This is a genomic window from Streptomyces sp. NPDC059169 (assembly GCF_042755225.1).
GTDB lineage: Bacteria > Actinomycetota > Actinomycetes > Streptomycetales > Streptomycetaceae > Streptomyces.
Window position 1 is genome coordinate 125,729 of sequence record NZ_JBHZCF010000011.1, and the last position, 56,316, is coordinate 182,044.

Sequence of the window (56,316 nt, forward strand, 5' to 3'; positions counted from 1 at the left end):
GTCTGGGCGTTGACGAGGCGGATGGTTCCTGCGTCGTCGACGATCACCATGGCGTCCGGCGCCGCCTCCAGCAACCCCCGGAACCGCTCTTCGGCAGGTCCGGGCCGCGCGCTGTCCCGGCGTTTCCGGCAGTGGCACGGTGCGGGGTCGGGCATCCCTAGGTCGGGCTCCGATGGGACTGCCGTGGTGATGCCTTCCATGCCTGCCTCCCAGACGGATTGTGCCGACTGCGGTGTCCGCGACTGCGGTATCCGGACATCCCAGCGCATCCCGCCCGGTTGCATCCCGGAGTGTCCGATTCTGATCGGCACTGGCTCGAAATGCCTTAGTGCGCACCGTCCTTGAGCTGTCTCCGCGGGTGGAGTCCCGAGCGGGCGGAGAAGGGGGAACCCGCAGCGCGTATCCGCGGCACGAGCCGTTGGGCCGTGGCCAGGGGAGCGGAGCCGGCGGCGGCCGAGGGGCGGCCGGCTCGCCGGCGTGTTCCGGCGGAGGCGAACGGGTGCTCGGGCGACCGGCAAGCTGCCCGGAGCGGAGGTCGGGCCACGAGCTCGGGACGGGTCGTTCGTTGCGGACAACTCGTCATCCCGACAAGGAGGTTGGCGAGATCCGGAGCATGGGGCTTGCCGAGCGGCGAGCCCGTGTGCTGGGCCCGGCTCACCGGCGGGGCCGGGTCGTGGACGAGCACCCGCGACGATCGCCGGAGCGCCCGCACAGACCTGCACGGTGGCGGTGGCGCGGGCTCCTGAACGCCGGTCGCCGACGGGGCCGCACCGAGCGGCGCCGCCGTACGACCGGGAACAGACCGGGGCCCACCGCCCGGTTCCGCGAGGGCCCCGGATCGCATCCGGAGTGCCCGGGCGGAACCCCGGTCCGCGCGGCAGGCACGACCGGACCACAGATCCCGCGCAGCCGGGCCCGGCTGCCGAGCCCTCTCGAGCCGGCGGACTCCTGCATCGCCCGCACCGGCCCGTCCGGCGGGCCCGTGCAGGAGCCGCGCTCCCCCGGCGGTGGGTCGCCGGACTCCGGTGGACACCGCACGGCGCCGGCGTGAAGCTGGAGATGATGCGGATCGATGTGCACGCCCACCTGTGGAGCGAGGACTATCTCCGCCTCCTGGAGTCCTATGGGCGCGAGGACACCGCCACGCAGCGGGGCCTGGGAGCGGGCGACAGCCCGGCGGAGCTCGACGCCCGGTTCGCGATGAACGACGCAGCCGGGATCGACCACCAGGTCCTGTCCGTCTCGCCGCAGAGCCCGTACTTCCCGGCCGAGCAGGAAGCGCTGGCGGCGGCCCGGCTCGCGAACGACCACTACGCCGGAGTCGTCCGCGACCATCCCGAGCGGTTCTCCGCGTTCGCCACCCTTCCGCTGCCGCATCTCGACGCCTCGCTCGGCGAGATGGCGCGGGCCCTCGACGACCTGCGGATGGCCGGCGTCGGCGTCACCACGTCCGTCCTCGGGCGGAGTCTCGGTGACCCGTTCTTCTGGCCCCTGTTCGAGGAGTTGAACCTCCGGGCCGCATGCCTGAGCATCCACCCCGCGGGGCGGGACGCCGGATCACCCCTGATCGCCCGGAACCGGATGCGGTGGATGGTCGGCGCCCCCATGGAGGACACCATCTGCGCGATGCACCTGATCCTGGAGGGCGTCCCGAACCGCTTCCCACGGGTGCGGATCGTCCACTCGCACCTCGGCGGGGCGCTGCCCATGCTGCTGCCCCGCGCGGATGAGCACGTCCGGTGGGAGGCCCCGGACGTCGACATGATGCCGACGCACGCGGCGCGCTTCATGTACTACGACACCGTCGCCCACGGGCACGCCCCGGCCCTGCGCGCGGCGGCCGACTCCTACGGCGTGGACCGCTTGGTGCTGGGCACGGACTTCCCGTACCAGACCGGGGCGGCGCTGCGCCGGGCCGTCGTCTCGATCGAGGAGACGCTGACGCCGGAGGCGGCGGAGGAGGTGTTGACGGCGGGAGAGGAGCTGCTTCCGGCCGGGAACAGCTCCAGGCGCTTCCGCCCTAGCCGTTCTTGAGGTCCGCCACGAACGCGGACCATGCGGCGGCCCGGAACACGAGCCTGGGGCCGTCGGGGTTCTTGGAGTCGCGGACGGGGACGACACCGGGGTGGTCGTCGGCGACTTCGAGGCAGTCGCCGCCGCTGCCGCCGCTGTAGCTGGACTTGTGCCAGATTGCGGTGCTCAGGTCGTACTCAGGACTGCTGATCTTCATGGGCGTAATCCTCCGCCACGGACTCGATCAGGGCCAGCGACTCCGCAGGCGACAGCGCACTGGCCGCGACCAGATCGAAGGTCAGTTCATGGCGTGCGACAGTGGCCGGGTCGTCCTCCAACTGTCCTGTTCCCAAGCCCTGGAGGTAGGCGAGTGGGGGTGCATCGGTGAAAGCCATGAGCTTCAGCGCGCCCTCCAGCGCCATGTGCGCCCCCGCCGCGAACGGCAGCACCTGCACGATCACCCGGTGTCGACGCGCCAGCGCCCCGATGTGCCCCAGTGCTTCCGCCATCACCCCCTCGCCGCCGACCTCGCGGCGCAGCACCGCCTCGTCCAGGACCGTCCACAACATCGGCCGTGTTGGATCGTCGAGCAGTCGCGCCCGCTCGAGCCGGGCCTCGACCAGGTCGTCGATGACCGCTTCCGGGGCCGTCGGCTGGTAGGCGCGGAACACCGCCCGTGCGTACGCCTCCGTCTGAAGAAGCCCCGGAATCAGCAGCGGTGCGTACTCCCTGATGGTCGTCGCGAACGCTTCCGCTTCGGCCGCCTCCGCGAAGTGGTCCGGGTACCTCGACTTGTTGGCCGCCCGACAATTCCGCTCGAAGAAGCCGTTCGTTCCCAGGGTCTCGTCGATCCTGCGCGCGATGTCGTGCTGCATCCTGCGGGTGCCCGCCTCCAGCTGGCCGATGAACGAGGCGCTCACGAAGAGCGGCTCACCCAGCTCCCGTTGGCTCAGTCCGGCCTTCTCGCGGGCATGCCGCAGCTCGGCGCCCAGTAGGGCCCGCGGAGACGTGGAGGGGTCTAAATCCTTCGGTCCTGGCATGTCAACTCCGTGTCACGCACGTGGGGTTGTTGGGGCGCCCCTACTGGTCAGGCTACCCCGCGACGACCACTCTGTGTAGAGAAGGCGAATACTCAGCGTGGAGGTGGGCGTCGAATGGTGCGATCAGCAGAGCGGCTGCGGGTGGCGGAGGAAGTCGTGTCCCAGTTGCGGACCGAGCTCGACGGAACCGGGGTGGTCCTGCCCTCCCTGCGGGTGGACCCCGTGTCGCTCGCCGGCGAGTCGAGCGCGTACCCCCTGGTCGATCTGGGGCGCTGCAACCTGGACACCGCGTTGCGGCTCGCCGCCGTTCTGCACGAGGTCCGCAAGTGAACACGGACGAGTACGTGATCGACGCCCGGGACGGGCGCATCGGTCGGGTCATGGGGAACGTGGGTCCGTACGTGCAGCTGCGGCCCCCGGGCGGCGGGTGCGAGTGGGACTGTCCGCCCGATGCGTTGCGCCCGGCGCCGCCGGGCGAGGTGCTGAGGGCGCGGGTGCAGGAGCGCAACCGGCAGCGGCGGCTGCCGGGGTAGGGTGGCTTCCTCTAGCAGTGCCACGACGTAGGAGGTGAGACCCATTACCGCTGTTGCAAGCCGGGTGCTCGCCTCCGCGCCGCTGTAGGTCGACGAGGGAGCCCCGCTCGGCACTCCGGAGCCAGCTTCCGGGTGCCGGGTGTTCAGGTGTGTCGAAAGGCTCCCGTGTTCTCCTCTTCCCGTTTTTCCATTGATCTTCCCGTCCTCGTCGGGCGGCTGCGCGCCGCGGGCTGCGTCTTCGCCGAGGACGAGGCGGAGCTGCTCCTCGCCGCGGCGCGGACCGACACGGAACTCGCCGCGATGCTGGACCGTCGCGTCGAGGGCCATCCCCTCGAGCACGTTCTCGGCTGGGCCGAGTTCTGCGGTCTGCGCCTCACCGTGGACCCGGGGGTGTTCGTGCCGCGCCGCCGCACGGAGTTCCTCGTCCGAGAGGCCCTCGCCGCGCGCCCGGACGCGGCCGTGGTCGTCGACCTGTGCTGTGGTTCGGGTGCGGTGGGTGCCGCGCTCGTCGCGGCGCTGGGTGGTGCAGAACTGCACGCCGCGGACGTGGAACCGGCGGCGGTGCGCTGCGCCCGGCGCAACGTGACGGGAACGGGCGGCCTCGTCCACGAGGGTGATCTCTTCGCCGCGCTGCCCGGTGCGCTGCGCGGACGGGTCGACCTCCTGGCCGCCAACGTCCCTTATGTGCCGACCGGAGAGGTCGGACTGCTCCCCGCCGAGGCACGCGTCCACGAGCCGCTGGTGGCGCTCGACGGCGGTGCGGACGGGCTGGACGTGCTGCGGAGGGTGACGGCAGGGGCGCGGCAGTGGCTCGCGCCGGGCGGGTGTCTGCTGTTCGAGACCGGCGAGCGGCAGGCTGCGGCCGCAGTGGAGGCGGTCGAGCGCTCCGGCCTGGTGCCGCACGTGGCGACGTCCGAGGAGTTGTACGCCACCGTCGTGAGCGGCACCCGGCCACCCGTCTGACGGACGCCTACCGGACTCGTTCGACGGTCCGGCTTCTTGACGGCCAGGTCCGACCGCCCGGCTGCTGCCGACCCGACCCGACCCGACCCGGCCCGGCGCCCGGGAGCCTCGGGTGCGGGGCCGCCCCGGTGCCGGGAACCACGGCCGAGTTGCCCACCAGACCGCCTCGTGAATGGCCCTGGGGGGTGGGTCATTTGGGCCGTAGCTTCGGGGGGTGACGACACACCGCATCCTGCCGCCAGCCGGGCCCGCCCGCGTCCTCGCCAGCGCCCAGCTGGTCAACTCCCTGGGTGACGGCGCCTATTACGTCACCTCCGCGCTCTACTTCACCTCCGTCGTCGGACTCGCCCCGGAGCGGGTCGGACTCGGGCTCACCCTTGCCTGGGCGGTCGGCTCGGGCCTGGGCGTGCCGCTCGGGCGGCTCGCCGACCGGCGGGGACCGCGCGGAGCGGCGGTGCTGTTCGCGCTGGCGACAAGTGGGGCCGTGGCGTCGTTCCTGGTCATCAGGTCCTTCTGGCCGTTCCTCCTGGCTGTGTGCGTCTACGCCACCGCCCAGTCGGGGCTGGCGGCCGCCCGGCAGGCGCTGCTCGCGGGGCTCGTCGAGCCGGGAGGGCGGACCGCTGTCCTGGCCCATCTGCAGTCGACCCTCAACGCGGGGCTCGCCGTGGGCGCCGGGATCGGTGGACTCGCGCTGTACTCCGGCACGCGGTCGGGCTACCTCGCGGTCTTCGCGCTGGACGCGGTGAGCTTCCTGGTGTGCGCGCTGGTGCTGGCGCGGCTGCCCGGCGTGCAGCCGGTGGTGGTGGAGAGGGGGTCGGCCCTCGCGGTGCTGGGGGACCGTCCGTACGCACTGATCACCCTGCTCAACGCCGTGCTGCTGTTGCGGATGCCGTTGCTCAGCCTCGGGATACCGCTGTGGGTCGGTGAGCGCACGGAGGCGCCGGAATGGGTCGTGTCCGCGCTGTTCGTCCTCAACACCGTTGCTGTGGCGGCGTTCCAAGTGCGGACCGCACGGGGAGTCACGTCGCTGGGAACGGCAGTGGGCGCCGTACGGCGGTCCGGGTGGACCCTGCTCGCCTCGTGCGCGGTCTTCGCCCTGTCGGCGGCCGGGGTCCCGGTGTGGGCGGCGGTCGTGGTGCTGGTCGTCGGTGCTGTGGTGCAGGTGGCGGGGGAGATGCTGCACTCGGCGGGGTCGTGGCAGATCGGCTTCGGCCTCGCTCCGGACGGGCGGATCGGCGAGTACCAGGGGTTCTACGGCACGGGGGTGACCGTTGCCCGTACTGCGGGGCCCCTGTTGCTCACTGCACTGCTGGTCACCTGGGGCGTGCCGGGGTGGCTGGTGCTGGGCGGGCTGTTCGTGGGGGCGTCGTACGCGATGGGGCCGGCGGTGCGGTGGGCCGGTCGGTCCCGGCCGGGGAACGCCGGTTCGGGTCTCCGGCGCGGTCCCCGGCCGCGGACTCCGTACGACCCGCTGAGCCGGGGAGCGGGGCCGGGGTGAACGGCGCCGGCTGAAAGGCACCGGGTCACGTCGAGCTGCTCACCGGCGCTGCGTCGGACGTGCCGTCCCGGACCCGCTGCCCCGGACCTGCTGTCCCGGACGTGCCGTCCCAGCCGCTCAGTCGAGCAGCGCCTCGCGGAGGCGGCCGTTCGTCCCTTTGAGGCGGTCGGCGGCCGCTGGGGCGTCCAGATCGGCGAGGAGCATGAGGATCGCCGTCTTGACCTCGCCGTCGGCCGCCTCCAGCGCCGCGTCGATCGCGTCGTCCCGGGCTCCGGTCGCGAGGGCCACGATGTGGCGGGAGCGCGCCCGCAGCTTGTCGTTCGAAGCGCGCACGTCGACCATGAGGTTCCCGTAGGTCTTCCCGAGGCGGATCATCGTGATCGTCGAGATCATGTTGAGGACGAGCTTCTGGGCGGTGCCCGCCTTCAACCGGGTGGACCCGGCCAGCAGTTCGGGTCCGGTGACGATCTCGATGCCGTGCTCCGCGGCCGCCGCGAGTGCGCTGTCCGCGTTGCAGGCGAGACCGATCGTCAGTGCTCCGTGTGCACGGGCGTGTTCGACGGCTCCGATCGCGTACGGGGTGCGGCCGGAGGCCGAGACGCCGACCACGGTGTCGGGTGCGGAGATGCCGAGGCCGTCGAGGTCGCCGGCTGCGAGCTGCTTGGAGTCCTCAGCGCCTTCGACCGCGTCCACCATCGCCGTGGGGCCGCCGGCGATCAGTCCGACGACCTCGCCCGGTGCGGTGTTGAAGGTCGGTGGGCACTCGCTGGCGTCCAGCACCCCGAGCCGCCCCGCCGTTCCTGCGCCCGCGTACACGAGGCGTCCGCCGCGGCCCATCCGCTCGGCGGTCGCGTCGATCGCGGCGGCGATGGCGGGCAGTTGTGCGGCGACGGCGGTGGGGACGGTCCGGTCCTCGCCGTTCATGATGCGGGCGATCTCCGCGGTGGGCAGCCGGTCGATGTCGGCGAGTTCGGGGCGGATGGACTCGGTGGTGAGGGCCGCCAGTTGCGCGCGCAGTCCGTCCGGGCGGGGCGTGGAGGTCATGGAAGCGGTCTTTCGGTGGTTCAGCGGGTCCGGGAGCTGTGGCGGTGGGCGAGGGCCTCGTAGGACGCGGCGAGAGCGGGTGCGGCCGTGTCGTACGTACGCTGCGCGACGCCGATGAACAAGCAGTCGACGACGAGGAGCTGGCTCGTGCGGGAGGACATGGCCGCCGGGCGCAGCTCGCTCTCACGGGCGGTGGACGTGGTCAGGACGTGGTCCGCGTACTGGGAGACCGGGCCGTCCGGGCGCCCGGTGATCGCGACCGTCGTGGCGCCGTGGTCGAAGGCGACGCGGAGGGGTTCGATGATGTCGCCGGTCGAGCCCGAGTGGCTGATCGCGATCGCCACGTCGCCGGAGCGGAGCTGGACGGCGTTGGTGACGGCGAGGTGCGGGTCGCTGTGGGCGTGGGCGACCAGACCGATGCGCAGCAGCTTCTGGGCGAGGTCCTGGGCGACCAGTCCCGACGCGCCGACACCGTAGACGTCGACCCGGCGGGCTGCGGCGAGTGCGCTGACGGCGGCGCCGAGCTGTCCCGTGTCCAGGCCGGACGCCGTGTCGGCGAGGGTCTGCTGCTCGTCGTGGGCGAGCTTGGCGACCACGTCGGCTATGGGGTCGTCGACCGAGATGTCTGCGGTGACCGCCGGGCCGCGCCCGGACTGCTGCTGGGCGGCGAGCCCCGCGAGTGCGAGGCGCAGGTCGCGGTAGCCGGGGTAGCCGAGGAGGCGGGCCGTGCGGACCACGGTGGCCTCGCTGGTGCCGGTGAGCTCGGCGAGTCCGGTGACCGTGAGCGCGGCGCAGCCTGCCGGGTCGCGGGCGACGGCTTCGGCGACCCGCTGCATGGAGCGGGTCATGGACGGCGCGAGCGTGCGCACTTTCGCCGCGAGGGCCGCGGGAGCAGGTGGCGTGGGTGGGGGCGGGGCGGGTGGAGGTGGGCCCGTGGGGCCCGCACCGATCTCGTCGGTGAAAGATTCCTTCAGTTCACGGATCATTGCTGAAAGATATTTTCGCTCAGGTGGGGTGGTCAACCCCCTGCGCGGGGGGGTGCGGCGGCACGAGCGCGTCGCACGCGCCGGGGGCGCGTTCCGGGTGGGGGCGACCGGCCTGTGGGTGGGGCGGTGGCCACCGGGGTGACAATGTCTCCATGGACGTCAACCCGCAGGAGCAGGCGCTCCATGCCGCCCGGGCCCTGGTGCTCGCGGACCTCGTCGCCCGCGACGTGGCCCACGCCGAGGTCGTCTCGCTGGTGGAGGAGTCGGTCGCACAACGCCGTTGGTGGGTCGAGCAGTGGCCTGAGGGGGCCGTCTACCTGGCGGGGCTGGTCGCCCAGGATGTGCAGGACGCCCTCCTGGAGCGGTACGGGCGCTGGCCGCTGTGCCCGGTCTGCACCGGTGGCGAGCCCCACGCGCTGGACGTGGAGCCCGAGTTGGGGCCCGATCCGCACTGGGTCTGTGGGAAGGCGGGCGTGGTCGTCGCCCCGGTCGGCGGACTGTCGTGACGATCTACATCGACCCGCCGACCTGGCCGGGGCACGGTCGCCTGTGGTCGCACCTGGTCAGCGACGTGTCCTTCGAGGAGCTGCACGTGTTCGCCGCCTCGATCGGATGCCCGCAGCGTGCCTTCGAACGCGACCACTATGACGTCCCGTCTCACCGCTACGAGGACGCCGTGCGCGCGGGCGCGGTGGAGCTCGGCTCCAAGGAGCTCGTCCGCCGCCTCTCGGATGCGGGGCTGCGGCGCCCGAAGCACCGCCGGGCGTGACGTCCCGGTGTGTGCCGGGGTCCCCCAACGGGTGGGGGCCGTGCCGGGCGCGCCCGTCGGCGGGCCTGCCGGGTGCGTACGAGGGGCCGGGTGGCGCCGGGCGTGGAGTGCCGCGCGGTAGGGGGCGGTGGAGGCGACCGGGCGGGCGTCGGCCGCGGGTGCGGGGCGTGGGCGGAGGAGCGCGCCGACTGCGGGTGGTTCCGGGTGGCGGAACGCCTGCGCGGCTGCGCCCGGGGCGCAGGCCGGGACGGTCGGCCGGGGCCGACCGCCTGGCGTGCGCCGTGCCCCACCCCGATCACGATCCGAGCAACTGCTCCAGTTCTGCCGATACGTTGCGGCGGGCCGCGGACTCCCAGGCGTGCTCGCCGTGCGGGGTGTGAAAGAGCCGGGGCAGGCCGAGGAGGTGGCGTAGGACGTCGGCGCGGCCCGTGCGGAAGAGGTCGTCCGGCACGAAGGCGTACTCCTCGCGGACGGCGGCGGCGTAGGCGGCGTACGCGTCCGGTGGGGAGGCGAGGACCGCCAGGTCGGCGTCGCACAGGACCGTCCCGTTGCGGTCCCCGCCCTCGGGGTCGTGGGTCCGGGTGAGCCGGACGAGACGGGCCACCTCCTTCGTCGCCGTCCCGCTCAGCCCGGCCTCGGGTAGGGCGCGCTCGGCGAGGCGGGCGGAGCGGTCCTCGTTGGTGGAGAGCTCCGGGCGGTAGATCGCGTCGTGGAACCATGCGGCGAGCCGGACCAGGTTCGGGTCGTCGGCGTACCCCTCCAGCGTGTCGATGTGGTCGAGCACCGCGGCCAGGTGGTCCGTGGTGTGGTAGCGCCGTTGGGGTTCGGCCCAGCGGGCCAGCAGGTTGTCCGCGTATTGGGACGGGTCGGGGGACGGGCCGGGGGCGCCGGGGTCCGAACGGGCGGCGCGGAGAGCGGCGTTCCAGCGGGCGCGAAGATCCTTCAGGTCGGCCATGAGGCCATTGTCCATGCGGGTGGGGGACGGCTGACGGGCGACGTCCGAGGCTCGTGACCGGGGCGTCCGGGATTCCGGGGAGCGGCTCGGCCGAGGTCAGTACGCCCTTATACAAAGAAGTTTTTGCAAAAATAGTTGTGCAGAATTCTTCGACTGACCTACGGTTCCGACATGCCCAGTGACGAGGACAAGCGGGTACTCGACCCGGAGCACGACGCGGCGGCCTTGAAGGCGCTCACCCACCCCCTCCGCATCCAACTGCTCGGGTTGCTCAGGCAGGACGGCCCGGCCACGGCGAGCGAGCTCGCCCACAGGACCGGCGAGTCGTCCGCCTCCACCAGCTACCACCTGCGCGTCCTGGCGAAGTACGCATTCATTGCGGAGGCCGAGCACCGGGACGGGCGGGAGCGTCGCTGGAGGGCCGTGCACTCGATGACGGCGTGGAGCAGTGCCGCCATGGAGTCCACTCCGGAGGGCCGCGCCTACCGCAGTCAGACGCGCAGGGTGCAGATCGAGCACCTGGAGGCCTCGGTCGCCCGGCATGAGGCGGACCTCGCCGCCGGACGACTGGGCCAGGAATGGCTGGAGCCGGCCGGGATCAGTGACATGCTGCCGCGGCTCACCGCCGAGTCCCTCGCCGAACTCTGGGGGACGCTCGACGGCAAGCTGCAGGAGCTCACCTCCCGCGACGCCGAGGACCCGCGCGCGATGCAGGTCGTGCTCTTCACCGCCGGTCTGCCCATCGCGCCGCGCGGCCGCGACGACGAGCCGCACCCCCCGGGCCGCGCCGCTACGGGCGCCGGGGAGCCAACGGAGCCTGGCGGCGGCGAATCGTGAACGAGTCGCCGACCATACGCAACGCCCGCCGCCGATACGTCACTGTCTGTGTGCTCTTCTGGCTCCCGTCCGGCCTGGCGATCGCTCCCCTGGTCCTCCTGCTCACCGAGCGCGGCATGACGCTAGCGGCCATCGCAGGTGCTTTTGCCGCGTTCTCGTTGACGGTAGCCGTGCTGGAACTGCCCACCGGAGGGTTGTCCGACGTCCTCGGACGTCGTGGCGTGCTGGCCGCGGCCGGATTGCTCAACTCGGTCGCCCTCACGCTCCAGGCCGTGGGTGGGACCCCGTTGGTGCTCACCCTCGGCATGGTGCTCCTGGGAGCAGGCCGCGCCCTGTCCAGCGGGCCTGCCGAGGCGTGGTACGTCGACACCGTTCGTGCGCACGGCGGTTCCGATGCCGAACTGCGCACCGGCCTTGCGCGCGGGTCCTCCGCGACATCGGCTGCGCTCGCGACCGGCACACTACTCGGCGGCGCACTTCCCTGGCTTCTTGGACCGGGACCCGGAATCGGTGGTCGGCTCGAGGAAGTCACCTCGGGGCGGGTGCTTCCGCTCTCCGTCCCCCTGCTGTTAGGTGTTGCGGTCGAAATCGCCTTCGTGCTCCACGTGCTGTCCGCCCTGGATGAGCCGCCTCGCTCCAAAGCTGCGCTCCACGACGTGCTGCGCGGCATTCCGGTCGCCATCGTGGGCGCGTTGCGCATGGGCGGACGCCATGTCCTGGTGCGACGGGTGATGCTCAGTGCAGCGGCCGCGGGGAGTGCAGTGGCCGCCATCGAACTCCTGTCACCCGGACGAGCGGCGACGCTGGCCGGCGGTTCGGAGTCGGGCGCCGTCACCTTCGCGCTGCTCGCCTGCGCGGGCTTCGTTTGCTCCGGGATCGGCAGCCATATCGCACCCTGGGCGGTCTCGGCCTCGGGCAGCGGCGAACGCACGGTCCTGATCGGCCTCGGCACCGGGGTGAGCGGCATGCTGCTGCTGGGCGTCACCGCGGCCTCCGGGGGCGTCATCGCCACGACGCTCGCGGCCCTCGGGTACGGGCTGGTCTATTTCGGTCTGGGCGTGGCGGGGCCGAGCGGGAACGAACTCATGCATCGGAACGTCATGAGTTCGGGGCGAGCCTCCGCCTTGTCCGTCCAGTCCCTCGCTCAGCAAGCGGCGGGTGCCCTCGTCGGCATGGCCGTCGGCCTTCTTCGCCCGGGCCCGTTGCCCTGGATGCTGGCCTGCGCAGTCCTCTTCCTCGGAACGCTCCTGTGGGTCCGTCGCAGCGAGCCCGCGGTCCCGCGTCCCGGCTCGCTCCCCGGGCGGGCGAACGCCGGGCCGGAGACGGTGGCGGAGCGGGCGTAACGGGCGATAATGACCGTGCGGGCTTGTATGCCGTCCCCGTGTGCGGAGGCAGACACCATGACACTCTTGTTCATTGCCCAGAACGGCCCGGTCAGCGAGCTGGCTGCCACCCCGCTGGCCGCCATCGGGCCGCTCACCTTCGGAGTCATCCTGGTCGCCATCCTGGGTGGTGCCATGTGGTGGGACGGCAGGCGGCGCGCGAAGCTGCGTGCGCCGAGCCCCGAAGAGCAGCCGAAGGCGCCCGACCACCGCGAGCACATCGAGGAGATGAGGGAGTCGGACGAGGGCGCGTTCCCCGACGACGGGGGCCGTCTCCTCCCGTACAACCTGAAGAGTCACACATCGCACAGCACCGGCAAGGGGCCGGAGGCGCGCAAGCAGCACGGCGACCGCAGTGGCGGTGCGTTCGGAAGCGGGAGCCTGGGGGGCTAGCGAGGACGCGGACCGTGCCACGAGGGCCCCGGCCGGGCGCGCCCTGCCCTGCTGCCCTCCCGCCGATGCCGTCCCGCGGGTACGGATCGGCCCCGGCCGGGACTGCCGGGGCCGATCCGTGACGGTCGGGCGCGGGACTGCCACGGTGGTCTTACGGACGTTTCGCCTGGAAGCCCCGCAGCCGCAGGCTGTTGCCCACCACGAACACGGAGGAGAAGGCCATCGCCGCGCCAGCGATCATCGGGTTCAGGAGGCCGGCCGCGGCGAGGGGCAGTGCGGCCACGTTGTAGGCGAACGCCCAGAACAGGTTCGAGCGGATCGTGCCGAGCGTGCGGCGCGCCAGTCGGATGGCGTCCGCCGCGGCGCGCAGGTCGCCCCGGACGAGGGTGAGGTCGCCCGCTTCGATGGCCGCGTCCGTGCCGGTGCCCATCGCCAGGCCCAGGTCGGCCTGGGCGAGCGCGGCGGCGTCGTTGACGCCGTCGCCGACCATGGCGACGGTGCGGCCCTCCGCCTGGAGCCGCTTCACCTCAGCGACCTTGTCCTCCGGCAGGACCTCGGCGATCACGTTCTCGGCCGGTATGCCGACTTCTTCGGCGACGGCGGTCGCAACGGCCCGGTTGTCGCCGGTGAGGAGGATCGGGGTCAGACCGAGGGCGCGCAGTCGACCGACCGCCTCGGCGCTGGTGTCCTTCACCGCGTCTGCGACCTCGAGTACCGCGCGGGCCTCGCCGTCCCACGCGACGGTGACGACGGTACGGCCCGCGGCCTCGGCTTCCGCTTGTGCCTTGCGGAGCAGGGGCGGCAGGTCGATCGCCCGGTCGGCGAGCAGCTTCGCGCGGCCGACCAGGACGTCGCGGCCGTCGACCGTGCCCCGGACGCCGAGTCCGGGCACGTTCACGAAGTCCGTGACGACGGGGAGCGGGCCGGCCTGCTCGGTCGCCCCGCCGGCGACCGCACGTGCGACGGGGTGCTCGGAGGCGTGCTCCACGGCGCCCGCCACCCGCAGGGCCTCGAAGACGGTGGTTCCTTCGGCGGTGTGGGTGGCGAGCAGGGTCATGCGGCCGGTGGTGACGGTGCCGGTCTTGTCCAGGACGACGGTGTCGGCCTTGTGCGTGTTCTCCAGGACCTCCGGGCCCTTGATCAGTATGCCGAGCTGGGCGCCCCGGCCGGTGCCGACCATGAGGGCGGTGGGTGTGGCCAGGCCCAGCGCACAGGGGCAGGCGATGATCAGTACGGCTACCGCGGCGGTGAACGCGGCGGTCCACCCCTCGCCGAGGGCCCACCAGACGCCGAGGGTTCCCAGGGCGAGGGCGATCACGATCGGAACGAAGACGGCGGAGATGCGGTCGGCGAGTCGCTGGGCGGCCGCCTTGCCGTTCTGCGCGTCCTCGACCAGCTTCGCCATGCGGGCCAGCTGGGTGTCGGCGCCGACCCGGGTGGCTTCGACGACGAGCCGACCGCCGGCGTTCAGGGTGGCTCCCGCGACGGGTGCGCCGACCGTGACCTCGACGGGTACGGATTCGCCCGTGAGCATGGAGGCGTCGACGGCGGAGGCGCCCTCGACCACGGTGCCGTCGGTGGCGATCTTCTCACCGGGCCGTACGAGGAAACGGTCGCCGACCGCGAGCCGGTTGATGGGGACGGTGTCCTCGCGGCCGTCGCGCAGGACGGTGACCTCCTTCGCGCCGAGTTCGAGCAGGGCGCGCAGGGCCGCCCCCGCGGTGCGCTTGGAACGGGCCTCGAAATAGCGGCCCGCCAGGATGAAGGTGGTGACGCCGGCCGCGGCCTCCAGGTAGATGTTGCCTGCACCGTCGGTGCGGGCGATGGTCAGCTCGAACGGGTGGGTCATGCCCGGTGCCCCGGCGTGCCCGAAGAAGAGCGCCCACAGGGACCACAGGAAGGCGGCCGTGGTGCCCAGCGAGATCAGGGTGTCCATGGTGGCGGCGCCGTGCCGGGCGTTGGTCCACGCGGCGCGGTGGAAGGGGGCGGCGCCCCAGACCACGACGGGCGCGGCAAGGGTGAGGGACAGCCACTGCCAGTAGGTGAACTGCAGGGACGGGACCATGGCCAGGATGACGACGGGCGCTGAGAGCAGTGCCGAGACGAGGACGCGCTGCCGCAGCGCGTCGAGCTCGGGCTCGGTGCGGGGTTGTGCCGCGGATTCGGTGCCCGCGTCGCCGGGAGGGCTCTCCGGGATGGCTGGTGGGGCGGGAGGTTCCGCCGAGTAGCCCGTGCGTTCGACGGTGGCGATCAGATCGGAAACGCTGATGCCGTCGGCGAAGGTGATCTTGGCTTTCTCGGTGGCGTAGTTGACGGTGGCCTCGACCCCGTCCATGCGGTTGAACTTCTTCTCGATGCGGGCCGCGCACGAGGCGCAGGTCATGCCGCCGATGGTGAGTTCGGTGGTCGTCGTCGTGGTGCTCATTGCGTGCCGCTCCGCTCCCGATCTCCGCGTATCGCTCCGGTACAACCCTCTTCGGTATACCCCCAGAGGGTATCACTTGCTCATCTTGTATACCCCCCACCCGTATGTAGTGCAAGAGGGGCGACTGGGCGGGGTGGCGGATCCGGGGGCTAGGCTGGATCCGATATTGGACTAGACCTGTATGGTGGCGGAGGACGGTCATGAACAACCGTGCGGTCCTGGAAGTGATCGCCCTCGACGCGCAGGACGCCGTGGCCGCCCGGTCCGGCGGGGCGGACAGGCTGGAGCTCGTCAGGGACATGGCGGCGGACGGCCTCACGCCCTCGCGGGAGACCTTCGCCCGGATCCGCGCAGCCGTCGACCTCCCCCTGCGGGTGATGCTGCGGCTCGCGGACGGCTTCGCCCCGGGTGACGTCGACGCACTCGTACACGCGGCACGGGAGCTGCGGGAGGAGGGCGCGGAGGAGTTCGTCCTGGGCTTCCTCGACGCACACGGCAACCCCGACCTCGTGACGGTCGAACGGCTCGTGGCCGAGCTCAAGGGGTGCCGGTGGACCTTCCACCGGGCGATCGACGGCGCGGCGGACCGCGACGCACTGCGCAAGCAACTCGCGGACGTTCCCGGCCTCGACACGTACCTCACCGCGGGTTCGGCGGCCGGTGTCGACGACGGACTCCCCGTGCTCCTCGCCGAGGCGGCGCGACGCGGTGAGCCGGGCTACGACAAGCAACTGCTCGTCGGCGGCGGCCTCCGCCTCGACCACCTCCCCGCCCTGCGCGCCGCGGGCCTCGACGCCTTCCACATCGGCGGCGCGGCTCGGCCGCAGGGCTGGGAGGCCCCGGTGGACGCGCAGGCGGTGCGCACCTGGCGGGAGGCGCTCGACGGGTGACCCGGGGCGCCCCACCCGGGCCGTTCCTCCGCGACCGTTCAGGCCAGCTGGGGCGGCAGCGGCGAGGCGTGGAGCACCGTCAGGCCCGAGACCGCGCGGGTGAGGGCCACGTAGAGGCGGCGCAGGCCCGTGCGTTCGTCGGGTTCGCCGTCGACGACGGCCGCCGGCTCGTCGAGGACGACGTAGTCGTACTCCAGACCCTTCGCCAGCGACGCCGGGACCAACGTCAGCCGGGACTCGCTGGTCGTCTCCTCGCCGGGGGACAGGTAGGTCAAACCGGCTGCGGCCAGCGCCTCCGCCAGCGCGGGGACACGGGCGTCCGCCGCGATCAGACCGATGGAGCCCTCGCGGCGGAGCGACTCACGGCAGGCGTCCACCACCGCCGCGTCCCCGTCCCCGACCGTCGCACGGACCTCCAGGGACCCGGGGGACTCGCGCACCGAGCGGACCGCCGCCAGCCCCGGCGACATGTGGGGAAGCAGCCGTGACGCGTATGCGATGACCTCGCGTGGCACGCGGAATCCCGCCGTCAGCTCCTCCACCGCCGCATCGGGCTTCCCGAGGTGGGCCAGTGCCTCTGCCCAACTGCGCGTCGCCCACGGAGTGGTGCCCTGCGCCAGGTCGCCCAGCACCGTGGCGGAGCCCGTCGTGCAGCGGCGGCCCACCGCGCGGTACTGCATCGGTGACAGGTCCTGCGCCTCGTCCAGGACGACGTGTCCCAACGAGTGCGTGCGCTCGACCAGGTCGTACGCCTCGTCGATGAGCACCGCGTCGGCCGGGGACCAGCGCGCGGAGCGCACCGAGCGCGGCGGCCGGGTCCACAGGACGGCCTTCTGCTCGTCGGCGGTCAGCACGCCGTCCGCGTGCTCCGCGAGGAAGTCCGGTTCGGAGAGCAGCCTCAGCACGAGCTTCGCCGGATCCACCACCGGCCAGACCGCCTTCACCGCGGCCTTCACCGCCGCGTTGCGTGCCACCGCGTCCTGGACCCGGTCGTCCGGCGCCTCGCCCGACCGTTCCATGCGGACGAGCACCGCGTGCGCGATGCGCTGCGGAAGGGCGTCGCGGGCGGCGCCGTAGCGGATGTCCCGGTCGAGCAGCTCCCGGACGATCTCCTCCAGTTCGTGGGCGGGCACGCGCCAGCGCCGCGAGCCGCGCACCACCATCAGGGCCTCGGTCGGCATGGTCACGTGCGAGCGCACCGCACGCCGCAGCACCTCGGCCATCCGGGCGTCGCCCTTGACGACCGCCGATGCGGCCTCGTCGGTGCCGCGGACCTCGACGTGTCCGACGAGGTCGTCCACCGTCGCCTGCCGGACCTCCAACTCACCCAGTGCCGGGAGGACTTGCTCGATGTAGTGGAGGAAGGAACGGTTCGGGCCGATCACCAGCGTGCCGGTGCGGGCCAGCCGTTCCCGGTGCGCGTACAGCAGGTACGCCACCCGGTGCAGCCCCACGGCCGTCTTCCCGGTGCCCGGGCCACCCTGGACGCACACCGTGCCGGACAGCCCCGACCGCACGATCTCGTCCTGCTCGGGCTGGATCGTCGCCACGATGTCCCGCATGGGGCCCACGCGGGGCCGCTCGATCTCCGCCTGGAGCAGCTTGCTGGTCCGGTCGGCCTCGGTGGGATCGGTGAGGTGCTCGTCCTCATAGGCCGTGAGGTCGCCGGCGGTGTAGCCGAATCGGCGACGCAGCCGGATGTCCATCGGGTCATTCCTGGAGGCCCGGTAGAACGGCTGCGACACCGGGGCGCGCCAGTCGATCACCATCGGGTCACCCTCGGCGTCATGCACGTGGCGCCGCCCGATGTAGAAGCGCTGCCCCTCCTGCGTGGTGTGCAGGTAGTCGAGCCGGCCGAAGAACAGCGGGGTGTGCGAGAGGTCGGCGAGGGCCTTGATCCGCTCCTCGATCTGGGCTTCCAGGACCACGCGGTTGACCCAGTTCGCCGTGACGTCGCGGATGTCCAGGGCCTGGACGTCCTCGCGCATGGTGCGCAGGGCGGCGCGCGAGGCGGTCAGATGGGCACGTTCGAGGGCCAGGGGGTCGTGCGCGGGCACGGGGCTGCCTCCGGGAGGTGACGGACGGACGGTGCGCGGCGTACGGGGCGGGTGCCGTACGGCTCGTGACGCACGGGTGCACGGCGTACGCACGTGCGGGTCATGGCTGCGCGTCCGGTTTCCGTCCGGACGGCGGCACTCCACGGAGGGAGGCGGGCAAGGGGGAGATTGTAGTCAGCGGCACGGTCACCGGCGAACGGTTTTCACCGGCGGCTGCGGCCGCCGCAGGAGCGGGCCGGGGTCCGGGACACGCCGGCGGGGCGGCGGTGGGCGGGGAGACGTCACCGCGGGTCCGGTGGGCCCGAGCCGACGGTCCCGACGGAGGGGAACTGCAGGGATCGTGGCGGAAGGGGCCCCTGGGCCGCGGACGGGCACCGCGCCGAACGCCGGTGCCCGTGGCGGGCCCGTCGCACCCGTAGGGGGACGCCCGTAGATCCGAGGTCGTATGCGGGCCGGAACCGGCTCAGCCCGCAGGGCGATGTGTTACCGCCGCGTCAAGTCCACCATGGAGGTATGACCACAGCGACACTCCACCCAGCCGGCGGGAGGGTACCCGGAGCCACTGCCATCGGTACCGCCACCCATCACGCCCACCGCATCGGCGATGCGCTGCGCGCCGTCAAGGTCTTCGTGACCACGGCCTTCGGCGTCGTGGTCCTCGGCGAGTACACCGAGGAAGCCGGAGTCCGTCGGCACCTCTGACCGCGGGGACCCGCCGGTCCCACCGGGGCGGCCGGTCGCGGCTGCGAGGCGCCCGTACGGAACGTCACGAGTCGGGCACCGGACGCACCCGCCGCCCCTGACCCTCCCGGTGCCCGGAGCCGTCGGACCTCCCGAGGGGGCTCTCCGACACCGCCGAGGCCGACGCGCTGCTGCCGCCCCGGCCTTGAGGGTGCGCCCCGGCCTTGAGGGTGCGCCCCGGCCGACCCGCGCTCGCCCGCTCCGCCCGGCCCGCGTCCGTACCGGCGGTCAGTCGTCCGTCAGCAGGTCGTCCGCGTCCATGATCCGGTACGCGTACCCCTGCTCGGCCAGGAACCGCTGGCGGTGCGCTGCGAAGTCCTGGTCGATGGTGTCCCTCGCGACCACCGAGTAGAAGTGCGCCTTGTGGCCGTCCGCCTTCGGACGGAGGACCCGGCCGAGCCGCTGAGCCTCCTCCTGGCGGGAGCCGAAGGTGCCGGAGACCTGGATGGCGATCGTCGCCTCCGGCAGGTCGATGGAGAAGTTCGCGACCTTGGAGACCACGAGGACCGAGATCTCGCCGTCCCGGAACGCGTCGAAGAGCCTCTCGCGCTGCGAGTTGGGCGTCTCCCCCTTGATGACGGGGGCGTCCAGGTGCTCGCCCAGCTCGTCGAGCTGGTCGATGTACTGGCCGATGACCAGGGTCTGCTGGCCCCGGTGCTTGCGGACCAGCTCCTCGGTGACCCTCTGTTTGGTCGCGGTCGTCGCGCAGTACCGGTACTTCTCCTCGGTCTCCGCCATCGCGTACGTGAGCCGCTCGGACTCGGTGAGGTTGACCCGGACCTCGATGCAGTCGGCGGGCGCGATGTAGCCCTGGGCCTCGATTTCCTTCCACGGCGCGTCGAAGCGCTTGGGGCCGATGAGGGAGAAGACGTCCGACTCGCGGCCGTCCTCGCGCACCAGCGTCGCGGTCAGACCCAGACGGCGACGGGCCTGCAGGTCGGCGGTGAACTTGAAGACCGGAGCCGGCAGCAGGTGCACCTCGTCGTAGACGATCAGGCCCCAGTCACGGGAGTCGAACAGTTCCAGATGGGGGTAGATCCCCTTCCGCTTGGTCGTCAGCACCTGGTAGGTGGCGATCGTGACCGGGCGGATCTCCTTCTTCGCGCCGCTGTACTCGCCGATTTCGTCCTCGGTGAGCGATGTGCGCTTGACCAGCTCGTGCTTCCACTGGCGGGCGGAGACCGTGTTCGTCACCAGGATCAGGGTCGTCGCCTTCGCCTGGGCCATGGCACCCGCCCCGACGAGGGTCTTTCCCGCCCCACAGGGCAGCACGACGACACCGGAGCCGCCGTGCCAGAAACCCTCGACGGCCTGCTTCTGGTACGGGCGCAGCGCCCAGCCCGACTCGTCCAGGTCGATGCGGTGGGCCTCGCCGTCGACGTAACCGGCGTGGTCCTCGGCCGGCCAGCCGAGCTTCAGCAGGGTCTGCTTGATCTGGCCGCGCTCCGACGGGTGCACGACGACGGTGTCCGGGTCGAGCCGGGCACCGACCAAGGGCTGGACCTTCTTGGAACGGAGGATCTCCTCCAGGACCGGCCGGTCGGTGGTGGTCAGCACCAGTCCGTGGGCAGGGTGCTTGACGAGGCTGAGGCGGCCGTACCGGGCCATGGTCTCGGCGACGTCGACCAGCAGGGCGTGCGGCACGGGGTAGCGGGAGAACTCGACGAGGGCGTCGACGACCTGCTCCGCGTCGTGCCCCGCGGCCCGGGCGTTCCACAGGCCGAGCGGAGTGATGCGGTAGGTGTGGATGTGTTCGGGGGCGCGTTCCAGTTCCGCGAACGGAGCGATGGCGCGACGGCACGCGTCGGCCTGCTCGTGGTCGACCTCCAGCAGGAGGGTTTTGTCGCTTTGGACGATGAGCGGTCCATTCACGCGTGTGCCCTTTCCTCGCGCATCCCGTGCGGCCAAATCTCCAGTCTGCCTCATCGGGCACCCCGGTCGGGCGGCTGCCCGCCCCCACCCGTGCGGACCCGGAGCGGCGGTGCGGCCGTCGGGCGTCAGACGGAGTCGTCGGCGAGTTCCGCGACACCGGTGATGCGGTGCAGGGGGTAGGTCCGGACCTCGTCGGCGGTGTGGTCGTAGGCCGTGACGAAGCCGCCCTCGACGCGGACGGGTGCGATGACGCGCTGGCTGGCGGCGCCGTCCGCGTTGACGTAACCGATCCAGATCGCCGCGCCGGTGAGCACCGCCGCCTGCACGGTGGCGAGCGTCTCGGCCGGCGTGGTGCGGGGCAGTTCGCCGTCGGCGGTGTGCGGTGCGGGCTTGCGCACCGCGGTGACGGCCATGTCGCCGGCCCGGATCGCCTTCACCGCGGCACCGAGCAGTGTGTCGTCGGGTACGGGCGGCCCGTCGGGCACCGGGACGGGCGGGGTGCGGTGCGGGGTGCGGCGGGCATCGGCCCGGGTGATCAGCACGTCGCCCTCCGCGGACTCCGCGGCCGGTGCGTAGCCCATGGCCCGGAGGCCTTCGAGCAGCGTGGACGGGTCGGCCTGACTGGCGAGCACCGTCGGCGCGAGCCGCCGCATCCGCAGTCCGTGCGAGCGCCGGTCCGCGAGGATCTCGTCAAGGGTCGCGTCGTCGTCGCAGCGCACGTAGGCGGACGCGGCGCCGATGCGGAGGTGGCCGTGCTTGCGGGCCACGTCGTCGACGAGGTAGCTGAGCGGCTGCGGCACGGGGGTGCGGCTGTGCCGGGCCAGGAACGCGTGCAGGTCCGCGGCTGCCTGCCCGGCGTCCAGAGCGCGCCGGACGGACGCGGGCGTAAACCTGTAGACCGTCGCACCACCCTTCGACTCCACGTCCGCAATGACTCCCAACGCTTCGGCGAGGGGGCGCTCGAGCGGGCCCGGCGCCACGGCGGTGAGGTCGGCCTGGAGGAGGACGTGGTCGAGCGGCTCGGGCAGCAGCGGGGCGAGGGCGGCCGCGGCGAGCGCGGCGCGGGCGGCGAGTCCGGGTCCCGCTGCCGCGGTCGCGCCCGGTGCGGAGGCCGGATCGCGGAGCCGGTCCGTCGCGTCCGTGCCGGCACCGCCCAGGAGCGTGCGGCACGCCGACGACAGGGAGCCGCGTCCGGTGATGCCGAGCAGCTCCGCTTCGGTGAGGGTCCAGGTGGCGATGCGCGAGCGGAGGTCCGGTCCGTCGGAGGCCGGGGCGGCAGGGGTACGGGCGGGACGTTCCCAGCGGAGTCGGGCCAGGACGGTGTCCGGGACCGGGGCGGCGCCGACGGGCAGCTCCGCCAGCAGTACCAGGACGCGGTGGCGGACCTCGGGCGCGGCACCGCGGTCCAGGTCGGGGCCCAGCGCGGCGAGGGTGCGGCCCTTGGCGTCCTGGCCGCCGACCAGGCCCGCGGTCCGGGTCGCGGTGAGCCAGGCGGTTGCGAGCGCGGTCCAGCGCGCAGGCGCGGGGAGGTCGAGCCACTCGTCGTACGCGGGGGTCGGGGCGAACCGCTCGTCCGCCTCGCCGTCCGAAGCCAGCAACCCCGCCGTGTAGGCCAGTTCGAGCCAGAAGGCGGCGACCGGCTCCGACACGTCCATCGACGCCGCCGTGCGCTTGAGGTCCCGCACGCTCAGCCCCCCGGCCTTCAGCACGGGAGGACCGGCGGTCTGCCACTCCTTCAGCAGTTCCTCCACGGTGGCGAGGGCCGTGTGGGCCTGCCCCGCCGCCGTGCCGTCCACCACCGTCGGACGGTGTTCCGCGGCGATCCGTACCTCGGGCGGGACCGGCTCCGGCTCGCGGTGCGCCCGGCCGGCCCGCAGGTGCAGGGCCGCCTCGCGCGGCAGCACCACCGTGCGCGGCGAAGTGGGCAGCAGCAGCCCGCGGTCGCGCAGCCAACGCACCGGAGGCGCGGGGGCGGAGGTCACCTCCCCGTACGGCGGGCCCCAGACCAGCCGGTCCAGCACCGCCAGGGCGTCCGGGGGAGCCGTGTCGAGGAGCGCCGCCATCCGCTTCCGGTCCGTGAAGAGCGCGGTCAGCGCGGCGACTGCGGACACCGGGTCGTGGGTCGTCGGCAGGCCCGCGGCCGTGACGATCTCCTGGATCCGCCCCGGTGACATGCCCGCCGTGGCCTCCGCCACCGTCGGCCCGAGTCCGGTGGGCGACGGGTGCCCCGGTGACGGTGCGAGCAACTCGCGCGCGGTGCGCACGAGCCGCATCCGGTCGTCGTCGCCCCACACCAGCGCCTGGTCGCGCAGGTCCCCGAGCGCGCGGGGCAGCGCCGCCTCGACTGCGGGATCACCGTCGTCGCCGCCCAGCAGCGCGAGGACCGTGCCGTACGACGTGGGCTCGGCGGCCACGGCCAGGACCTGCGCGGTCTGTACGGCGAACCGGTCCAGTCGCTCCAGCGCCCGGACCACCGACGCCCGCGTGCCGGCGCGGGTGGCCAGTTGGGTCAGGTCGTTCGGAACCGGGTTCAGCAGGTCAGGGCGGGCGCGCAGCAGCGTGGCCAACCCCTCGTCGCCCCTGGCGCGCAGCGCGTCGGCCAGGGTGCGCGGTGCGGCGGCTGCCGTGCGCGGCGTCGTGTCCGCGGTCGGCGACCCCTCTGTGGCCGGCTCCACCGGCGTTCCTGCGGGCACGTGCGCCTCCCGATCGAGCTCACCGGTCCCCATCCGCCCCACGTTAGCCCGTGCCCAGGCGCTAACGTCAGGACCGGCTCCGGGGACGTGGACGCTGGGGACGCTGTGGAGGGGCACCGTGGGCATCGAGAGCGACCAACTGGTCTTCGACTACCTGAGCAGGGTGGGGGACGTAGCCCAGCAGCGACAGCTGCCCTCCGCCACCAGGATGCGGCTCGTGTCGTCGCTCCGGAACGAGATCGACAAGCAGCGCGCGAAGTTCGGGACCGACAGCCCGTCGGCGGTGCGGAGGATCCTGGGGCGGCTGGGCACACCCGACGAGGTGGTCGACGCAGCGGCGCGTCACGACGGGGGCAAGCCCGCGGGCCCCGCGACGTCCGCGGGCACGACGGAGGACGCGGCCTGGTCCTCGCCGCGCACGGCACCCGCGACACCACCGGATCCGGAACCGGCGGGCCCTTCCGTACCGGAGCAACGCTCCCGGTCGGCCCGGCGGTTCATCCCGCGACCGCGCGCGTCGGACCGCCGGGACGGAGCCACCGGCCCGGGCGGGTCCGGGCCGGTGGCCGACTCCGGCCGCGGTGCGTCCCCCGTCGACGCCTCTTCCGCGGACGCCTCCCCCGTCGACGCCTCCTCCGCACAGGGTGCACCGGACTGGTGGCGTGTCGAACCGGGACCGCACGGCTCCACGGGCGACATCGGTGGTTTCGTCGGCGGAGTGGAGATCCCCGACCTGCTGGTGCCGCCGGCGACGGAGCGTGCGGGCGAACGGCAGGACAACGGGGGTGCCGGCGGGGCGGCGCCCGGCGACCACGCCGACGGCGCCGTCGACGGCGGGGCCCCGGCCGCCGCACCGCGCCGGTGGCGTCCGGGCGCCCTGCTGCGTCCGTCGCGGCGGACCGGCGTCCGCCCGGATCGGGCGCCCGGCCAGCCGATGCTCCTCTTCGCCGCCGCTCTCCTGGCCCTCGGTCTGCTCCTCGGGTCCTGGATCGCCCTGGCCGGGGGATGGCTGCTCGCGTACGCGTCCCGGACCCTCTCCCGGGCGGAGGCGAAATGGGCGGTCCTCGGCCTGCCGGGCGGCGTCGCCGCGGGCGCGGCGGTCTGGCTGTGGGGCCGTGTCGAGGGCCGCTGGGGCGACCCCATCGCGCCGGGCGGCCAGGCGATGCGCGAGGCCCTCGCCACCACCTGGCCGTGGGTGGTCAGGGGCGCTGCCCTGGCCTCGGCCCTCTTCCTCGTCTGGCGTGCGCGCAGGAAGTGAGTCCGGTCACGGAGCACGGCTGGGGGGCGCCTGCCGCCGGTGCGAAATGGGCGGCGACCTTCCCCGCCCTCACCGGACGGAGGGACCGGTGAGACCGGCGGGGACATCGAGGACACCGGGGACACCGAGGACGGATCCGCCGGATGCGGGGCCGGTACGGTCCGCGCACCGGCCCGCTGAGGTCGGGGGAGCCGAGGACGGCCCCGGCCGCGTGCCGGCCCGGGGCGCGGTGGTGCCGTTCGGCTCCGGACCGGACCCCGCTGTCCGGCCCACTGCCCGACCCGGTGGGCACAATGGACCGCATGCCTTCGACTCCGCGCACGTCGCCGCGCCCCGCCCTGCTCACCGTCGGCTTCGACCTCGACATGACCCTGGTCGACTCCCGTCCCGGCATCCACGCCGTCTTCCGGGCGCTGTCCGCGGAGACGGGCGTCCGGATAGACGCCGACCTCGTGGTCACTCGGCTCGGACCCCCGCTGGAGCAGGAGCTTGCGCACTGGTTCCCCGCGGACCGCGTCCAGGAGCTGGGCGATCGCTACCGCGCGCTCTACCCCGAGTACGCCATCGCCCCCAGCCGCGCGATGCGTGGTGCCCGCGAGGCCGTCGCCGCGGTCCGGGCGTTCGGCGGCCGCGTGATCGTGGTGACCGCCAAGCACGAGCCGAACGCCGCACTGCACCTCGCCCACCTGGGCATCGAGCCCGACGAACTCGTCGGCTCGCTGTGGGCCGAGGCGAAGGCAGAGACGCTGCGCGCGCACGACGCACGGATGTACGTCGGCGACCACGTGGGAGATGTGCGCGGCGCCCGTGCCGCCGGGGCGCTCTCGGTGGCCGTGGCCACCGGTCCGTGCGCGGAGCGGGAACTGCGCGAAGCGGGTGCGGACGTGGTGCTGTCGGACCTGGGGGCCTTCCCGGGCTGGCTCAGCACGTACGACAGGTCGGGTCGTGGTGTTCCGCCCGGCCGGGGCGAAGAGGGATCCGGCCGGTTGCCGGACTACGCCGAGGAACGCGCCTGACGGCGCTGCGCGGCGATCGACCGCAGCACTCCCGCTCCCGCGATCAGGAAGCCGACGCCCATCAGCATGCTCACCAAGTACGCCACCGTCGGGAACGGATCCGTACCGAGGAACAGCGGGGCCACGGTGACCAGAGTGGCCACTGCGCCCACGATGAAAACGATCGCGCCGACGCGGACGAGCCCGTCACCCGGTCCCGAGGAATTCGCTTGGGTTTCATCAGTCACCCGACCAGGGTAGTTCCCAGCGCGTGGGAAGGGCCCGGGGCGTCTTGTCAGTGGCCCCTGGACCATTAGCCTTGTGTGGTGGCGGGTCGAGCGACCCGCTGCAGTGCTATCCAGAGCAGTTTTGCGGCCGGTTTTCCGAGCGGTTTCGCAATCCCGACGAGTACGAGGACGAGGACAGACGTGCCTACCGGCAAGGTCAAATGGTTCAACAGCGAGAAGGGCTTCGGCTTTCTCTCCCGCGACGACGGCGGCGACGTCTTCGTCCACTCGTCGGTGCTTCCGGACGGAGTCGACAGCCTGAAGCCCGGCCAGCGGGTCGAATTCGGGGTCGTTGCAGGCCAGCGCGGTGACCAGGCGCTTTCGGTGACGGTCTTGGACCCGACCCCGTCGGTCGCCGCAGCACAGCGCCGCAAGCCGGACGAGTTGGCTTCGATCGTCCAGGACCTGACGACGCTCCTGGAGCACATCACGCCGGCGCTGGAGCGCGGCCGCTACCCCGACAAGGCCCACGGCAAGAAGATCGCCGGCCTGCTGCGCGCGGTCGCCGACCAGCTCGACGTGTAACCGCGCGCCGGATCGCGTCCGAGGGACGCCCGGACGCACCCGCCCCGTACGCGGGGATCGAGAAGACCGCGAGGACACCGCGCGGGACACAGCACGACCTCGCCGAGCGCGCCGCGGCCGAGGGCGACCGACGCCCCCGGCCGCGGCGCGTGGGGTTGCCCTGCGCTGTCGTGGGGCTGTGGTCGCATCCTCCCCCGCCGCCCGTCACGGGCGGGCACGGCGTGCGCCCTGGGCGCGGTGCTTCAGGGGAACGCGAGCGCCTGGGGGCCGAGGGGCGGGACGAGGCCCTCGGCCGCGGCGCGGGTGAGGAGTCCGCGCACGGCGGCATAGCCGTTCTCGCCCAGGGACGACGTGAACTCGTTGACGTACAGGCCGATGTGCTGGTCCGCCACGGCCGGGTCCATCTCCTGCGCGTGTTCCAGTACGTAGGGGCGGGACGCCGTCGGGTCGTCCCACGCCATGAGCACGGACGCCCGGGCCGCCTCGGCGAGTTGCAGCAGCACGTCCGTGCCCAGGGAGCGCTTGGCGATGATGGCACCCAGGGGGATGGGCAGACCGGTCGTGGACTCCCAGTGCTCGCCCATGTCGGCGAGGCAGTGCAGCCCGTAGTTCTGGTAGGTGAACCGTGCTTCGTGGATCACCAGTCCGGCGTCCACCTTGCCGTCCCGCACCGCGGGCATGATCTCGTGGAACGGCAGCACGACGATCCTGCCCACGCCCCCGGGCACCGCGTCCGCGGCCCACAGCCGGAACAGCAGGTACGCCGTCGACTTCTCGCTCGGCACGGCGACGGTCTTCCCCACCAGCCCCGTCGCGCCTCCGGATGCCGTGGGGGCGATCCCACCCGCACGGGTGGGATCGCCGGCATCGGGCTCGCGGGTCAGTACGAGGGGTCCGCAGCCGCGTCCCAGTGCCCCGCCGCACGGGAGCAGCGCGTACTCGTCGAGGACGTAGGGCAGCACCGCGTACGACACCTTCAGGACGTCGAACTCGCCGCGCTCCGCCATGCCGTTGGTGACGTCGATGTCCGCGAACGTCACGTCGAGGCGCGGGGCGCCGGGGATCCGACCGTGCGCCCAGGCGTCGAAGACGAAGGTGTCGTTGGGGCACGGCGAGTAGGCGATCTCGATGCGCCGGGACGCCGGGTACGTCATGCGGCCTCCTCCTCGAGGACGGGGACGAGCTGCCGGAACGCCGTCCGCAGCGCGTCCAGGGCCTCGCCGATGCGCCATGCGGCGCGGTCGCGCGGGCCGACCGCGTTGGAGATCGCCCGGATCTCGACGACCGGCACGCCGTGCGCCACGGCCGCCTCGGCCACTCCGAACCCCTCCATCGCCTCGGCGGCGGCACGGGGGTGACGCGAGCTCAGCTCGGTCGCGCGGGTGGCGGTGCCGGTGACGGTGGAGACGGTGAGGACCGGCCCGTGCACCGCGCCCAGAGTGGTGGCGAGCCGTGCGGACAGCGGCGCCGGGAGGTGCACCGAACGTCCGAAGCCGAGTTCCTCCACGGCGAGGTAGCCGTCGGGGGTCTCGGCTCCCAGGTCGGCGGCGACGATCGCGTCGGCGACGACGAGCGAGCCGACCGGTGCGACACCGAGGAAGCCGCCGCCGATTCCGGCGGACACGACGAGGTCGTATCCGGAGCCGGGAGCCGGCACGCGGTCCGACGTGGCTGCTCCGGTCGGAGCGCTGCCCCGTTCGACTCCGGCCCCGCCTTCCGCCGCTCCCGTCCCATGCGGCTGCGCGCCGTACGCGTACACCGCAGAGGTCAGTGCCGCGGCCGTCGCCGCCGCAGCCGCCGCCGGGCCCACTCCAGCCGGGAGGACGTCCACGGTGACCGCAGGACCCGCGCACCGGCGCAGGGTGGAGCCGCCCGGCAGGCGGACGACGGTGGAGGGCCCGTGGGCGGCGAGGCCGGCTGTCACGGAGTCGGCCTCCGCCGGCACCGCGGTCACGACGAGTGCGCGCATGGGGAGAGTGGGGTTACGGCCCGGATCAGTCCTTCTGCAGCTTGAAGTGCCAGATGCCGGTGAGCTTCTTGCCCGTGGTCTCCACGATGGACACCTGCGAGCTGCTGGTGGCCTCGCCCGTCGGGCTGCTGAAGAACGCACTCGCCGGGATGGTCCGGTACGTCTTGTGGTAGGGCTCCTGCTCGGCCCGCTCCCCGCCGATGAAGATCGTCCATCCGTTGTCGGCGATCTCGGGGTCCACGCCGAAGCGGATCTTGTCGTCGGCCGAGACCGTGATGGACTTCTCGGCCTTCTTGTTCAGGCAGCCTTGGATCTGCGATTCCTTGATGGCCTCGCCGTCGTTGTAGCAGGCGGCCTCGGTGTGGACCGAGTTCGTCCCGACCGTCACGGTCGCGAGCGGCGTCGGCTTGTCGCAGGCGGAGAGTACGAGGAGGCCGGCGGACACGGCACCGAGGGCGGCGGCGGCCCGGCGGTGCTTGCCGGTGAAGAACGCAACGGTCATGCTCCGAAGGCTATCGGGCGCCCGCTGCAAGGCGGCGCGGGGGTACGGCGTGGCGCCGACGCCGAGCCCTGCCGGATGCGGTCCTGCCCGGTCCGGCCTATTCCTGCAGAGCGTCCTGCGACGGGGCCGGCACGTTGCCGTGCGGGCCTCACTCCGCCGTCCGTCCCGTCGCCGCACCGGAGGGAGTGCCCGCCACGGTCCCGGTGGGGAGCCCCCTGCCGCACCCGGCACGGTCCGGTCACGGACCTCCCGTCCGAGGCCGGTACGGCCGCGTGCCGCCCGCACCGGCTCTCGCAGGTCGCCCCCCGATCGCCCGGAGCCCGTATCGACTCGCTCGGCGGCCCACATCCCCCCATCGTCCCTGAGCGGCCGCACCGGGCTCATGGCCCCTGCGGCGCTCCCCGCGCCGCGGGGAGCCGACGGCCCTCAGCGCACCCGGGGCACCGGGGTCACCGGGCGCGGTGGCTGCATGCTGCGCCGGGAGGCCACCAACAGTCCGCGAAGCGACACCGCCGCACCCGTCGCCAGGATCGCCGCCGCCACCGACATGCCCACCTCGCTGTTGAGCGGCAGCGCGATGCCGATCGCACCGCCCACCACCCACGCCATCTGGAGCAGCGTCTCCGACCGGGCGAACGCCGAGGTCCGCACCGACTCCGGAACGTCCCGCTGGATCATCGCGTCCAGGGACAGTTTGGACAGTGCCTGCGACAGCCCGGCCACCGCACCCAGCACCGCCACCATCAGCGGGCTGAAGAACACCGCCGTGAGGATCGCCGTCGCGAGGGCCAGCGTCAGCCCCGCAGCGATGATCACTTCCGGGGGGCGGTTGCGCACCCACGCCCCGATCGCCGTGCCGCACGCGTTGCCGAGGCCGGCCGCGACGCCCACGATGCCGAGCGACACGACCGGGCTCTGCCCGGCCAGCGGGTGCACCCGCAGCAGGAAGGCCAGGAAGAAGATCAGGAAACCGGAGAGCGCGCGGTGCGCCGCGTTCGCCTGGAGCCCGTGCAGGACGGACGGCCCCACCGTGCGCAGACTCGGCTTCCGTTCGCCGTGCGTCAGCATGTGGGCCTTGCGCTCGCCCTTCGCCGAGTCGACCTTGTGGGGCAGGCTGAACGCCAGGAACGTTCCGGCGACGAAGACCGCGCAGGCTCCGTAGAGCGGCCACGCGGGACCGATCCGCTGCAGAGCCACACCGATCGGCGCGGCCACCCCGGTGGCGACGAGACCGGCCAGGGTGACCCGCGAGTTGGCCTTCACCAGCGCGAAGCGCGGTGGTAGCAGCCGCGGCACGACCGCGCTCCTGACCACCCCGTACGCCTTCGAGGCGACCAGTACCCCGAGTGCCGCGGGGTACAGCTCGAGCCCCCCCGTCGCGACCGCGCCCGACATGGTGAGTGCCAGCGCGGCGCGGGTCGCCATCGCCCCGGCCATCGCGGCACGGCGGCCGTGGGGGAGACGGTCGAGCAGCGGGCCGATCACGGGAGCGAGGAGGGCGAACGGGGTCAGCGTGATGGCCAGGTAGAGCGCCACCCGGCCGCGGGCCTCGTCGGTGGGAACCGAGAAGAAGACGGTGGACGCGAGCGCGACCGTGACCATGACGTCGCCGGCCCCGTTCACCGCGTGCAGCTCGATGAGTTTGCCCAGGCCCGACTCACCCGCCCCGTGCGCGTGGGTCGCGCGCCGAATGCCCTTCGCCGCGCCGGTGAACGGCAGGTGCAGGGCGCGGCCGAACGCCCGGCCCGCCCTGTTCAGCGGCCCGGGGGAGGCGGACGACCTGGCGGCTGTCACGTCGTCATAGTGCCCCATGCGCCTCGGGGAGGAACCGGGATTCGGACGGGCAGGTGGGCGGCGCGCCACGGAGGGGGTAGCGTGCGTAGCGCGCCACCGGCGGTAGTTCTCGGCCGCGCGCCTTTTCGCCATCCCGCAGAATGGGTGACGGTAGGTGTGCCCGAGACGGATTGCTCGGGCGCGGACGTCGATGCGGCTCTCCCCCAGTGCCCCGGGGGTCTGGGAGGTAGCCCCGCCGCTCCGTCCGCCGCCCGTACATCGCGAATCGGCCGGCGCACCTGTGAGACGGCGTAGGAGAGAAGCGAGACCTGTGAGTGCTGCGACGACGCGAAGCCGTACCCCCGACCGCCTGTGCGCCGAGGCGGTAGACCTCGCGCGGGCGGCTGCCGAAGAGGCTGCCGCACCGGGGGCGGTGGGCGAGCATGTCTCGCTCGTGTCCGAGGGCGACAGGGTCGTCACCCACTTCTTCGAGTGCCAGGAGCCGGGGTACCGGGGCTGGCGCTGGGCCGTCACCGTCGCTCGGGCGTCCCGCGCGAAGGCGGTCACCCTCGATGAGACGGTCCTGCTCCCCGGTCCCGACGCCATGCTGGCTCCGGAGTGGGTGCCGTGGAGCGAGCGACTGCGTCCGGGCGACCTCGGGCCGGGGGACCTGCTTCCCACCGAGGCCGAGGACCTGAGGTTGGAGCCCGGTTTCTCCGGGGAAGATGCGCCCCCGCCGAACTCCCCGGTCTCCGACGAGATGGCCGACCGCGTGGACGCCGAGGACGCGGAGATCGTCCCCCGCGTGCCGTCCCGCGGGGCCATCGCCGCGGTCGCCGACGAGCTCGGGATGGGGCGGGCGCGGGTCCTCTCCCGGTACGGGCTGCACGTCGCCGCCGACCGTTGGGAGGAAGCATTCGGAGCGAAGACGCCGATGGCCCAGGCCGCGCCCGCGACGTGTTCGACGTGTGCCTTCCTGGTACCGCTCGCCGGGTCGCTCAAGCAGGCGTTCGGTGTGTGTGCGAACGAGTTCGCGCCGGCCGACGGGCGGGTCGTCTCCCTGGCGTACGGGTGCGGGGGCCACTCGGAGGCCGCGGTCATGCCGAAGCCGCCGAGGCCGGCGCCGCCGGTGCTCGACTCCATGAAGGCCGACGAGTTCCCGCTGCGGCCGGCACCGGACAGCGGCTCGGTCCCTGACCACGTGGAGGCGGGCTCGCCGGACGACCTGGGCCACAGCTAGCCCCGGCGCTTCGCGGGTACGGGGCGTGCCCGCTGCCGGCCGGACAGGGACGCTGCCCGGCGTCCCGACCGCCCCGTGGCCCGTCCGGCGTCCCGACCGCCCCGTGGCCCGTCCGGCGTCCCGTGGGCCCCGCCGGGGTTGTCCTCGACGGTGTCGTTCGAGGACGGCAGCCGCGACACGCTGGGTGCGTACGTGCACGGGCCGCGCGCGCCCACGGCCCGTCGGGTCCGGGTACGCCCGTCCGGCCTGCGGGGTGGGCATCCGCGTGGAGTCGTACGGCGTATCCGGGCGTGCCGGGCCCCGGGAGCATCCCCCCGCCAGGCTGGGGGCGGGTACCGGGACGCGTACCCGTGGTCCCGCCCCGCGCGGAGCGCAACGCGACCCCCACCCCTCCGGAAGCGCCCCGGCTCGCTGACGCGGTACCTTCGGGCCCCGATGTGAGGTACACCGGATACGTCAGAGAGCGGAGACAGGCGTGAGCGTCAGGACGACCGAGGGGGCCGACCCGTTCGGGACGGCGCGGCTGCGGCGTGGGGTGCTCGACGCCTGGGGTGCGAGTCCGGCCCGGTTCCGGGAGGACGCCAACGCCGAAGAAGACCTCGCGCTCGGGGGCTACCGCGACCGCGTCGTCGTCGAGCTCGCGCAGAACGCGGCGGACGCCGCGGCCCGCGCCGGAGTCCCGGGGCGGCTGCGGCTGACCCTGCGGCCCGGTCGGGGCGGCGAGCCCGCGGTGCTGGTCGCCGCGAACACCGGTGCTCCGCTGGACGCCGCGGGGGTCGAGTCGCTGTCCACGCTGCGCGCGTCCGCCAAGCGGGACCAGGAGCAGGGTGCGGTGGGCCGGTTCGGTGTCGGATTCGCCGCCGTGCTCGCCGTGAGCGACGAGCCGGCCGTGGTCGGTCGGCACGGGGGAGTCAGGTGGTCGCTCGCCGAGGCCCGTGAGCTGGCCCAGCAAGCGGCGCACGGCAGCCCCGGACTGGGCGACGAGCTGCGCCGCAGGGACGGCCACGTGCCGTTGCTGCGGCTGCCGCTGCCCGCTGAGGGCACGGCTCCCGACGGCTACGACACCGTGGTGATCCTCCCGCTGCGCGACGGGACGGCGGAGGACCTCGTCGGCAGGCTGCTCGCCGCGGTCGACGATGCACTGCTGCTCACGCTCCCCGGCATCAGCGAGGTCGTCGTCGAGACCTCCGAAGGGGTGCGGGCGCTGCGCCGTTCGGAGCACGGCGATGAGGTGCACATCGAGGACGGTGTGCGCGGCGTCAACCGGTGGCGTGTCGTGAGCAGGCACGGGGCGATCGGACCCGACCTGCTCGCCGGGCGTCCGGTCGAGGAGCGGCTGCGCCCCCACTGGGCGGTCACCTGGGCCGTGCCCGTCGACGCCGAGGGCGCGCCGGAGTATCCGGCGACCGCGCCCGTCGTCCATGCGCCGACCCCGACGGACGAACCACTGGGCGTGCCGGCGCTGCTGATCGCGACGCTTCCGCTGGACACCGCCCGCCGTCACCCCGCACCCGGTCCGCTGACCGACTTCCTGGTGCGGCAGGCGGCGGAGGCGTACGCGGAGCTCCTCGGCGCATGGCAGCCGGTCAGCACCGGCACCCTCGACCTCGTTCCCGGTCCGCTGGGCAAGGGCGAGCTGGACGGTGCGCTGCGGGCGGCGATCCTGGAGTTGCTTCCCCGCACGGCGTTCCTGGCCCCGGCCGCCCCCGCCGCGCTGTCGTCTGACGACGTCGTCGCGCTGCGGCCGCTGGAGGCCGAGGTCGTGGAGGGCGCCGGCGCCGACACCGTGCGGGTGCTGGCCGACGTGTTGCCGACGCTCCTGCCGGCCGGGCTGGAGCGGCGGGTGGAGCTGCGGACGCTGGGCGTCGCGCGCGTCCCGCTGACGGAGGCCATCGACCGGCTCGCCGGGATCGAGCGCGACCCGTCGTGGTGGTGGCGCCTGTACGACAGCCTGGCGGGGGTGGATCCGGACTGGCTGTCCGGTCTGCCCGTTCCCCTGGCGGGTACGCAGTCTGATGCCCGGGCGGACGCCGAGGACTACCGGGAGGAGCAGCCCGAGGAGCGCGAGGACGGCCGCCGTGGCCGCCGCTCCCCCCGCACCACCGTCGGCCCTCGTCAGATCCTGCTCCCGACGTCCGAAACCCCCGCCGGGCTCGCCCGGTTCGGGCTGAAGGTCGCCCACCCGGACGCGGCCCACCCGTTGCTGGAGAAGCTCGGTGCGCTGCCTGCGACCCCCCGTGCGGTACTGACGACTCCGCAGGTCCGTGCGGCGGTCGCCGCGTCGCTGGAGGACGGCGACGGCTTGTGGGACGAGGACGCGCCGGACAGCGAGGAACTTGCGGAGATCGTTCTGGCGCTGGTCCGGGACGCGGGCCTGGAGCCGGGCGACGAACCGTGGCTGGGGGCGCTCGCCCTGCCGGACGAGGACGGCGAGTTGGCGCCCGCCGGCGAACTCGTGATGCCCGGAAGCCCGTTCGCCTCGGTGATGCGCGAGGACGAACTCGCCCTCGTCGACGGGGAGTGGGCCGGGCGATGGGGCGAACAGCCGCTCGCCGCCTGCGGCGTGTTGGCGAACTTCGCCCTGGTCCGCGCGACCGATGTCGTCCTGGACCCGGATGAACTGGAGCCCAGGGAAGGCGACTTCGCCGAGCCCGATGACGCCGGACTGCTCGACGCCGTCGACGTGTGGTGCGAGGACGTGCTGGACCGGTTGCCCGAGGCGCCGGTGCCGCCGGTGGCGACCGAGATCGTCGCCGTACGCGACCTGGACCTCGTCGACGACGACCGCTGGCCGCAGGCGCTCGCGCTGCTGGCGCAGCCGCCGCTGCGGGACGCGCTCACCCAGACGGTGCGGGTGCTGCTGCCGGACGGCACGACCGAGACCGTCCGCCCGTACACCGCTTGGTGGCTGCGTGACCACCCGGTGCTGGACGGACGCCGCCCCGCCGGTCTGCGGGCGTCCGGCGGGGACCCGCTGCTGGTCGGTCTGTACGACTCGGCGGACGCGACCGGATTCGAGGACGAGCAGGTGCTGCACGCCCTGGGGGTCCGGACGTCCGTCGCGGCGCTCCTCGACGAGCCGGGCGGAGCGGCCGAGTTGCTGGGCCGCCTCGCCGACCCGGACCGCCCGGTCAGCGCCGCCCAGTTGCACGCGCTCTACACGGCGCTCGCGGACCTGGAGCCGGAGCAGGTGACGCTCCCGGACGAACTGCGCGCGGTCGTCGACGGTGAGGTGCGGGTCGTGGACGCGTCGGGGGCACTGGTCGCCGACACGCCCGACCTGCTGCCGCTGGCCGGGGGGCGGCCGCTGCTGCCGGTCGCACCGGACCGGGCTGTGGATCTGGCCGAGCTGTTCCAGGTGGGGCGGCTCAGCGAGGCGGTCGAGGCGGAGGTGACGACGGTGGGCGAGGAGCACGAGGTGCCGTCGTCGGTGCACGCACTGCTCGGCCCGACGACACCCCGGTCGTACGTCGAGCACGAGGAACTGCTCGTGGGCGACGTCGAGTTGGACTGGCGCCGCACGCCCGACGGCGTGATCCATGCGGCGACCGTCGAGGGCGTCGCGGCGGGACTGGCCTGGGCATCGGGCCAGTGGCCGCGCCGCTTCGAGGTGGCGGCGCTGCTGGAAGACCCCTCGCGTACCGAGGAGCTGGCCAGGGACCGCTGGTTCGACTGAAGGATCCGTGGGCACGGCCGCAAGGCCGGCCCGGCGGACGGTACTTGGGGGTCCGGTCCGGGCGTCCCGCGCCGACGGCGGCCGCCGGTGGGAGCGCGGGGTGGGTACGGGATCCCGGGAGGCATCGGTGTGGCGCGCTGGCGTCACGCCACGACGGGGCGGCGTCACGCCACGACGGGGCGGCGCCCCGCTCACGCGGGGAACCTGCGGTCCACCCAGCGCCACGCGAACTCCAGCAGCCCCCCGCCGACCGCGGCAATGGCCACCGCCGTCCACGGCATCGTCGTACCGACCAGCTGTAGTGCGAAGAAGTCCTGCAGCCACGGCACCACCAGCACGATCAGGAAGGCCAGTCCCATCGCGGCGACCAGGGCGATCCGCCACCAGGTGTACGGCCGGGCGATGATCGCCAGGACCCACATGGCGACCAGGAACAGGGTCAGGGTCGCGGCGCTGGTCTCGGCCTCCAGGGAGCCGGAACCGCTGTAGTAGGAGCGGGCCAGCAGGTATGTCACGAACGTGGTGGCCGCCGCGATGATCCCGCCGGGGATCGCGTACCGCATGACGCGGCGTACGAAGTGCGGCCGTGCGCGTTCCCGGTTGGGGGCCAGGGCGAGGAAGAACGCGGGCACGCCGATGGTCAGGGTCGACAGCAGGGTCAGGTGGCGGGGCAGGAACGGGTACTCGACCTGCCAGCACACCACCAGGATGGCGAGGAGCACCGAGTAGACCGTCTTCGTGAGGAAGAGGGTCGCCACCCGGGTGATGTTGCCGATGACCCTGCGGCCCTCGGCGACCACCGACGGGAGGGTCGCGAAGCTGTTGTTCAGCAGGACGATCTGGGCCACCGCCCGGGTCGCCTCCGAGCCGGAGCCCATGGAGACGCCGATGTCGGCGTCCTTGAGCGCGAGGACGTCGTTGACGCCGTCGCCGGTCATGGCGACCGTGTGCCCACGGTGCTGCAGCGCCCCGACCATGTCCCGCTTCTGCTGCGGGGTGACGCGGCCGAACACCGCATGGGCGTCGAGCTGGGTCGCCATCGCGTCCCGCTCGGCCGGCAGCCGGCGGGCGTCCACCGTGTCGGCGGCCCCGGGGAGGCCGAGTTTGCCGGCCACCGCACCGACGGACACGGCGTTGTCGCCCGAGATGACCTTGGCGTGGACGTCCTGTTCGGCGAAGTACCGCAGGGTGTCCGCGGCGTCGGGCCGCAGCCGCTGTTCCAGGACCACCAGCGCGGTGGGCCGTGCGCCCGCGGCGACGTCGGGGGAGTCGAGCTCGCCCACGGCGCGGACCAGCAGCAGCACCCGCAGTCCGCGCTCGTTGAGCCGGTCGACCTCGCCGAGTGCGGGGTCACCCGGAGGCAGCAGCACGTCGGGTGCACCGAGCAGCCACGTGGAGCTCTGGCCGTCGCCCTCGCTGAACGTGGCGCCGCTGTACTTGCGCGCGGACGAGAAGGGCAGGGATTCGGTGCAGCGCCATTCCACGCTGTCCGGGAAGGCTTCGATGATCGCCTGGAGCGAGGCGTTGGGCCGCGGGTCCGACTCGCCGAGTGCGCCGAGGACCGTGCGTACGTACGGCTCGTCCGCCCCGGCGAGCGGCCGCAGCTCGGTGACGTCCATACCGCCTTCGGTGAGGGTGCCGGTCTTGTCGAGGCAGACGACGTCCACACGGGCGAGGCCCTCGATCGCCGGCAGTTCCTGCACCAGGCACTGCTTGCGGCCGAGGCGGATGACGCCGATCGCGAAGGCCACGGAGGTCAGCAGCACCAGTCCTTCGGGGATCATCGGGACGATGCCGCCGACCGTGCGGGCCACCGAGCCCTTGAGGTCCGTGTGCTTCACGACCAGCTGGCTGATGATCAGGCCGAGTGCGGTCGGGATCATCATCCAGGTCACGTACTTGAGGATCGTGGAGATGCCCGTGCGCAGCTCGGAGCTGACGAGCGTGAAGCGGGAGGCCTCTTCGGCGAGCTGTGCCGCGTACGCCTCGCGGCCGACCTTGGTGGCGGTGAACGCGCCGCCGCCGGCAACGACGAAGCTGCCGGACATCATCCGGTCGTCGCGCTTCTTCAGGACCGGGTCGGCCTCGCCGGTCAGCAGCGACTCGTCGACCTCCATCCCGTCGGCCTCGGCGACCAGACCGTCGACGACGACCTTGTCCCCGGGGCCGAGCTCGATGAGGTCACCGAGCACGATCTCGGACGTGGACACCTCTGCCGCGATCCCGTCGCGCCGGACCGTCGGTTTCGCCTCGCCGATCACGGCGAGCCCGTCGAGGGTTCTCTTGGCGCGGAGTTCCTGGATGATGCCGATCCCGGTGTTGGCCAGGATGACGAAACCGAACAGCGTGTCCTGGAACGGCGCGACCACGAACATGATCACCCAGAGCACGCCGATGATGGCGTTGAAGCGTGTGAAGACGTTGCCGCGGACGATGTCGGCCGTGGAGCGGCTGCTGCGCACGGGCACGTCGTTGACCTCGCCGCGCGCGATCCGTTCGGCCACTTCGGCGGCGGTGAGACCGCCGGGTCGGTGGCGCACCGGCAGCGGTGCGGGGTGTCCGGGGTCGGGTTCCGCGCCCGCGTCGAGGGTGGCTCCGTCCGGTCCGCCGGTCGGCCGGTCGCCCGGTCCGGTGCCGTCGCTGCCGAACTCCGACCGCTGCGTCATGTTGTCGACGGTACGGCGGCGGAGCCGGGTTCACCTGCCGAACGGCGGGGATTCCCGGGGCGGATCGACGGGAGCCGCCGCGGAGGCGTGCGGGGCGCGGTCCGGTGGGGTGGGGCCGGCCGGGTCGGCCGGCGGACTCCGCAGGGCCTGCCTCCCGGGCCGGGCGCCCTAGGCGTCGGAACGGGTCGCGTCCCCGGCGGCGGCCGCGCGCTTGATCGCCGCGTCCCGCTTGCGGACGTACCAGATGCCGATGAGTCCGAGGCCGCCACCGGCCAGACAGGTCCACACCCACCAGGCCAGGTCGTGGTCGGCGAACCATCCGTAGAAGGGGACCTGGACCAGGAAGAGGACGAACCAGACGATCGTCCCGCCGGTGATGGTGGCGACGACCGGCCCCTCCAGGGGCTCGGGTGCCTCGTGCTTGGGGGTCCACTTCGCCATGGGGTCAGTGTATGGGGGCGTCCCGGAACGGCGGGACGGTCGGGGGCTCTGGGGTCTACGCGCGGAGATACCGATCACGAACTCATATGTTCATACTGAAGCGGTTTGTGTCCGATCGGTTTCGTTCATACGAACATCCAAGGAACCGGCCAAGAAACCATCACCCACGAGGTCTCGCATGCCCCCCACGGCCACCGCTCCCGAGGACGTCCGGCAGCCGCAGCGGCCGGGTGCCGGCCCCGGAGCACCCGGCCCCCTCGACCGCTTCTTCAGGATCTCAGGGCGCGGCTCCAGCATCCCCCGGGAGATCCGTGGAGGGTTCGCCACCTTCTTCGCGATGGCCTACATCATCGTGCTGAACCCGATCATCCTCGGCAGCGCGAAGGACATGTACGGGCACCAGCTCGACGGCGGTCAGCTCGTCACCGCGACCGTCGTCACCGCCGCGTTCTCCACGCTGCTCATGGGCGTCATCGGCAACGTCCCGATCGCATTGGCCGCCGGGCTCGGCGTGAACACCGTGGTCGCCCTCCAGCTCGCCCCCCGGATGAGCTGGCCCGATGCGATGGGCATGGTCGTCCTGGCCGGCTTGGTGGTGATGCTCCTCGTCGCGACGGGCTTGCGCGAGCGCGTGATGAACGCCGTGCCCCTCGGCCTGCGCAAGGGCATCGCGATCGGCATCGGCCTCTTCATCATGCTCATCGGCCTCGTCGACTCCGGTTTCGTTTCCCGCATCCCGGACGCCGCGCACACCACCGTGCCGCTGCAGCTCGGTCTGACCGGCCACCTCTCGGGCTGGCCGGTCCTGGTCTTCATTCTGGGCGTGCTGCTGACGCTCGCGCTGATCATTCGCAAGGTGCCGGGGGCCATCCTGATCTCGATCGTCGTGATGACGGTCGTGGCGGTCGCCATCCAGCTGGTGGCGAAGCTGCCGGGCGAGGCGTGGGGGCTCACGGTCCCGGAATGGCCCGGCAACCCGGTGGCGTCCCCCGACTTCGGTCTGCTCGGTCAGGTGAGCCTGTTCGGCGGGTTCGAGAAGGTCGGCCTGCTGACGGGCTCGCTCTTCGTCTTCACCGTCCTGCTGTCCTGCTTCTTCGATGCGATGGGCACGATCCTCGGTGTCGGCGACGAGGCGAAGCTGATGGACGGGAACGGCAACCTCCCCGGGATCAACAGGGTGCTGATCGTCGACGGACTCGCGGTGGCGGCGGGCGGCGCGTCCTCGTCCTCCGCGAACACCTGCTTCGTGGAGTCCACGGCGGGCGTCGGCGAGGGCGCCCGCACCGGTCTGGCGTCCGTCGTCACCGGAGCGCTGTTCGCCGTGGCGCTGTTCTTCTCCCCGCTGGCCACGATGGTGCCGTCCCAGGCGGCCACTCCCGCTCTGTTGGCGGTGGGCTTCCTGATCCTGGCGGGTTCGGTGAAGGACATCGACTGGAGCGACTTCACCATCGCGGTGCCCGCGTTCCTGGCGATGGTGATGATGCCGTTCACCTATTCGATCACCAACGGCATCGGGCTGGGCTTCATCGCCTTCAGCGTGCTGCGGCTGGCGGCCGGGCGCGGCCGCGAGGTGCCGGTGGCGATGTACGTCGTCTCGGCGGTCTTCGTCTTCTTCTACGCGATGCCCGCGCTGGGCCTCACGTAAGGGCACGGCGGACGGCGGGTGGCCGCCCCGCTCGCCGGCCGCCCCGTCCCGTCGGGCGGGGGTCAGGCCAGCCCCCAGAACTTCTCCGTCTCGTCGACGGAGGCCTTGAACCGTTCGTCGAAGTCGTCCCGCATGAGCGTCCGGACCACGTAGTCCTGGACGCTCATGCCGCGTTTGGCGGCGCGCTCCCGGACCCGGTCGAGCAGCTCACCGTCTATCCGCAGGCTGAGTACTGTCGATCCCATCCGGTCAGAGTCGCGGGACGGCGACGGCCGCCGCATCGCTTTCCGGAAGCGAGTCACTCGTACGGGTGAGAGATGAGTCTCCCCGCCCGAGTGGTATTTAGACAGGGTAATGAGTTACGCTAATGAACATGCCTGACCTGTCCCACGGTGACAACGCCGCCGCCGTGAACTCACTGCGCTCAGCCGTCATGCGACTGGGCCGGCGCCTGAAGCACCAGCGCGTCGACGAATCGCTGAGCCCGACGGAGATGTCGGTGCTCGGCACACTCTCCCTCTGCGGCTCGGCCACCCCCGGCGAGCTGGCCCGCAAGGAGCACGTCCAGCCGCCGTCGATGACCCGCATCGTGGCGCTGCTCGAGGCGAAGGGACTGGTCCGGCTGGAGCCACATCCCGACGACCGCAGGCAGAAGGTCGTCAGCCAGACCGAGCAGGCCGAGGTCATGCTCGAGGAGAGCCGCCGCAAGCGGAACGCCTGGCTGGCGTCCCTCGCCGAGGGCCTGGACGAGGACGAGTGGGCCAAGCTGCGCGCAGCCGCCCCGGTTCTGGAGAAGCTCGCACACCTGTAGACCACGGCCGCAAGGAGGCGAACCCTTTTGAGTACGGGACCCGGAGCAGACTCCGCCCCCGCACCGAACAACGACCACGACACGACCCGCACCGCCCAGGGGACGTTCTCCTCGCTCAAGGTCCGCAACTACCGGCTGTTCTTCACCGGGGCGATCGTTTCCAACACGGGCACCTGGATGGCCCGCATCACCCAGGACTGGCTGGTCCTCAGCCTCACCGGCTCCGCCGCGGCCGTCGGAATCACGACGGCCCTCCAGTTCCTGCCGATGCTGCTGTTCGGTCTGTACGGCGGCGTCATCGCCGATCGTTACCCGAAGCGGCGCATCCTCCTCATCAGCCAGGGCGCGCTCGGCGTCTGCGGCCTCGCGCTCGCCGTCCTCACGCTCTCCGGCCAGGTCCAGGTCTGGCACGTCTACCTGATCGCGTTCCTGCTCGGCATGGTGACGGTCGTCGACAACCCGACCCGGCAGTCCTTCGCCTCCGAGATGGTCGGCCCCTTGCAGGTGCGCAACGCCGTCAGCCTCAACTCGGCGAACTTCCAGTCGGCGCGGCTCATCGGCCCCGCGGTCGCGGGTGTGCTGATCACCGCCGTCGGGAGCGGCTGGGCCTTCCTCCTCAACGGGCTGTCCTTCCTCGCTCCGATCGCCGGTCTGTTGTGCATGCGGACAAGCGAGCTGCACAAGGTCGAGCGGGCACCGCGCGGGAAGGGGCAGCTCAGGGAAGGGCTGAGGTACGTGGCCGGGCGGCCCGAGCTGCTCTGGCCGATCGTGCTCGTCGGCTTCATCGGCACCTTCGCCTTCAACTTCCCCATCTGGCTGACCGCGTTCGCCGGCGGGGTCTTCCACGTCGGAGCCGGAACGTACGGCCTGCTCAACACCCTGATGGCGGCTGGTTCCCTGGTGGGAGCCCTGCTCTCGGCCCGGCGCGGTTCGTCCCGGCTGCGGATGCTGGTCGGTGCGGCCGCCGCGTTCGGCGCGTTGGAGATCGCGGCCGCCCTCGCGCCCGCCTTCTGGCTCTTCGCACTGCTGCTCGTGCCCATCGGCATGGTGGGCCTGACGGTGAACGTCACCGCCAACTCGTCCGTCCAGATGGCCACCGACCCGGCCATGCGGGGGCGGGTCATGAGCCTCTACATGATGGTCTTCGTCGGCGGTACGCCCCTGGGCGCCCCCCTCGTCGGCTGGCTCACCGACACCTACGGGGCACGCGTCGGTTTCGCGGCGGGCGGTGTGGTCGCGATCGTAGCGGCCGGGGCGATCGGAATGATCATGGCGCGGGTCGGCGGACTACGCGTCCAACTGGACCTGCGGCGGGGCCGGCGACACGTACGGTTCGTGCCCCGCGAGCGGCTCACCACCGCTGCCTGAGCTTGCGGCGGCGCCACGTCGTAGCGGCGCGGGAGGGAGTCCGGCGGCGACGGTCCCAGCGGAACCGTCGCCGGCCGCCCTCCCCGCCGTACCGCTCCCTCCGCCGACGCCGGGGCACGATCCTCCGCCCGGAACCGGTGGTCACGGGAGCGGACGCCGGCCCCGAGGCCGCCGGTTCCGGACAGTCTCCGGTGCAGCCGAACCGAAGTCCCCGCCGCAGCCGCGTGCGGGCACCCGCAACTGCAACACTCGCCGTATGAGACTGTTCGCCGCCGTGCTGCCGCCGGAGGAGGCCCTGCGGGAACTCGGGCGCGCCGTCGACCGGCTGCACGTCCTGCCCGGTGGGGACGACCTGCGCTGGACCGCGCGGCCGGGGTGGCACTTCACGCTCGCGTTCATGGGCGAGGTCGACGGCGGACTCCTGCCCGACCTGCACGAGCGCCTCGGGCGCGCCGCCCACCGCAGCGAGTCCTTCCGGTTGCGCCTGCACGGCGGAGGCCACTTCGGCCGCCGTGCCCTGTGGGTCGGCGCGGCCGGGGGCCTGGACGCCATGCGGATGCTCGCCGAACGGTCCGAGGCGGCGGCGCGTCGTGCCGGGGTGCCGATGGAGGAGCATCACCGCTACCACGCGCACCTGACCGTCGCCAGGACTCGTACGGACACGGATCTCCGCCCCTTCACCGACGCCCTGCACGACTTCGAGGGTGCTCCCTGGCTGGTGTCCCGGCTGGCGCTGGTCCGCAGCAACCTGCCGGGCGGTGGCGCACCGGGCGCCCGGCCGCGCTACGAGGAGGTCGGATCCTGGCCGCTCGGGGGCGCCGCGGGCTGATCGGCCACAGGGACTGCGGAAGGTGCGTGCGGGGCAGGCGCGTGGCCGGCAGGACCGGCTGGGGCGGGCCGCCCCGCGACCAGGGGGTCCGGCGGCGCCCGTTAGGCTCGACGTGTGGACCCGAAGACCCGTAACCGGATCATGGCCGGTGTGCTCGTGCTGATGTTCGTGATCGTTGCCGCGGCAGCCGCCCTCGGTCGCTGACGCCGATCGCGCGTTCCTCCCCCCGGGCGGGATCCCGCCCGGCGACCGGGCCGGCGGGGGAATCGGGCGGGCCCCTCGCTCCGGGCGAACCCCGAGGCGTCGGCAGGGGTACCGGGGAGCGCACGCAACGCGGACGCACCGTACTCGAGGCCAGCCGTCCCGTCGTCGGCGCGACGACCTTCGGGCCCTGCCAGGTAGGCAGCGGGACGCCTCCGTGAGGGAGACCGCCGCTCCCGGTGGACGGAGCGACGGCCTCGTCGAGGAAGTGCTACCTGATCACCAGGCAAAGGCTTCCGGAGAAGGCCCCGGGCCGGGGAAGATCTCGTCCAGAGCGGTCAGAACCTCGTCGCCCAGCTCGAGCTCCAGGGCGCGCAGGGCACTGCTCAGCTGCTCGACCGTGCGCGGCCCGACGATCGGGCCGGTGACGCCGGGCCGGGTCAGCAACCACGCCAGGGCCGTCTCGCCCGGTGCCAGGCCGTGCTTGTCGAGCAGGTCCTCGTACGCCTGGAACTTCGCCCGTACCACCGGGTCGGCAAGCGTTTCCGCTGCGCGGCCCTCGGTGCGCCGCCCGCCCTCGGTCTCCTTCTTCAGGACGCCGCCGAGCAGTCCGCCGTGAAGCGGTGACCAGGGGATGACCCCGAGGCCGTATTCCTGCGCGGCCGGGATCACCTCCATCTCGGCGCGCCGCTCGTGGAGGTTGTACAGGCACTGCTCGCTGACCAGGCCGACCATGCCGCGCCGGGCGGCGGCCTCGTTGGCCTGGGCGATCTTGTACCCGGGGAAGTTCGAGGAGCCCGCGTACAGGACCTTCCCCTGCTGGATCAGTACGTCGACGGCCTGCCAGATCTCCTCGAAGGGGGTCCGGCGGTCGACGTGGTGGAACTGGTACAGGTCGATGTAGTCCGTCTGCAGCCGCTTGAGGCTGGCCTCGACCGCCCGTCGGATGTTCAGTGCCGACAGCCGGTCCTCGTTGGGCCAGGTCCCACCCTCGCGTGCCATGGAGCCGTAGACCTTGGTGGCGAGGACCGTCTTCTCGCGCCGGCCGCCGGCCTGGGCGAACCAGGTGCCGATGATCTCCTCGGTGCGGCCCTTGTTCTCACCCCACCCGTACACGTTGGCCGTGTCCACGAAGTTCAAACCCGCGTCGAGCGCGGCGTCCAGGATGCCGTGACTGGTCGATTCGTCTGTCTGGGGACCGAAGTTCATCGTGCCGAGGATGAGCCGGCTGACTTTGAGTCCCGTGCGTCCGAGCTGCGTGTACTTCATGGACCACAAGCCAACTGCTTCGAGTTCGCTCCAGGCAAGGGCCGCTCGTGTGGCGCCGATTCCGGCGAGGGGCGAAGGCCCGGGGAGTCTCGGCCCGGCCGCCGGCACTGCTGCGCCGGCCCGCCCGTCGCGGTGGGGTCAGAGGCCGCCGAGCCAGCCGGCGGCGTCCAGGCGGAACGCGTCGGGGACGACCGTGCGCAGTGCCTCCTCCAGCGCCCGCAGCTCCGGCTCGCCCAGGGTCCGGGCCCACTCGGCGCGGAGCTCGTCGAACACGGACGCCGAGCGTGCGAGGACGTCGAGTCCGCGCGGGGTGAGGCGGACGATCTTCCGGCGGGCGTCGGACGGGTCGTCCGCGCGCTCCGCGTACCCCAGGGCGACCAGCCGGTCGACGGTCTTGCCCGCCGCCTGTTTGGAGACGCCGAGCCGTCGTCCGACCTCGCTGGCCGTCGATCCGGCCGTGCCGACGGCCTGCATCGCGAAGCCGTGCGCGGGCCGGACCTCCGGGTGCCCCTGCCGCGCCAGCTCGGCGTGGAGGCGGTCGATGAGGGTGCGGAACCCCGCGAAGAGCAGCAGGGGGAACTCGTACCCTTTCCCCGATTCGACAACTTGGTTTACTTTATTTTCGTCAACCACGTTGTCCATCGTAGGAGATGCGCGTGTTCACCACCCATACTCTCGAGACCGCGCCCGCCGCGGACTCTGACTCTGTCGGGGATCTTGGCGGTCTGCTCAGTCTCTGGCGGACCGCCAGGACCTCGGCCGGGTGATTCCGTGCTGGTCCAGGTAGTTCTGGAAAGCGGTCGGTGGCCTCGACGGAGGTGATTCTCCCGTCGGCGGCCGTCGGCTGAGGCGCTCGATGTTTGCGGCGATGGCTGTGAACACGTGCTGTAAGTGGGCTTTGTGCTGTCCCCGGTAGCGGCAGTGGCGCATGCCGTGTCCGTGGGCGAGTTCATTGACGGTGCCTTCCACTCCGGAGCGGACCGCGTAGCGGGTCTGCCATTGGGGTGTCTGCTGCTCGGCGCGGACGCGGAGTTGCAGGTCACGGAGTTCTCGCGGGGGGAAACCCACGCTCCGGGCGCTGTCGGCGGTGGTCGTGCAGCGGGTGCGGACCGGGCAGGGACGGCACTGGCTCTTGGTGAACCGCGCGATGATCAGCGGTGCTGCGGTGGGTGAGGATGTCGGGTAGGGGCCGTGCCATCCCGCGCTGGTCTCGCCCTGCGGGCAGGTGACCTGGCGGCGGTCGAAGTCGATGTGGAAGTCGTCGCGGCCGAAGCTGTTGTTCCTGCGGTTCTGGCGGGTGGTGTTGACCGGCAGTGGTCCGGTGACCGTGACCTGGTGTTCGCGGGCTGCCTGTTCCAGATGGACCAGGGAGGTGTAGCCGCCGTCGACCAGGTGCTCGGCGGGCAGCAGCCCGCGGCGCTTGAGCCGGGTGTGGATGCCGGGCAGCGCCTTCGCGTCGTAGCCGGTGGCGTCGGTGGTGGCCACGTCTGTGATCACGTTGACGCCGTCAGGATCACAGGTCTCGGTGAGATGTGCGACGAACCCCTTCCACCGGGTGTCGCCGCACCATGATCTGCCGCAGGGCCTGGACGCGGGGACCGGACAGGCGTTCCGGCGCGTGCTGCCCGAGGTGCTCGATCAGCCGGACGGCGTCGCCTCCGGTGGCGAGGATCCTGGTCTTGGGGCGGGTGGGGTTCTTGCCCAGACGGACCGGGCGGCCGTAGCGGCGTCCCCACTCCTCGTCGACCAGGCCGGCCAGCAGGTGCGAAGCTGTGCCGGCCAGTTCTTCCAGCGCGGCGCGGACGGCCTCGGTGACCAGTTCCAGCCGGGTCAGGTCGCGGACCGCGGCCAGGACGTGGGTGGAGTCCGTGCGCTGGGTGGTGCGCTCGCGGACGAAACCGGCCTCTTTCAGGCGCGCGAGCGCGAGGTCGAGGAGACGGTCGGCCCGGCCGTCCTCGGTGAGACGGTCGCGGAAGTCGGCCAGCACGCTGTGGTGGAAGCCGGGATCGTCCAGGTCCATGGCCAGCGCGTACTTGAAATCGATGCGGCAGCGAACCGCTTCGGCCGCCTGCCGGTCCGACAGACCGAGGAGGAACTGGAGCACGCATACGGTGGCCAGCTGGGCGGGCGAGAGCCCTGGGCGGCCGTCACGCGGGTACCAGTCAGCGAAGTCCTCGTCACGCCACAGCCCGCCCAGCTGGTATCTCACCCACATCGCCGTTGTACCGCCCGGACTACTCGCCCGCGCCATCTGCACGGTCAGAGAAGGGACTTGCTCACCAGAACGGGCGTGGAGCGACAACGGGCACCTCGACAACTGCATCGGTCCATGAACAGAGCCGAGCATGCCCGTTGATCACGCTGCCCCGCCGGGGATCCTCAAGATCCCCGACAGAGTCAGAGTCGACAGCCGCGCAAGGCAAGGCGAGGGCCGGATACCGCAATCCTCGGGCATCGCGGGGATCAGCGACCAGGATCAGGCAACGCCTCAGGCCAGCGACATCGCTTGAGGCGAGGGGATCCGTCGAGGAGCCCAGTTGCTCCAGTGCGGAAGGGATGGGCGACGATGTTCGGGAAGGCACGGTCTCGCTCGGTTCTCATGGGTCTCGACAACCACATGATCACCAGCACCGTGCCTGCTCTGCTCTCCAGGCCCCATGCTGCGCAACGGACATGACGTCATGTCACCCACGAGACCGGCGAACCGAACCAATCCTGATCATGCAATGCCCCCTGCCCCGACCTCGCCAGTCTGCTACCAGGCCTCCTGGCAGCTAACGTTCTCCTTGCGCAGCGCCACGAGCTCGGCCCGCTCGTCAGTGGTGAGCCGGTCGTCGCGCTCGCCGGCATCGGCCTCGGCCTGCCGGATCCAGCCCCGCAGGGCCTCGGGATGCACACCGAGATCGACGGCCAGCTTCTTGATCTGCGGCTTCGGCTCGGAGGTCCGGTACATCCGCACCGCACGCTCACGCAACTCCAGCGAGTACTTTCTGGGGGCAGCCATGGTCGATGTTCCTCTCATGAGAACCATCTGACCCTCTGTCAACACACTCCGCATCTCGGGGGAACCTCAACCCGGTCCTGGTCAACCTGACCCACGTGGTCGATCACGAGGCTGCACTTGGCCTTGGCATTGTGAACCAGGGCCGGGGTGTCGCCAGCCAGCACATAAGTACGCATGGAGGCACGAATGCCTTGTCCCCCGCGATGATGACCGTTTCACGCCCAGGTCAGCGCGGCGCTACCCGTCGCACGCACAAAGGCTCCAACGGAAACGAAGAGTCGCCCACACGCCGTGAGCGACTCCTCAGAGATCCGCGCGCTCGTCGAGCAGGCCATGGCCACCCTTAAGACCTGGCGGCTCCTGCGCAAGCTGCGATGCTCCACCACCCGCATTACCAGCCTCGTCCAAGCCGTCCTCGCCCTGCACCTGACCTGCTCAAACTGATGTTGGAAACGGCTCACTGCCGTCAAGAGCCCCAGAGGCCCCGCCGGATTCAAGCATTCCCGGCGGGGCCTCTGACTTCAATCTCTCTCAAACTTGCTGAGGTTATTCCGCCTTGCGCGTTTCCCGATCCCTCAAGAATGAATTAAGTTCATCGAAGAGAACGGCAACCGCTTCGCCGCTTTCGCTATACGAGGCCGCAACCCAAAAGTCGTTAGATTCACCTGGGTAAGCGATTTTGATCACCAGAACCTGCCACGCGAGATTGGCGCCAAGGTCCGACCTAGAAGCTAGCCACTCACGAAATCCTTCGAGGAATCTCCATTCGGTCGCGGCATCCATGCCGGTCACAAATGCAGCCACCTCGCCGAACGTGGTCAAGCCATACAGCTGAGGGCGTCTACGCGCGTCGGCAAGCCTGTCACGGAGATCCATGTCGTCACCTGCTACCTGGGAGCTGGACTGAAGACGAGGTCGTCACCATACTCGAAATTCGCCCGATATTGATCAATCGGTTCACCCCGTCTCCCAGTTGTTGCATCGAACACTCGACCGTCCTTGACGACGACATCGTGATAATTCCACCCGCTGTCAATACCGCGAAACTTACCAAGGGACGGCGCGCCGTACCTATCGGTGATTCGCATAATATCGCCACCAATGATCGACTGAATATGGTCAGCAACCTTCTCGCATCCACCCGTTCCGCAAACCTGTGATGCGAGCTTCGGCTTCCAGGACTCACCCAAGTCCGGGCCACAGCCAGAATTGTGTACCAACACAGGTGTGCTACCTGCGAGTACATAGTACGTGTGCTCGCCGAGTGGGCGTCACCCGCATTTTCGCTGGTCAGCGAATTCCGGCCTGTCCGTGGGCGTGCGTGGAAGTGCTGTGCTGTGCGCCTCTGTTGCCGCTGAGGTTGAAAGGGTGGGGTGACAGGGCTACGGAGGCTCCAGCCCGAGTCCGGTCTCGGCTACGAAGCCGTCGAGGATCTCGGGCCTCCGTTGGATGCCACGCAGGCGGTTCTTTACCAGCGTGGTGAGGTCGTCGATCGTGCGGGGTGCGAGGTTGACCAGGGACTTCTTCAGGTGGGCCCAGACACCTTCGACGGGGTTGAGGTCGGGTGCGTACGGAGGCAGCTTGATGATGGTGAGCCAGTCGCTGTTGCGGTCGCGGAAGTCCCGCAGGGCCTTGGCGTGATGGGTGCTGGCGTTGTCCTATACCACGATCAGCGGGACACCGCCGAGCTGCCGGCGGGCGGAGGTCAGCAGGTTGGAGAACTCGCGGGCCCGGAAGCCCTTCTTCTCGCCTGTGCGGCCCCGGTAGGTCTGGGTCCGGTAGATCAGGCGGGTCTCGCGGCCCGGTCTGACGCAGACCATCCCGGCCATCAGGACCCGGCCCGAGCCTTTCCCGGTCACCTTGATCAGCGGAGTCCGCCCGCGCGGCGACCAGGTCCGCCCCCTGCCGGGCTTCAGGTCCTGGCCGGCCTCGTCCTCGAAGACTATCCACGCGCCCAGGAGCTGGGCCGTCCTCCTACCCGTGACCACTGCTCCGTCCGCCACCGCTCTACGGCCTGCTCGTCGCGCTCGACGGCCCGGTGCGCGGGGACCTGGGGTGACCAGTCCAGCCGGTGCAGCAGATACGACACCCCACGCGGGGTGTACCGGTAGCCGAACAGGCGATGGATCAGCTCCGCGACCCTGGCCAGGGTCCACCGCTGATCCTCGCACCAGCCGTGCGCGGCCGGTCCGGCCTCCAACTCGACCTGCAGGCAATCGGTCTGGTCGTCGCCGAGCTGACAGGCAAAGCCACCAGGCCCCTTCGAGGCCAGGGCTGATCTGCCGCCCTGGCCAGGCCGCGTGCCAGGCGTAGGCCGACTTCCGCGACACCCGTAACCTGCGGGCCACCTCCGGCGGCCGCACCCCTTGCTCGAACATCTCCGCGGCCTCGAAACGCACCGCCTCACGCTTCGCCCGCCCCGCGGCGGTCAGGCCGCCGCCATCCGCGTACCTCATGACGAGGATGTAGCACCGCCAACGCCCCCTGTCACCCCACCCTTTCAACCTAAGCGTCAGCTACTGCCGTCAAACACCACGAGGCCCTCCCGAAAGCTCGGGAGGGCCTCGTGGCAATGGTTACGAGAATTCCGCCAACCATTCCCAGTCGCCGGGCCGGGACCGCAACCGGCTGAATCCCTGTTCGAGGCAGTCACTCAGACTGGAAGATTCAGCGCGAATAAATCCCTGCTCACCCAGTCCTGGACCCGACATCACCAGAGTCCAGGGCTCGCCACCTTCCGCCATCCTCTCGTCGTCCACCTTGAGGATCATGGTGACGCCTGAGCGGCCCAGCCTTTCCATGAGCTGCTCAATATCCATCCCTTGTACTCCCATCAGTAACCCCTCAAGGCTGCCGAGATGTCGCTGACGTCGTGCAGCTGACCTTTGCCAACTCTGTCGATGACGCTTCGAAGGTCGGCAGAGGTCGGGCCACTCGTGACCCGGTTCCGACGCATCAGCTCTTCCACAACAGCTTGGGCAGTGCGCTTGTTTCCATTGTTGAACATGTGACTGCCGGCAATATCACGAATTACGACGGCTGACTTGTCCCAGAAGCTGTTGTAGCGGCTGGCGTTAGCCATGGTGTTGGCCGGCGAACCACTGAGCAGAGTTTCACCACCGAAACCACGGTTTATATCAGTGATCTCGTCAGGGGTCACACCCGCCTTGAAGCCGCCGGTCAGCGGGCAGTTGGAATTGTGAACCAGGACTGGAGTCTGTCCGGCCAGCACATAGTACGTGTGGAGGTCGGTGATGGTGAGGTTGTGGACGGGCTGGTTTTGCTCGGTCCGTGGCTTCACGGCGATAACCTGCGCGTGCGCGCCGGCTGCTGTTCTCAGCTGTGTGCCGGGCTGTAGGTCTGCGGCGTCGAGCCAGGCGTTGGTGGTGCCCGCCGCCCAGAATGGGTGCTTGGCCGTGGCGGTCACTGTGCCGGTTGCTTCGGGGTTGTCTGCCGAGACCGTGATGTCCACGAGGTTTTTCGACCCGGCGCCGGTGATGGTTGCCTGGACGGGTTTGGCTTCGGTGCGGCCGGATTGCGGGTCTGTGGCGAGGACCTGGTCGCCGACGTGGATGTCCTCGATGGCCTTGGTGCGACGGTCGGCCATCAGGACGCGCGTGCCTGGGACGAAGCTGTTGCATGGCATCTTCCTGAGCGCCTTGAGTTTGAGGGCGGCTAGGGCGAGGCCTTCGAAACAGGTTGCGTCCGGCTTGGTGAGGCACTTTTCGATCTCGTCGGCGCCGACATACCAGGCGATGAGGCGGTCGAGGTAGGTGGTGGTGATGCATGCCATTCCGCCGGCGCCGTCACCACCGCAGACCAGGAGCGTCTCCCCCGGTTTCAGGTCTCCGTCCTTCAGAAGATTCGAGCGGTAGTCGACCAGCCGCTTCTCCAGGACCTTCCGGAACTCGGTGTCGGAGATTGGCTTGCTGGCCTCCTGAAGTTCCTTCTTCACCTGTGCTTTGAGTTCCGCGACCAGCTTGTTGGCGGCGATCTTCAAAGCTTCGGACGATGTCTTGGCGGCTGCGGCGGCGTCCTTGCCCGCAGCCTTGGCAGCGTGTCCAGCCTGGTAGGCAGCCGTGTTCGCCTCGTAGGAGTAGTTCGCGGCGAGGCTGGCGGAGTGCTGGGCGCGTTCGGCGGAGTGGACGGCCGACTGGGCGTCCTTCTGGGCGGCTGCGGCTGCGTTCCTGGCCGTCTTCGCGGATTCGGCGGCGCGGTCGGCGGACTGAGCCGCCGAATCGGCGGACTTGTCGGCCTGCTGGGCGTAGGTGTTCGCCTGCTGGGCAGACTTCTTGGCGCGGTCCGCCCACTCGACAGCCTTGGCAGCGTCCTTGCGGGCTTCGGCGGCCACCTTCTGTGCTTCGGCGGCGTCCTTGTGGGCGAGCGCTGCCGACTTGTAGGCGGCCTGGAGGAGGATATCGATCTCGGCAATGTGGGCGGCGGCGTTGGCGTCACGCTGCTGCGCCTTGTACTGACCGATGTCCAGGAAGGGGCGCAGTTTGGACGCGGGGCCTGACAGTGCGGCCTGTGCCGCGGCCTGGACCTCGGGACCGCCGGTGGCCAGGATTTTACCGACGGCGACGCGCTCGTCGTCCCTGCGGGCCTGGTACTGCCCGGTCTCAAGGAACTGCGCCAGGTCGGCTGGGGTACCGTCCAGTGCCTTGTTGGCGGCGGCCTTCACTCCTGGACCGCCGGTGGCCAGGATTTTGCCGACGGAGACCCGGTCGTCGTCCCGCTTGCCCGGGTAGGCGCGGGTCCGCAGGAACTCCCGCACCTGGTCGATCGGCTTGTCCATGACGTCCAGGGCGGCCTGCTGCTGCGCGGGGATGCCAGTGGTCGTGGCGATGTGCGCCACGCTTGAGCGGTCGTCCTGTTCCATGGCCACGGTCAGCCTGGTGCGCACGAATTCGGCCACGTCCGCATCGCTGCCGGACAGTGCCTCCTTGGCGGCTTCCCGTACCCAGGTGCCGCCGCTGCTCAGCATGTTGACCGCGGCCTGCCGGCCCTTGGACGCGGTGACTATCGGGTCGGATGCCGCTGCGGCCTCGTTCAGCAGTTCCTGAGTCTGGGAGTTGAGTTGTTGGAGGCGGCCGATCTCCCACTGGGTGGCAGCCAGACGGGCGTCGTGGGCGCGGTTGGCTTCCTCGGCCGCCAGCACCGCCTCGTCCTGCTGCTGGGCTAGACGTTCGGCGTCTGTCTTGCGGGCCAGCTCTGCCACGGTAGAGGCCTGCGTGGCGGCCGTCATCGCGTTGTTGGCGGCTTCGGTGGCGGCGTTCGCGGCGGCGGTGGACTCTTTGGCGGCGTTGACTGCTTTGCCCGCCTCGTCGGCAGCTTTGTCCGCCGCGGCCGCCGCGGCTTCTGCGTGCGTAGCGGCGTCGTTGGCCGCTTGGCGCGACTGCCGGGCGGCTGTGGCTGCCTGGTTGGCGTTGGCCTGGGCGGCGCCGGCCGCGCGCGTGGCCTGGTCGGCGAGCCGCTTGGCCCGGGCCGCAGCTGTCTGGGCTTCGTTGCTCTTGGACCCTGCTTCGCCGGCCCAGTGGCCGGCGTTGGCGGCTGAGGCGGCGGCAGCGGCGGCGTTGTTGCCCGCACTGGCTGCGGCCTTGGCTGCCGTCGCAGCACTGGCGGCGGCAATGCCGGCCTGGTTGGCGGCTTCTGCTGCCTTGCGGGCGCCCTTGGCGGCGTCTCGTGCCTTCTGTGCCGCCTGTCGGGCCTGTTGGGCCCGGGAGGCATCCCCGGCGGCCGCCGCGGCGGCGGATCTGGCCGAGGCGGCCGCGCTCCCGGCGCGGCTGGCGGCATAGGCCGCCTGCGCCGCAGCAGTCGCCGCCATCCGTGCCGTCGCGTTCGCCGCCGCTGCCGCGGATACCGCCGTACGGGCCGACTGGGCCGCACGATCGGCGGCGGCAGCAGCCCGGGACGCGGCTGCCGCCGCCTTTCCGGCCGATGCCTTGGACTTGGCGGCCTCGCTGGCCGCTTCCTCCGCCGCCTTCCTGGCTGCCTGCGTGGCGCCCTCCGCCTTGGCTGCTTCGTCCTTGGCGGTCTCGGTCAGCTCATGTGCCCGCTTCTGTGCCTTGTCGGCCATGTCGGCCAGCTGGGTGACGGTGAGCGTTTCCTGATCGCGCGCAGCGGCGACCGTCCACCCCTCGTCCAGAAACTCCTGGACATCCTCGGCCGTGCCGTCCAGGGCTTGATTGGCGGACTTCTTCACGTTCGGGCCGCCGGTCAGCAGCAGCTGGCCGACACGGACCCGGTTGTCATCCGCCCGGGCCTGAAACTGGCCCTCCTGGATGAACGTGCGCCAGTCGTCGGGAGTGCCATCCAGCGCCTTGTTCGCGGCCTTCTTCACCCCCGGACCGCCGAGAGCCATGATCTGCCCCACCTGGACACGCAGATCGTCCTCGTAGGCGTGGACGAAGTCCTTGTCCAGGAAGGCCCGCAGCTCTTCCTTGCCGCCGTCCAAGGCGATGTTGGCCGCCTTGCGCACGCCTGGACCGCCGATGGCCATGACCTGGCCGACCTGCACCCGCAGATCATCCAGCTCAAGATTGGGTAGATCCTCGGCCATGAACGTCTGGACGTCCTCGTCCGACCCCGCCAGGGCCGCCTCTGCCGCCCTGCGCACCCCCGGACCGCCGTCCTCCCATTCCAGGAGAACCTCGTATCTGTCGTGCGTCTCCGGCTCGTCCTCGGCCGCGGCAGGACGCAGATCGACACCCAATGCCATTACCAGGGCAATGAGCGCCGCTACGGCGCCGCGCCATCCCGGCACGGCCCGCAATCTGGCATTCAACGCATTACTCCCTTACGTGAATTGATTTGAATGGGGGTTCTCACAACCACAGTCAGCTCTCGGTCCTGCCGAAACCGTTCGGACCGTCGGTGTCGATACCGTCGATTCCCAGCGACGTTACGATCCGTCGCTGGCCCAGGTCGCCGACATCCAGGTGCACGCATCGTCGCCAGTCGGCCGCCGGCGACCTGAAGAGGAAGGCCAGGTACGGACGCGGGCCCGCCTGATGTCCACGACGCTGTCATCGGCCGTCGGCCAGCGCATCACAGCGCAGGCGCTGGAAAGTACGGGCCAACACGCGGCGGTGGGATAGCGCTCTCGGAAAGCGTCCAAGACGCTCTCGGCGGCGTCTTAGCGGCCCCCTGGCTCCCGAAGCCAGAGCGAAGTGACGTCGTCGAGGTGGTTGTTCTGGGGTCGGTCCCCTGGGTGGGAGTGTCGTGTGTCTGCGGAATCGAGATCCGGCCCCCGTTGCGCGGGGGCCGGATCACATCGTCGCCTGACGACAGGCAATGTGGTTGTACTGGTCGCCTACAGGCTCACACTCCCAGCAGCAGGACTGTGAACGGTTCTCCCGCGCTCAGCCGGTACTGGTCACGTGTGGATCAGGTGGTCGGAGCCGGGGTGATGATGGGGGTGCCGAAGCCGCCCTTGCCGTTGCCGGGGTAGGCGTAGATGCTGCCGTTGGTGTGGATGGCGAGCAGATCGCTCTTCTGATCGCCGTTGAAGTCGGCTTCGGAGAGCAGTCGCATGTTCTGCCACCCCCTGCCGGTCTTGCGGGCGGTGTTGAAGGTGCCGTTGCCCTTGCCGGAGTACAGGTACAGGTCTCCGCTGTTGTGGACGGCGTAGATGTCGGCCTTGCCATCGCCGGTGAAGTCTCCGGCGGAGAGCATGCGCATGTTGGTCCAGCCGCTGCTGGTTACGGTCCCTGAGGCGAAGTTCTTGCCGTTGCCCGGGTAGAAGAAGAGATTGCCATTGGTGTGGGCGGCGACCAGGTCGCCCTTCCTGTCACCGTTGAAGTCGGCCGCGGCGATCAGGCGGATACCACCCCAGCCGCTCCCGACGACAGAGGAGCCGGTGACGCCGTTCTTACCGTTGCCCGGGTAGAGGTAGAGGTTGCCGTTGCTGTTGACGGCGAGGATGTCGGCCTTGCCGTCACCGGTGAAGTCCGTCGCGGCCAGGAGACGCATGCCGGTCCACTTGCCCGGACTGACCTTCACGGGCGTACCGAACTTGCCCGTTCCGTCGCCGGGATAGGCGTAGAGGAAGTCGTCGGCCGCGTCGATCGTCAGCAGGTCGGCCTTCTTGTCGCCGTTGAAGTCCCCGGCCGCCATCAGCAGCGCCCATGACCGTCCCGCGGTGGTGGCGATCCAGTCGGCCACATCATCCGTGCGTGTGGCGACGGCGTCGGTGCGGGTCTCACTCTCGCCCAGACAGCCACCCTGCCGTGAGCGGGTGGCGACGCCCACCAGCTCGACGCCTTCCTCACTCTCCCGCAGCAGCGGGGCACCGGTATCGCCCTTACACAAGGCATCGCCCTCCGTGGCACCGGCCAGGGTGAGCTCGGTGTCGGAGAGCGCGCCGACCTTCATCGACGCGGTGTGGGCCGCACCGGGAACCCACTCGGTCTTGGTTCGGCCGAAGCCGACCGCCTGCAGAGTGTCGCCCTCGCCGGCCGGGGAGGCAGCCAGGGCGAGGGGGGCGATGCCGGCGGCGGCGGGTGTCGCCATGCGAGCCATGACCAGATCACGACTGGAGGACGGCACCAGCTCAACGACATCGGCGACATGTCCACCGGTCCCCGTCACCGAGCTACGACCGATCGTCGCGGTCGACTTCAACACCGGTGCGCCTGCGGCGACCTGGGTGGGATTGGCCAGGTCGACGGCGAAACACGCCGAAGCCGTCAGCACCCACTGGCTATCGACCAGTGCACCGGAACAAGAACGGGCGGTATCGCCTTCTCCGATGTGGAGGCGGGCAAC

At 71.5% G+C, this 56,316-nt stretch carries 49 protein-coding genes and 4 pseudogenes (1 of these 53 running past the window's edge); 22 read left to right on the top strand and 31 right to left on the bottom strand.

Going from position 1 to position 56,316, the window contains the following annotated elements:
* Positions 1-200 (bottom strand): PAS domain-containing protein (locus ACFXOM_RS21415; protein WP_385038791.1); only part of this gene is annotated, 200 nt, incomplete at its 3' end.
* Between the two features lie 847 nt (positions 201-1,047).
* On the opposite strand from ACFXOM_RS21415, the gene ACFXOM_RS21420 reads away from it, so the two are divergent.
* On the top strand, positions 1,048-2,034 hold the full coding sequence (locus tag ACFXOM_RS21420) for an amidohydrolase family protein (protein ID WP_385038793.1): 987 nt from the start codon (positions 1,048-1,050) through the stop codon (positions 2,032-2,034).
* Here the strand turns inward: ACFXOM_RS21420 and ACFXOM_RS21425 are convergent.
* Together ACFXOM_RS21425 and ACFXOM_RS21430 are read right to left on the bottom strand one after the other, a co-directional pair.
* Positions 2,021-2,230: a DUF397 domain-containing protein gene (locus ACFXOM_RS21425; protein ID WP_385038796.1), complete on the bottom strand. Its 210-nt coding sequence runs from the start codon at positions 2,228-2,230 to the stop codon at positions 2,021-2,023. The genes ACFXOM_RS21420 and ACFXOM_RS21425 overlap by 14 nt on opposite strands.
* Positions 2,211-3,053, bottom strand: coding sequence for a Scr1 family TA system antitoxin-like transcriptional regulator (locus ACFXOM_RS21430; protein WP_385038799.1), 843 nt, complete (start codon positions 3,051-3,053; stop codon positions 2,211-2,213). The genes ACFXOM_RS21425 and ACFXOM_RS21430 overlap by 20 nt, the downstream gene beginning before the upstream one ends.
* Before the next feature lie 114 nt (positions 3,054-3,167).
* On the opposite strand from ACFXOM_RS21430, the gene ACFXOM_RS21435 reads away from it, so the two are divergent.
* The 4 genes from ACFXOM_RS21435 (at position 3,168) to ACFXOM_RS21450 (ending at position 6,047) form a co-directional block, all read left to right on the top strand.
* Entirely contained in the window at positions 3,168-3,383 is a 216-nt protein-coding gene (locus tag ACFXOM_RS21435; RefSeq protein ID WP_384936926.1) for a hypothetical protein, read from the top strand.
* A complete protein-coding gene (locus ACFXOM_RS21440) occupies positions 3,380-3,586 on the top strand; it encodes a hypothetical protein (RefSeq protein WP_384936997.1) in 207 nt (68 codons plus the stop codon). The genes ACFXOM_RS21435 and ACFXOM_RS21440 overlap by 4 nt, the downstream gene beginning before the upstream one ends.
* Positions 3,587-3,751: 165 nt before the next feature.
* Positions 3,752-4,549, top strand: a complete 798-nt coding sequence (locus tag ACFXOM_RS21445; RefSeq protein ID WP_385038802.1) for a putative protein N(5)-glutamine methyltransferase — start codon at positions 3,752-3,754, stop codon at positions 4,547-4,549.
* Between the two features lie 214 nt (positions 4,550-4,763).
* A complete protein-coding gene (locus ACFXOM_RS21450) occupies positions 4,764-6,047 on the top strand; it encodes an MFS transporter (protein WP_385038805.1) in 1,284 nt (427 codons plus the stop codon).
* Positions 6,048-6,164: 117 nt separating this feature from the next.
* Here the strand turns inward: ACFXOM_RS21450 and murQ are convergent, their stop codons facing one another.
* On the bottom strand, positions 6,165-7,091 hold the full coding sequence (murQ, locus tag ACFXOM_RS21455; RefSeq protein ID WP_384936935.1) for an N-acetylmuramic acid 6-phosphate etherase: 927 nt from the start codon (positions 7,089-7,091) through the stop codon (positions 6,165-6,167).
* A 20-nt stretch (positions 7,092-7,111) separates the two neighbouring features.
* Entirely contained in the window at positions 7,112-8,077 is a 966-nt protein-coding gene (locus ACFXOM_RS21460) for a MurR/RpiR family transcriptional regulator (RefSeq protein ID WP_384936938.1), read from the bottom strand.
* A gap of 152 nt (positions 8,078-8,229) precedes the next feature.
* On the opposite strand from ACFXOM_RS21460, the gene ACFXOM_RS21465 reads away from it, so the two are divergent.
* A complete protein-coding gene (locus tag ACFXOM_RS21465; protein ID WP_384936939.1) occupies positions 8,230-8,583 on the top strand; it encodes a hypothetical protein in 354 nt (117 codons plus the stop codon).
* Positions 8,580-8,846, top strand: a complete 267-nt coding sequence (locus ACFXOM_RS21470) for a DUF4031 domain-containing protein (protein WP_384944499.1) — start codon at positions 8,580-8,582, stop codon at positions 8,844-8,846. Before ACFXOM_RS21465 ends, ACFXOM_RS21470 begins: the two co-directional genes overlap by 4 nt.
* Before the next feature lie 295 nt (positions 8,847-9,141).
* On the opposite strand, the gene ACFXOM_RS21475 is transcribed toward ACFXOM_RS21470, so the two are convergent.
* Positions 9,142-9,801, bottom strand: coding sequence for a hypothetical protein (locus tag ACFXOM_RS21475; RefSeq protein ID WP_384936945.1), 660 nt, complete (start codon positions 9,799-9,801; stop codon positions 9,142-9,144).
* 171 nt (positions 9,802-9,972) lie between these two features.
* On the opposite strand from ACFXOM_RS21475, the gene ACFXOM_RS21480 reads away from it, so the two are divergent.
* From ACFXOM_RS21480 to ACFXOM_RS21490, 3 genes are read left to right on the top strand one after another with little or no spacing between them, the layout of a single operon-like run.
* Positions 9,973-10,638, top strand: coding sequence for a helix-turn-helix domain-containing protein (locus ACFXOM_RS21480; protein WP_385038808.1), 666 nt, complete (start codon positions 9,973-9,975; stop codon positions 10,636-10,638).
* A complete protein-coding gene (locus tag ACFXOM_RS21485; RefSeq protein ID WP_385038811.1) occupies positions 10,635-11,981 on the top strand; it encodes an MFS transporter in 1,347 nt (448 codons plus the stop codon). Before ACFXOM_RS21480 ends, ACFXOM_RS21485 begins: the two co-directional genes overlap by 4 nt.
* Positions 11,982-12,038: 57 nt before the next feature.
* The gene (locus ACFXOM_RS21490) at positions 12,039-12,413 is read left to right on the top strand and encodes a DUF6479 family protein (protein ID WP_384936953.1); all 375 of its coding nucleotides are present in this window, start codon (positions 12,039-12,041) and stop codon (positions 12,411-12,413) included.
* Positions 12,414-12,564: 151 nt separating this feature from the next.
* Here the strand turns inward: ACFXOM_RS21490 and ACFXOM_RS21495 are convergent, their stop codons facing one another.
* Positions 12,565-14,838 carry a heavy metal translocating P-type ATPase gene (locus ACFXOM_RS21495; RefSeq protein ID WP_385038814.1) on the bottom strand — a complete coding sequence of 758 codons (2,274 nt, stop codon included), beginning with the start codon at positions 14,836-14,838 and terminating at the stop codon, positions 12,565-12,567.
* A 200-nt stretch (positions 14,839-15,038) separates the two neighbouring features.
* Between ACFXOM_RS21495 and ACFXOM_RS21500 the strand changes: the two genes are divergently transcribed.
* Positions 15,039-15,728 (top strand): copper homeostasis protein CutC, encoded by a 690-nt coding sequence (locus ACFXOM_RS21500; protein WP_385038817.1) that lies wholly within the window; start codon positions 15,039-15,041, stop codon positions 15,726-15,728.
* A gap of 38 nt (positions 15,729-15,766) precedes the next feature.
* Here ACFXOM_RS21500 and ACFXOM_RS21505 read toward each other — a convergent pair whose 3' ends face one another.
* Complete coding sequence (locus ACFXOM_RS21505) at positions 15,767-17,716, bottom strand: HelD family protein (protein ID WP_384944542.1); 1,950 nt, start codon at positions 17,714-17,716, stop codon at positions 15,767-15,769.
* 582 nt (positions 17,717-18,298) lie between these two features.
* On the opposite strand from ACFXOM_RS21505, the gene ACFXOM_RS21510 reads away from it, so the two are divergent.
* Complete coding sequence (locus ACFXOM_RS21510) at positions 18,299-18,487, top strand: hypothetical protein (RefSeq protein ID WP_384936964.1); 189 nt, start codon at positions 18,299-18,301, stop codon at positions 18,485-18,487.
* Between the two features lie 267 nt (positions 18,488-18,754).
* Here ACFXOM_RS21510 and ACFXOM_RS21515 read toward each other — a convergent pair whose 3' ends face one another.
* Together ACFXOM_RS21515 and ACFXOM_RS21520 are read right to left on the bottom strand one after the other, a co-directional pair.
* A complete protein-coding gene (locus ACFXOM_RS21515; protein ID WP_385038820.1) occupies positions 18,755-20,398 on the bottom strand; it encodes a DNA repair helicase XPB in 1,644 nt (547 codons plus the stop codon).
* A gap of 125 nt (positions 20,399-20,523) precedes the next feature.
* The gene (locus ACFXOM_RS21520; RefSeq protein WP_384936970.1) at positions 20,524-23,124 is read right to left on the bottom strand and encodes a helicase-associated domain-containing protein; all 2,601 of its coding nucleotides are present in this window, start codon (positions 23,122-23,124) and stop codon (positions 20,524-20,526) included.
* Positions 23,125-23,209: 85 nt separating this feature from the next.
* Between ACFXOM_RS21520 and ACFXOM_RS21525 the strand changes: the two genes are divergently transcribed.
* A complete protein-coding gene (locus ACFXOM_RS21525) occupies positions 23,210-24,349 on the top strand; it encodes a hypothetical protein (RefSeq protein WP_384944508.1) in 1,140 nt (379 codons plus the stop codon).
* 302 nt (positions 24,350-24,651) lie between these two features.
* Positions 24,652-25,365: an HAD family hydrolase gene (locus ACFXOM_RS21530; RefSeq protein ID WP_385038823.1), complete on the top strand. Its 714-nt coding sequence runs from the start codon at positions 24,652-24,654 to the stop codon at positions 25,363-25,365.
* On the opposite strand, the gene ACFXOM_RS21535 is transcribed toward ACFXOM_RS21530, so the two are convergent.
* Entirely contained in the window at positions 25,344-25,592 is a 249-nt protein-coding gene (locus tag ACFXOM_RS21535; RefSeq protein ID WP_384936978.1) for a hypothetical protein, read from the bottom strand. The two genes, ACFXOM_RS21530 and ACFXOM_RS21535, sit on opposite strands and share 22 nt — an antisense overlap.
* Positions 25,593-25,772: 180 nt before the next feature.
* Here ACFXOM_RS21535 and ACFXOM_RS21540 point away from each other — a divergent pair, with 180 nt between their 5' ends.
* Entirely contained in the window at positions 25,773-26,156 is a 384-nt protein-coding gene (locus ACFXOM_RS21540; RefSeq protein ID WP_384936981.1) for a cold-shock protein, read from the top strand.
* Positions 26,157-26,398: 242 nt separating this feature from the next.
* Here the strand turns inward: ACFXOM_RS21540 and ACFXOM_RS21545 are convergent, their stop codons facing one another.
* From ACFXOM_RS21545 to ACFXOM_RS21560, 4 genes are all read right to left on the bottom strand, one after another.
* Positions 26,399-27,310: a 1,4-dihydroxy-6-naphthoate synthase gene (locus ACFXOM_RS21545; RefSeq protein WP_385038826.1), complete on the bottom strand. Its 912-nt coding sequence runs from the start codon at positions 27,308-27,310 to the stop codon at positions 26,399-26,401.
* The gene (locus ACFXOM_RS21550; protein ID WP_384941721.1) at positions 27,307-28,125 is read right to left on the bottom strand and encodes a futalosine hydrolase; all 819 of its coding nucleotides are present in this window, start codon (positions 28,123-28,125) and stop codon (positions 27,307-27,309) included. Before ACFXOM_RS21550 ends, ACFXOM_RS21545 begins: the two co-directional genes overlap by 4 nt.
* A 25-nt stretch (positions 28,126-28,150) precedes the next feature.
* Positions 28,151-28,627: a DUF2771 domain-containing protein gene (locus ACFXOM_RS21555; protein ID WP_384941723.1), complete on the bottom strand. Its 477-nt coding sequence runs from the start codon at positions 28,625-28,627 to the stop codon at positions 28,151-28,153.
* A 426-nt stretch (positions 28,628-29,053) separates the two neighbouring features.
* Positions 29,054-30,421, bottom strand: a complete 1,368-nt coding sequence (locus tag ACFXOM_RS21560) for an MFS transporter (RefSeq protein ID WP_384941724.1) — start codon at positions 30,419-30,421, stop codon at positions 29,054-29,056.
* 310 nt (positions 30,422-30,731) lie between these two features.
* Between ACFXOM_RS21560 and ACFXOM_RS21565 the strand changes: the two genes are divergently transcribed.
* The gene (locus ACFXOM_RS21565; RefSeq protein WP_384941726.1) at positions 30,732-31,640 is read left to right on the top strand and encodes a DUF3027 domain-containing protein; all 909 of its coding nucleotides are present in this window, start codon (positions 30,732-30,734) and stop codon (positions 31,638-31,640) included.
* Between the two features lie 475 nt (positions 31,641-32,115).
* On the top strand, positions 32,116-35,316 hold the full coding sequence (locus tag ACFXOM_RS21570; RefSeq protein ID WP_385038829.1) for a sacsin N-terminal ATP-binding-like domain-containing protein: 3,201 nt from the start codon (positions 32,116-32,118) through the stop codon (positions 35,314-35,316).
* A 191-nt stretch (positions 35,317-35,507) separates the two neighbouring features.
* Here ACFXOM_RS21570 and ACFXOM_RS21575 read toward each other — a convergent pair whose 3' ends face one another.
* Positions 35,508-37,982, bottom strand: a complete 2,475-nt coding sequence (locus ACFXOM_RS21575; RefSeq protein WP_384941730.1) for a cation-translocating P-type ATPase — start codon at positions 37,980-37,982, stop codon at positions 35,508-35,510.
* Positions 37,983-38,150: 168 nt separating this feature from the next.
* The gene (locus ACFXOM_RS21580; RefSeq protein WP_384941732.1) at positions 38,151-38,423 is read right to left on the bottom strand and encodes a DUF2530 domain-containing protein; all 273 of its coding nucleotides are present in this window, start codon (positions 38,421-38,423) and stop codon (positions 38,151-38,153) included.
* A 178-nt stretch (positions 38,424-38,601) separates the two neighbouring features.
* Between ACFXOM_RS21580 and ACFXOM_RS21585 the strand changes: the two genes are divergently transcribed.
* Positions 38,602-40,068, top strand: coding sequence for an NCS2 family permease (locus tag ACFXOM_RS21585; protein WP_385038832.1), 1,467 nt, complete (start codon positions 38,602-38,604; stop codon positions 40,066-40,068).
* A 62-nt stretch (positions 40,069-40,130) separates the two neighbouring features.
* Here ACFXOM_RS21585 and ACFXOM_RS21590 read toward each other — a convergent pair whose 3' ends face one another.
* Positions 40,131-40,313: a ribbon-helix-helix protein, CopG family gene (locus ACFXOM_RS21590; protein ID WP_384941736.1), complete on the bottom strand. Its 183-nt coding sequence runs from the start codon at positions 40,311-40,313 to the stop codon at positions 40,131-40,133.
* Positions 40,314-40,441: 128 nt separating this feature from the next.
* On the opposite strand from ACFXOM_RS21590, the gene ACFXOM_RS21595 reads away from it, so the two are divergent.
* The 3 genes from ACFXOM_RS21595 to thpR all read left to right on the top strand — a co-directional run bounded on the left by ACFXOM_RS21595 (position 40,442) and on the right by thpR (position 43,076).
* On the top strand, positions 40,442-40,879 hold the full coding sequence (locus tag ACFXOM_RS21595; protein ID WP_384941738.1) for a MarR family winged helix-turn-helix transcriptional regulator: 438 nt from the start codon (positions 40,442-40,444) through the stop codon (positions 40,877-40,879).
* 27 nt (positions 40,880-40,906) lie between these two features.
* Complete coding sequence (locus ACFXOM_RS21600) at positions 40,907-42,247, top strand: MFS transporter (protein ID WP_384941739.1); 1,341 nt, start codon at positions 40,907-40,909, stop codon at positions 42,245-42,247.
* A 256-nt stretch (positions 42,248-42,503) separates the two neighbouring features.
* Entirely contained in the window at positions 42,504-43,076 is a 573-nt protein-coding gene (gene thpR / locus ACFXOM_RS21605) for an RNA 2',3'-cyclic phosphodiesterase (RefSeq protein WP_385038835.1), read from the top strand.
* Between the two features lie 480 nt (positions 43,077-43,556).
* Here thpR and ACFXOM_RS21610 read toward each other — a convergent pair whose 3' ends face one another.
* The 5 genes and pseudogenes from ACFXOM_RS21610 to ACFXOM_RS21630 all read right to left on the bottom strand — a co-directional run bounded on the left by ACFXOM_RS21610 (position 43,557) and on the right by ACFXOM_RS21630 (position 47,550).
* Positions 43,557-44,546 carry an aldo/keto reductase gene (locus ACFXOM_RS21610; protein WP_384941743.1) on the bottom strand — a complete coding sequence of 330 codons (990 nt, stop codon included), beginning with the start codon at positions 44,544-44,546 and terminating at the stop codon, positions 43,557-43,559.
* A 138-nt stretch (positions 44,547-44,684) separates the two neighbouring features.
* Positions 44,685-45,188: a MarR family winged helix-turn-helix transcriptional regulator gene (locus ACFXOM_RS21615; RefSeq protein ID WP_385038838.1), complete on the bottom strand. Its 504-nt coding sequence runs from the start codon at positions 45,186-45,188 to the stop codon at positions 44,685-44,687.
* Between the two features lie 87 nt (positions 45,189-45,275).
* A pseudogene (locus ACFXOM_RS21620) lies at positions 45,276-46,061 on the bottom strand (transposase); the annotation flags it as partial.
* Positions 46,060-46,893, bottom strand: a complete 834-nt coding sequence (locus ACFXOM_RS21625) for a transposase (RefSeq protein ID WP_385038841.1) — start codon at positions 46,891-46,893, stop codon at positions 46,060-46,062. The gene ACFXOM_RS21625 and the pseudogene ACFXOM_RS21620, both read right to left, overlap by 2 nt.
* Before the next feature lie 408 nt (positions 46,894-47,301).
* The gene (locus ACFXOM_RS21630) at positions 47,302-47,550 is read right to left on the bottom strand and encodes a transposase (RefSeq protein ID WP_385038844.1); all 249 of its coding nucleotides are present in this window, start codon (positions 47,548-47,550) and stop codon (positions 47,302-47,304) included.
* Between the two features lie 306 nt (positions 47,551-47,856).
* Between ACFXOM_RS21630 and ACFXOM_RS21635 the strand changes: the two are divergent.
* Positions 47,857-47,994: pseudogene (locus tag ACFXOM_RS21635) on the top strand (IS5/IS1182 family transposase); the annotation flags it as partial.
* A gap of 102 nt (positions 47,995-48,096) precedes the next feature.
* Here the strand turns inward: ACFXOM_RS21635 and ACFXOM_RS21640 are convergent.
* From ACFXOM_RS21640 to ACFXOM_RS21675, 8 genes and pseudogenes are all read right to left on the bottom strand, one after another.
* Positions 48,097-48,426 (bottom strand): hypothetical protein, encoded by a 330-nt coding sequence (locus tag ACFXOM_RS21640; protein ID WP_385038847.1) that lies wholly within the window; start codon positions 48,424-48,426, stop codon positions 48,097-48,099.
* 506 nt (positions 48,427-48,932) lie between these two features.
* Positions 48,933-49,196: pseudogene (locus tag ACFXOM_RS21645) on the bottom strand (transposase); the annotation flags it as partial.
* Between the two features lie 12 nt (positions 49,197-49,208).
* The gene (locus ACFXOM_RS21650; RefSeq protein WP_385038910.1) at positions 49,209-49,538 is read right to left on the bottom strand and encodes a transposase; all 330 of its coding nucleotides are present in this window, start codon (positions 49,536-49,538) and stop codon (positions 49,209-49,211) included.
* Entirely contained in the window at positions 49,493-49,750 is a 258-nt protein-coding gene (locus tag ACFXOM_RS21655) for a winged helix-turn-helix domain-containing protein (protein WP_385038850.1), read from the bottom strand. Before ACFXOM_RS21655 ends, ACFXOM_RS21650 begins: the two co-directional genes overlap by 46 nt.
* Positions 49,751-49,895: 145 nt before the next feature.
* Positions 49,896-50,006, bottom strand: a pseudogene (locus ACFXOM_RS21660) (DNA-binding protein); the annotation flags it as partial.
* 120 nt (positions 50,007-50,126) lie between these two features.
* The gene (locus tag ACFXOM_RS21665; protein WP_251062606.1) at positions 50,127-50,369 is read right to left on the bottom strand and encodes a hypothetical protein; all 243 of its coding nucleotides are present in this window, start codon (positions 50,367-50,369) and stop codon (positions 50,127-50,129) included.
* A 14-nt stretch (positions 50,370-50,383) separates the two neighbouring features.
* Positions 50,384-54,313 (bottom strand): polymorphic toxin-type HINT domain-containing protein, encoded by a 3,930-nt coding sequence (locus ACFXOM_RS21670; protein WP_385038853.1) that lies wholly within the window; start codon positions 54,311-54,313, stop codon positions 50,384-50,386.
* 623 nt (positions 54,314-54,936) lie between these two features.
* Positions 54,937-56,316 carry the 3' portion of an FG-GAP-like repeat-containing protein gene (locus ACFXOM_RS21675; RefSeq protein ID WP_385038856.1) on the bottom strand. The gene runs 135 nt beyond the window's last position, so only the last 1,380 of its 1,515 coding nucleotides appear in the window; the start codon falls outside the window, past its right edge; the stop codon is at positions 54,937-54,939.

Excerpts from the sequence above, each read along its gene's own strand:
- ACFXOM_RS21520 (WP_384936970.1), bottom strand. The coding sequence starts at position 23,124 with ATGGGGACCGGTGAGCTCGATCGGGAGGCGCACGTGCCCGCAGGAACG.
- ACFXOM_RS21530 (WP_385038823.1), top strand. The coding sequence starts at position 24,652 with ATGCCTTCGACTCCGCGCACGTCGCCGCGCCCCGCCCTGCTCACCGTC.
- ACFXOM_RS21555 (WP_384941723.1), bottom strand. The coding sequence starts at position 28,627 with ATGACCGTTGCGTTCTTCACCGGCAAGCACCGCCGGGCCGCCGCCGCC.
- ACFXOM_RS21430 (WP_385038799.1), bottom strand. The coding sequence starts at position 3,053 with ATGCCAGGACCGAAGGATTTAGACCCCTCCACGTCTCCGCGGGCCCTA.
- ACFXOM_RS21490 (WP_384936953.1), top strand. The coding sequence starts at position 12,039 with ATGACACTCTTGTTCATTGCCCAGAACGGCCCGGTCAGCGAGCTGGCT.
- ACFXOM_RS21550 (WP_384941721.1), bottom strand. The coding sequence starts at position 28,125 with ATGCGCGCACTCGTCGTGACCGCGGTGCCGGCGGAGGCCGACTCCGTG.
- ACFXOM_RS21505 (WP_384944542.1), bottom strand. The coding sequence starts at position 17,716 with ATGCGCGAGGACGTCCAGGCCCTGGACATCCGCGACGTCACGGCGAAC.
- murQ (WP_384936935.1), bottom strand. The coding sequence starts at position 7,091 with ATGACCTCCACGCCCCGCCCGGACGGACTGCGCGCGCAACTGGCGGCC.
- ACFXOM_RS21460 (WP_384936938.1), bottom strand. The coding sequence starts at position 8,077 with ATGATCCGTGAACTGAAGGAATCTTTCACCGACGAGATCGGTGCGGGC.
- ACFXOM_RS21435 (WP_384936926.1), top strand. The coding sequence starts at position 3,168 with ATGGTGCGATCAGCAGAGCGGCTGCGGGTGGCGGAGGAAGTCGTGTCC.
- ACFXOM_RS21590 (WP_384941736.1), bottom strand. The coding sequence starts at position 40,313 with ATGGGATCGACAGTACTCAGCCTGCGGATAGACGGTGAGCTGCTCGAC.
- ACFXOM_RS21510 (WP_384936964.1), top strand. The coding sequence starts at position 18,299 with ATGACCACAGCGACACTCCACCCAGCCGGCGGGAGGGTACCCGGAGCC.
- ACFXOM_RS21595 (WP_384941738.1), top strand. The coding sequence starts at position 40,442 with ATGCCTGACCTGTCCCACGGTGACAACGCCGCCGCCGTGAACTCACTG.
- ACFXOM_RS21545 (WP_385038826.1), bottom strand. The coding sequence starts at position 27,310 with ATGACGTACCCGGCGTCCCGGCGCATCGAGATCGCCTACTCGCCGTGC.
- thpR (WP_385038835.1), top strand. The coding sequence starts at position 42,504 with ATGAGACTGTTCGCCGCCGTGCTGCCGCCGGAGGAGGCCCTGCGGGAA.
- ACFXOM_RS21465 (WP_384936939.1), top strand. The coding sequence starts at position 8,230 with ATGGACGTCAACCCGCAGGAGCAGGCGCTCCATGCCGCCCGGGCCCTG.
- ACFXOM_RS21625 (WP_385038841.1), bottom strand. The coding sequence starts at position 46,893 with ATGCTCGGCTCTGTTCATGGACCGATGCAGTTGTCGAGGTGCCCGTTG.
- ACFXOM_RS21615 (WP_385038838.1), bottom strand. The coding sequence starts at position 45,188 with ATGGACAACGTGGTTGACGAAAATAAAGTAAACCAAGTTGTCGAATCG.
- ACFXOM_RS21610 (WP_384941743.1), bottom strand. The coding sequence starts at position 44,546 with ATGAAGTACACGCAGCTCGGACGCACGGGACTCAAAGTCAGCCGGCTC.
- ACFXOM_RS21495 (WP_385038814.1), bottom strand. The coding sequence starts at position 14,838 with ATGAGCACCACGACGACGACCACCGAACTCACCATCGGCGGCATGACC.
- ACFXOM_RS21480 (WP_385038808.1), top strand. The coding sequence starts at position 9,973 with ATGCCCAGTGACGAGGACAAGCGGGTACTCGACCCGGAGCACGACGCG.
- ACFXOM_RS21575 (WP_384941730.1), bottom strand. The coding sequence starts at position 37,982 with ATGACGCAGCGGTCGGAGTTCGGCAGCGACGGCACCGGACCGGGCGAC.
- ACFXOM_RS21665 (WP_251062606.1), bottom strand. The coding sequence starts at position 50,369 with ATGGATATTGAGCAGCTCATGGAAAGGCTGGGCCGCTCAGGCGTCACC.
- ACFXOM_RS21580 (WP_384941732.1), bottom strand. The coding sequence starts at position 38,423 with ATGGCGAAGTGGACCCCCAAGCACGAGGCACCCGAGCCCCTGGAGGGG.
- ACFXOM_RS21475 (WP_384936945.1), bottom strand. The coding sequence starts at position 9,801 with ATGGCCGACCTGAAGGATCTTCGCGCCCGCTGGAACGCCGCTCTCCGC.
- ACFXOM_RS21425 (WP_385038796.1), bottom strand. The coding sequence starts at position 2,230 with ATGAAGATCAGCAGTCCTGAGTACGACCTGAGCACCGCAATCTGGCAC.
- ACFXOM_RS21500 (WP_385038817.1), top strand. The coding sequence starts at position 15,039 with ATGAACAACCGTGCGGTCCTGGAAGTGATCGCCCTCGACGCGCAGGAC.
- ACFXOM_RS21630 (WP_385038844.1), bottom strand. The coding sequence starts at position 47,550 with ATGGCTGCCCCCAGAAAGTACTCGCTGGAGTTGCGTGAGCGTGCGGTG.
- ACFXOM_RS21640 (WP_385038847.1), bottom strand. The coding sequence starts at position 48,426 with ATGGATCTCCGTGACAGGCTTGCCGACGCGCGTAGACGCCCTCAGCTG.
- ACFXOM_RS21585 (WP_385038832.1), top strand. The coding sequence starts at position 38,602 with ATGCCCCCCACGGCCACCGCTCCCGAGGACGTCCGGCAGCCGCAGCGG.